We start from the raw sequence: 50,998 nt of genomic DNA on the forward strand, positions 1-50,998 counted from the left end.
AACCCAAAAACACCCCAACAACCAGCAGTGAAGCCCATCACACCACCCAAACCACCGCCGTCGAACACCCACCACCCCCAAAAAACAGCAACGCTCCCCCACCAAAGTGAGAGAGCGTCGCCCGAAAACGGCAAATACGTGAGAGAGCGTCCGCCAAAAACGGCGATTAGGTGAGAGAGCGTCGGTAGGGGGCTGCGGCTAGCGGCCGTCAGTGACCCCCGTGGCCTCCGGCGCCCTCGGTCTTGCGCATCATGGCACCGAGCACCACTGCGGCGACGGCAATGATGGTGGCGGCGAGGAACGCTGCCTGCATACCGGCAACGAGCCCAGAAGAAGCCGAGACCACAGCGTAGATGGAGACCAGCAGCGCAGTTCCAGCTGCTCCCGAAACCTGCTGCGCGGTGCTGATGATGGCCGAACCATGCGAGTAGAGGTGCGGGGGCAGCGGGTTCAGCCCCGTGGTGAACGCCGGCGTAAACAGCAGGGCCAAGCCAAGGCTCAACGTCACGTGGAGTGCAATCACCCAACCGAGCGCACTGCCCTCATCCAACCGGGAGAACTGCCACAGCGTCAGGACCATGAGGACGGAACCGGATACCGTCAGCGGCAAGGGGCCAACCTTGTCGAAGATCCGGCCGATGACCGGGCCCAGCAAGCCCATGGCCAACCCGCCCGGCAGCAAAGCAAGTCCGGTCTCCAGCGGCTGAAGGTGCAAGGTGTTCTGGAGGTACAGAGGCAGCAGGATCACGCCACCGAACAACGCCATCATGGCTACCACCATCAGCAGCGTTGACACAGTGAACATGCGGAACTTGAAGGCACGGAGGTCAAGCAACGGGGCATCGGACTTCTGGAGCTTGAGCTGCCGGAAGACGAACAGTGCCAGGCACAGGATTCCAACCACCAGAGCGATCACTGGAACGATGCCCGCGTCCGTGCCACCGATCTGGCTCAAGCCGTAGACCAAGCCACCGAAGGCCGGCACCGTCAGGATCACGGATGCGACGTCAAGGGTGGTCTTTTCGCGTTCACCAACGTTGGTGAGGTACTTGGCGCCAATGGCGAAGGCTGCAAGGGCCACCGGCAGCACGAACACGAACATGAAACGCCACGAGAAGTGGTCCAGGATGATGCCGGAAACGGTTGGGCCCATGGCGGGCGCCACGGAAATGGCAATGCTGACGTTGCCCATGACGGCGCCACGCTTGGACATGGGTACCAGGGTGAGGATGGTGGTCATCAGCAGCGGCAGCATGATGGCCGTACCGCCGGCCTGGACGATGCGTGCCAGCAGGAGCACCAGGAATCCCGGCGCCAAGGCAGCCAACAAGGTTCCGCCGCTGAAAAGTCCCATGGCGAGCATGAAGGCCCCGCGGGTACTCATCCTCTGCAGGATGAACCCGGTGGTAGGAATAACCACTGCCATGGTGAGCATGAAGCCGGTGGCGAGCCATTGGACGGTGGAAGCGCTGACCTGCAGGTCCGTCATGAGCCGCTGGAGCGCGACGTTCATGATGGTTTCGTTGAGGATGACCACGAAGGTGGCCACCAGCAACGTCACGATGACAGTCACGGATTCGCGGGACATCTTCCCCGACACAGGGGCCTGTGGGCGCCCTGCCTCGGTTACGGTGACGGCACCGGAAGTGGGCGCGCCGGATTCAGGTTTGCCGTTGGCGTCGGACGTGACGTCGGTAGACATGAGGGTTCCCCAAGGGTTGGATTTGGTGTCCGGCGAGCTGTGCCGGTGAAGACTAAAACAGTCTAAGCGCCCATCCAATTCCCGTCAGCAGGAAAATTCCAAACGTTAGGAGAACAACGGAGCGTTATCGATGAGCCGAACCGGCCCTACTTTAGCGGCAACGATTGCCAGGCCTTCGCCGCGGAAGGGCGTCTCCTTGCAGTTCTCTGCGAGCGGTTCCAGCGTTGTGGGATCCACGACGTCGAAGTAGTCCAGTTCCACCAACGGTTGGGATTCAACAAGCGCGACGGCGGAATCCAGATCCAGCGGTTCATGCGCTGTGGCGCGGGACTCAATAAGGCGCAAAGCCCGCGACAACACCAACGCCGCTTCGCGCTCCTCATCCGACAGGAACCGATTGCGGCTCGAAAGCGCCAAGCCGTCATCGCTGCGTACGATCGGCACAGGAACGATCTCCACAGGGAAATTCAGGTCCGAGACCATGCGCTTCACCAAGGCCAATTGCTGCGCATCCTTCTGGCCGAAGTAAGCCCGGTAGGCCGCCGTCGTACCATCCGCCGCAGCACCTCCGGGTAGTCCATAGTGCAGCAGTTTGGCGACCACGGTTAGCGCGCCGTCGAAGTGTCCGGGGCGTGAGGCGCCTTCCCACTTCTCGCCCAGCGGCCCGGAGGTCACCCGCACCAGGGGCTGGCCGCCCGGGTACACCTCGTCCACGGAAGGTGCGAACACGAGGTCAACGCCTTCGGCGTCAAGCAGGGCCATGTCGGCGTCGAGCGTGCGCGGGTAGCGGTCAAGGTCCACAGCGTCGCCGAACTGCAGCGGGTTAACGAAGATGGTGGCTACCACGACGTCGTTCTCAGCGACGGCGGTCCGCGCAAGTGCCGCGTGGCCCGAGTGCAGGGCGCCCATGGTGGGTACCAAACCTTGCGAACTTCCACCCTTGGCTGCCAGGAGCCTGGCGCTCTCGGCGCGCAATTCCGCCGCAGTGGTCACGAGTTTGATGGCCATGCTGTTCAGTGTCCTTCCGGCGACTTGGGGTGGGCCCCCAAGGCATCGTCGATCTCATTCAGTTGTTCCGGGCGCAGCAGGCCTCGGTTGCCTGCCCGGCGTGCAGTGGCCCGCGCCATGGCCTGGTAGGCCGCGAGGACATCGCCGCCTGCACCGCCGTCGTATTCCTGCAACGCCTGGGCGTGAGCGGAAACAGTACCCACATCGCCGCGCGCCACGGGACCGGTCAACGCAGATTCGCCGGACGCGAGGGCATTTTCCAGGGTGGCACGCAGCAGCGGACCAAGCATGGTTTCCGGGTTTTCGACGCCGATCTCCCGGAGCATCTGCGACGCCTGCGCCACCAGCGTGACCATGTGGTTTGAGCTGTGCGCGAGGGCTGCGTGGTAAAGCGTGCGGTCACCCTCGGCAATCACTACCGGCTCGGCACCCATCTCAACCACCAGCGCCTGCGCGATGGGCAGCATGGCGGCATCCGCCGTGACTCCGAAGGTGCAATCCATGAGGCGGGTCAGGTCCAGACTCATGCCGGTGAAGGTCATGGCCGGGTGCAGCGCCAACGGAATCGCGCCAACCGCGCGGACCGGGTTGAGGATCCCGACGCCGAACCGGCCTGACGTATGTGCCACCAGTTGGCCGGGCTGCCAGGCTCCCAGCTTGGCCAGACCTGCGACCAGCTCGCCAAGGGAATCGTCAGGGACGGCCAGCAGAACGAGCTCGGCACGCTCAACAATGTCCTGGATTTCGAGGATCGGCACACCGGGCAGCAGCGTCTCGGCCCGCTCACGGCTCGCCTCGGACACCGCAGAAACTCCGACGACGGCGTGCTCGGCTCCGCGCAAAGCGGCACCGAGGACGGAACCCACCTTGCCTGCGCCGATGATGCCGACTCCGAGTCGTCCTGGCCTAGCCATCGTGGCGGTCCTCCTGGTGGGTTGAAGTCTGGTGTTGTTCGGGCTGCACTGGTTTCCCAAGCTCCGCTGGTTTCCCAAGCTCCGCTGCGGCCGCCACTTCCGGAGCCTGTGGCGCTACCTGCGCCAGCCACTGCTCGCTGGTTTGCCGTTTCCTCGCCTCGCGGGCACGGGCTGCCTGCTGGTCGAAGAGCTCCACGGCCTGGCTGACGCCGGCTTGGAACACGCGGGGAGACACAGGGCCTGCCGTGGTGTGGAGGACAAGATCGGCCACCCCGAAGCGCCGTGCCCATGGGCCTTGATGCAGGGCCATGGACTGTGTCCGCTGATGCGGAACCATCACCAACGCCCGCCACCAGCGTCCCGACCGGATCAGCAGAGCAGTTCGGGTAGCGCGGAACCCATTGCGTCGCCAGCCAAGCGGGGCCAACAACCGGGCGCGACGCGGGGTGGTGGTGAAGCCATCAGTTTGGACATCCGGAACCTGTTCGTCCGGGGCCGGGTTGGACGAGCCCACCGGCGCCAACCCCTCAAGCCCGGCGGTGAACACCCTTTCCGGGTCCTCCACACCCGGATCCGGCAGCACCAAGGACATCATCCGCATGACATCGGGTTTCAAGCCAACAGGAAGCAACATGGTTCGGGCCGCACCTTCAGTGCTGGCCGAAACGCCGTACCCCGCCACATTGACGTGCATCCGGTACCAGCCGAAAATCCTCCAGAGGGGCGGCTGCGTCACCATGAGTGCTTGAATACGTCCCGGCGGGAGGGTCTGTGCCTGGGTATCCAGGAGACCGTATCGAAGGCGGATACCGTCCGGGGAGATAGCGGCTGTGAAGTTGTAACCCTTGTTGAAGGACGTCCAGTACGCGGCGCCGATGCCAAGGATGCCGGGAATCAGAGCCAGGAACAGAGTCTGGTTCTGCGTAAAGACCGAAACCGCAACCACCACCGCGGCGCCGACCAGGATACCGATGGTTTGCTCGCTCAGGAGCAGCGAACCGATGAGACGACCCGGTGGCACCGACAACACAACATGCTCCGGAGCTTCGGGGACTTCCTCGGTCGCTTCGGGACCGCTGACCACGCCAGCCGCGCGCGCCAGGATGGTGGCGCGCAACTGCTTGGCTTGGTCGAGCGGAAGGTAAGCCAACCGCACCGCAGACTCACCGGCGTCGGCCACTTCAAACTTGAGTTCAGCCAGTCCGAAGATCCGCGCCAGAAGAGGCTGCACGATGTCGATGGCCTGGACACGGTCCAGGCGGGCCTGCCGCTGCTGCTTGAACAGGAAGCCCGTGTTGACGCGGACGTACCCTTCGGCCACTTGGTAGCGCGTGAAGTACCAGCTCAGGATGAACCCGCCCACCGTCAGGAGCAGCACCACGGCTCCGCCGGCCAAAAGCCACGGCACCCGGCCGTTCAGGTTCGGGTCCAGGAAGTCGCGTCCCTGCAGCATGCGCTCGAAGGCGTCGCGGCCAAAGAAGAACCCGACGGCGGCCAGCGCCACCCAGCCCCGGACAAACGGTGACGCGGGATGGACGCGGTTCCAGCCGCCGTCGACCTTTTTGTCGGGGAGGCTCACCGCCGCACTGTCCTGCGGGCTCACAGCCCGGCCAGCCTGGCTTCTCCGCGAGCCGAAAGCTGTTCGCGCAAGCGTGCGCCTTCCTCGGCGGGAAGTCCTGGGAGATGCGCGTTGGTTCCAGCCGAAGCTGTGTGGAGCTTGAGGGTGCAAAGTCCCAGGCCACGCTCAACGGGGCCAACAGCAACGTCCACGTACTGCATTCGTCCGTACGGAACCACCATGGTGCGCTGGAAGAAGATGCCACGACGGATGAGGAGGTCGTCGTCGCGTTCCGCGTACCCGATGGCGCGCACTTGGCGCGGGATCAGCACGAGCCGCCACAGGGCCAGAACCAGCATCACCGCCGGAACCGTGATGGCGAGCCATAAGGGAGGCCAACGCCACCAGCCCAGCAACACGAAAATAAGCGGCAAGCTGAGGACAGCCACCATCAAGACGTTGCCGATGGCCCACTCCACCAAGCGAACGGTGACGTATTTGGGGGATACCCGCAGCCACTGAACGCCGGGAGGGTCAATCGCCTCGGTATGCATACTCGCCTTCACCTTTGGTTTCGCCGCGACGGGGTTCCGGTCCGGCGGTACCGCCTTCAAAGTCTTCCGGAGGGATCCGGCAGAACCGTTCCACAACCAATCCAACGACCACCATCACCACACCGCCGCCGCCCATCAACAAGGCGTTCCACAAGATGCCTTCACCGCCACGCAAGCTGCCGATCCGGAGAAGGTCCAACGAAATCCCGGCATGCCAGCCAAGGAGAAGCGTCCCGGCGTAAGCGCAGGCCTGGGCCAGGATCAACGTCCGTGCAGCCAGGATCGGGTTCAGCATGTTCTTCTTCTTGCCGTTCCGCCAGCGAAGGACACGGATGCCCATGACCAGTGTGAGCCCGACGATGACGCCCATGGTGATCAGCGCGGAGACCGGCAGGACCGGTGTGGGCATGCTGAAGCGGTTTGTGGTGGCCGTGGCCAACCAGCCGATCACGGCAGCGATGACGGCGATGAGCACCAGAACCACGGGGCGCATTGCTTTCATGGCTACTCCACTGCTCCCGTCGCCGGCACACCGGCGACGTCACCGTAGCCGTCGAAACGGCGAATGTCCGGCATGTCAGCGGCGACGGCGGCCAGTTCGGTAACGCTCTGGCCGTTCAAGTGCGCGTGAGGCTCCAGCAGGGACCACGGGTACAGCACGAAAGCACGCTCTGCCGCCCTGGGGTGCGGGAGGGTGAGGATGGGATCGTCGCTGACGACATCTCCGAAAACCACGATGTCCACATCAAGCGTCCGGGGACCCCACCTGACTTCCCGCGTGCGGTGGTGCTTCGCTTCGACGTCGTTGCAGTGCTTCAGGAGCTCCAACGGAGTAAGTGTGGTCTCGACAGCCATGACCATGTTCAGGAAATCGGGCTGGCCTTCCGGCCCGCCGACCGCCTTGGTTTGCACCACCGGCGAGACGCCCAGGAGACGTACCTCCGGCGGGTCGACGAGGTCGGCCACAGCCGTGGACAGCGTGTCATTCCGCTCCCCCAGGTTGCTGCCAAGCGCCAGGATGGCCTTGGTGTAGCCGGACGTCATGACCGCTCCCTGTGAACGCTGACGGTGACGTCGCCAAACGGCACCTCGATGGGGGCCTTGGGCTTGTGGACGGTGACATCGACGGCGGCAACACTGTAGTTCTCGAGGATGCCCTCGGCGATCCTGACGGCCAAGGCCTCGATGAGGTTCAGGGGCTCACCCTCGATGTGTTTGGTGATCAGTTCAGCCACTTCGCCATAGTGCGCCGTGTACTGGAGGTCGTCAGTCTCGGCAGCCTTGGTGAAATCCGTGTACAGCACTGCGTCCACCACGAATGGTTGGCCGTCACGGCGTTCGAAATCGAACACTCCGTGATAACCGACGGCGGTGACGCCGGTCAGCGTGATCCTGTCCACAGCGTTTTCCTATCAGCGGGCGATACGGGCGGCGACCTTGACGGCGTCAAGGCTGGGACCGACGTCGTGAACGCGAACAGCCCAAGCACCCTTGGCGGCGCTCAAAGCGGTAATGGCGGCAGTGGCGGCGTCGCGTTCCAAAGGCGCGGCCGACTTACCGGCCACGGTGAGGAGCGAACCAAGGAAGCGCTTACGGGAAGCAGCCACCATCACTTTGTGGCCGAGGCCAAAGAGGTGGTCCAGGTTCTTCAGGATTTCCCAGTTCTGGTCCTCGTTCTTGGAGAAGCCGACGCCGGGATCGACGATGATCTGCTCCGGCGCAACGCCCGCTGCGTACAGCTTGTCACGGACGCCGCTGAGCTCTGCGACGACGTCCTCGGTGACGTTCTCGTAATCCGTGAGGCTATCCATGGTCAGGGCGTCGCCACGGCGGTGCGTAAGGATGTACGGAACCTTGGTGCGCGCCACGAGCTCAGGCATGTCCGGTTCAATCGTGAGGCCGGAAACATCGTTGATGATGGCAGCACCGGCCTCCACAGCGGCAGCAGCAGTGGACGTATGCATGGTGTCGATGCTGACCAGCGCGCCGGCCTTGACCAGTGCCTGGATGACCGGAAGGACGCGGCGCTGTTCTTCTTCCGGCGAAACGGGCTCGGCGCCGGAGCGGGTGGATTCGCCTCCGACGTCGATGATGTCAGCGCCGGCGTAGAACATCCGCAGGCCCAGCGCGATAGCGGTGTCCGGGGTGCGGTGGGTGCCGCCGTCGCTGAAGGAATCCGGGGTGACGTTGAGGATTCCCATGACGAGCGTGCGGTCCGTGGGCAGGTCCTCGAACCTTGCCGCGGGCCGCGGCTTGCGGAGAACCGGCAGCGGGCTTGTGGCCGGGCCGGTTCCGGGTGCTGCAGCGAGGGAGTCCATAATGCTTACCTTCCGAGTATGAGGCTCATGGCCTCGGCGCGGGTGGCCGGGTCATGGAGTTGACCGCGCACCGCGCTGGTGACGGTCTTCGCGCCGGGCTTGCGGATGCCGCGCATGGACATACACATGTGTTCACATTCGACGACGACAATCGCCCCGCGCGGGTTGAGGTGCTTCACGAGCGCCTCCACGATCTGCGTGGTGAGGCGCTCCTGCACCTGGGGTCGGCGGGCATAGATATCGACCAGTCGCGCCAGCTTGCTGAGGCCGGTCACCTTTCCGTCATGTGACGGAATGTAACCGACGTGCGCGACTCCGTGGAACGGCACCAGGTGGTGCTCGCACGTCGAGTAGAAGGGAATGTCCTTCACCAGGACAAGCTCTTCGTGGTCGAGGTCGAACGTGGTGGAGAGGACATCCGCAGGGTGCTGGTGCAGCCCCGCGAAGACCTCTGCGTAGGCCTTGGCCACGCGCTTGGGCGTGTCCTGGAGGCCTCCACGGTCAGGATCTTCGCCTATTGCCAGGAGGATCTCGCGGACAGCCGCTTCAATGCGTGGTCGATCCACTTTGTGGCCGTGCTTGGAGCCCGCGGCGGAGCCGTGGGCGGCGGCGAGGTCGTCGTCGTCGTCGAAATGAGTCACAGCAGAAAGCTTAGCCGTGATGCGGGTGGTCGTTGCCGCCGTCGGGATGCGGGGCCTGGAAGGAATCCTGGCTGCTGACCCCCTGTGCATGCGGAGCCACCACGTCCAAGGGCTCGTCCAAGCGGGCCTTCTTGGCTTCCTCCTGGGCTTCGCGCTCAGCCTTCTCGGCGCGGCTCTCCACAGGTGGAATCGACTGCACGGGACGGGATTCCTTGGACAGCCAGATCTCGCGGAAGTCGCGCTTCCGGATGTCGTGGAAAATCTCGGCGATCTCGGCCTGGTTCAAGGTTTCGCGTTCCAGCAATTCCAGTGCCAGGCGGTCCAGGACGTCGCGGTTTTCCGTGAGGATGGCGTAGGCCTCGTCGTGCGCCTGGTCGATCAGGCGACGAACTTCCTCGTCCACGACGTAGGCGATCTGGTCCGAGAAGTTGCGCTCCTGCGCGGCGTCGCGGCCGAGGAACGGCTCGCCGCCGCCCTGGCCCAACTTCACCGCACCGACGCGTTCGCTCATACCGTACTGGGTGACCATCTTCCGGGCCGTGGAGGTGGCCTTCTCGATATCGTTGGAGGCACCGGTGGAGGGATCGTGGAACACGATCTCCTCTGCGACGCGACCACCCATGGCGTAGGCCATCTGGTCCAGCAGTTCGTTACGGGTCACCGAGTACTTGTCGTCCTCGGGAATCACCATGGTGTAGCCCAGCGCACGGCCACGGGGAAGGATGGTGATCTTGGTGACCGGTGCGGAGTTACGCAGGGCAGCGGCAACCAGTGCGTGGCCACCTTCGTGGTACGCGGTGATCTTGCGCTCAAGTTCCTTCATGACGCGGCTGCGCTTCTGCGGGCCGGCCATGACACGGTCGATTGCCTCGTCCAGCGCCCGGTCGTCAATAAGGTTGGCGTTGGACCGCGCGGTCAGCAGCGCGGCCTCATTCAGGACGTTGGCCAGGTCAGCGCCAGTGTAACCGGGGGTCTTCTTGGCCACACCCCTGAGGTCGATGCCGGGGGCCATGGGCTTGCCCTTGGCGTGAACGTTGAGGATCTGTTCGCGGCCGATCATGTCCGGGGCTTCCACGGTGATCTGGCGGTCGAAACGGCCCGGGCGCAGCAGAGCGGGGTCCAGGACGTCCGGGCGGTTGGTGGCCGCGATGAGGATGACGTTGGTCTTGACGTCGAAGCCGTCCATCTCCACGAGGAGTTGGTTCAGGGTCTGTTCGCGCTCGTCGTTACCGCCGCCGATACCGGCGCCACGATGACGGCCCACGGCGTCGATTTCATCAACGAAGATGATGGCCGGTGAGCTCGCCTTGGCCTGCTCAAAGAGGTCGCGGACGCGGGAAGCACCAACACCGACGAACATTTCAACGAAGTCCGAGCCGGAGATGGAGAAGAAGGGTACGCCGGCTTCGCCCGCAACAGCACGGGCAAGCAGCGTCTTACCGGTACCTGGAGGGCCGTAGAGCAGCACGCCCTTGGGAATCTTGGCACCGACGGCCTGGAACTTGGCCGGTTCCTGGAGGAACTCCTTGATTTCCTGGAGCTCTTCCACGGCTTCGTCGGCACCGGCGACGTCGGAGAAGGTCACCTGCGGCATGTCCTTGTTGACCAGCTTGGCCTTGGACTTGCCGAACTGCATCACCTTGGAGCCGCCACCCTGCATGCGGGAAAGCAGGAACCAGAACAGGACACCAAGCAGCAGCACGGGGATGAGCAGAGAGAACAGGCCGGAGAACCAGTTGTTCTCGATCGGTTGGTCGGTGAAGCCCTTGTCAGGGTTGGCACTGGTAACAGCCTTCACCACATCCGGGCCGCGGTCCGTGACATAGAAGAACTGAACGTTCTTGCCCTTGTCCTGGCCGTCCAAATTCAGGTTGTCCTTGAGCACCAGGTCAACGCGATTCTCGGCGTCGAAAATCTTGGCCTGCTCAACCTTCCCGCTCTGGGAAAGGAGATCGAGGCCGTCCTTGGTGTCAATGCGCGTGGAACCGCCCGGAGCCAGTGTTGCGAATGCCACCAGGAGCAAGCCAACGACGACAACAATCCAGATGCCCGGGCCCTTGAAGAAACTCTTAGCTTTCATCTGATCGGGGTTTTGCCCCGTCCCTCCTGGTAGTGCTGCAAGGCGCAACTTCTGCGCGCGAGTGGTGCTGCTTCAGTTTCAAGCTATACACCGTTCCCAGTAATTCACGCACTGGAAAGTCCAAAAGTTCCCTCTGGGCGTACACAGGATACTCGCGTCCGGCGCGTCAGGACAGGGTTTGTTGCTCCAATGGCCAGCGGCGGTCCCTTTTCGTGGGAGGTAACTCGTCAGGCCGCGGCAACAGGGAGCACCAGCAGGTAGCCGGTAGGCAGGTCCGTGCTCCAGCGTCGAGGCTCGCGGACTACGAATTGCTGGGCCAACTGTTCCGGGGTCAGCAGGCTGTTGGGTTCAGGTGAGGGCCCCCACTGCCCGCTTCCGTGCGGGTACAGCGGGTCAAGGACGCGGATGCCGGTGACCTGGAACTCCGGAAAAAGGGCAGGATCACCGATCGACTCGAAGCCACTCATCACCCAAGCGTGACGGCCGCTCCACATGACCAGGCCAACAGGCCGGCCTGTCTGGGCGATGGCACGCGAAGCCGCCTGAAGCGTGTCCTCGTAGTTGGCGATGCTGACCACGGAATACGGGCCCATACCCACCTCGGTCAACACCTGCGCCCAGCCGCGTGGGTTGGCACCGTTGAATGAATTGGACGACCGCGCCCGCGCCATCTCCCACAACTCACTCTGTTGCGCAGGAGCAGCCCAGGAACCGCCACCGGTGTCGTCAATGAGGTTGTGCGCCATCTGGATGCTCGCGGCCACACACCAATCGAAGGTGTACTGCGGAACGAAGTCCCCCTCTTGGTAGAGGTTGAGGGCGAACGCCTCCGGCACAAGGGGCAGGGCGGGCGGCGGGGCAGGCTGCGGAGCCTGGGCGGGCGGAGGTGCGGCGACGGGTGCCTGGCTCGGGGCCTGTGATGTGCCAGCGGAGGGTGCGCTTGGCATCGCCGAGGAGGTAGTGGTCGGCTGGCCGGTGGCCTCGTCAATATCGACCGCTGGAGTGCAGGCCGTGAGGAGGGTGGCAAGGACGGCGAGCCACGCCAGGAGACGGGCAGGGGCACCGGTCATGGTTCAGTCTAGCTCCGGGCCCTCAGGCAGGGCACCCCTTAAACGCGAATGCCGCACCGACTCCCGCCACGCCCACCAGTGGTTACTGGGGCGAACGGCGGAAAGCGGTGCGGCGGAAAGCGGTGCGGCGAAAAGCGCAGGAAGTTTACTCGTAAACGTGCGGAGCCAAGGTGCCCACGAAGTCCAGGTTGCGGTACTTCTCGGCGTAGTCCAGGCCGTAACCCACCACGAATTCGTTGGGGATGTCATAGCCGACGTACTTGACGTCGATTTCCACCTTGGCGGCGGTCGGCTTGCGGAAAGCCGTGCAGATTTCGACGCTGGCAGTGCCTCGGGACTCAAGGTTGGACTTGAGCCAGGACAGGGTCAGACCGGAGTCGATGATGTCCTCCACGATGAGCACGTCTTTGCCCATGAGGTCGGTATCGAGGTCCTTGAGGATCCGGACCACGCCGGAAGACTGGGTGCCGGAGCCGTAGGACGAGACAGCCATCCAGTCCATGCTGACGTGGCTGTGCAGCGCACGCGCGAGGTCAGCCATGACCATGACGGCACCCTTGAGCACACCGACAATAAGGATGTCGCGGCCTTCGTAGTCCTTGTCGATCTGCGCCGCGAGTTCCGCGATGCGCGTCTGGATCTGCTCTTTGGTGTAAAGAACGTGCTTGAGATCTGCCTGGACGTCGTTTGAATCCACCAATGGCTCCTGTTTTGATGCTCGGGTGCGGCTACTGTTGGGACGGTTTCTGATGCCGGAATACTAGCTTCCCACAGCGCGCGGCTTCACGGGGACCGGCCCCCGTTGATTCACCGGTCGCATCGGCCTCCGGAGCACCTGTGGAAACGGTCCGCTGCTGCTCCAAATCGCTGAGGGATAGGCGGTACACGCTGACGTGGCCGGGTAGCTCCACCGGTCCGGCCGACCCTTGGCGTCGAAGCAGCGCTTCCGCAGCTTGGAGGCGCCCGTAACCGGGCTGTTGACCCCCGACGTCGGCGGCCGCCTTGGCGATCACACGGAACCTCAGTGCTGCGGGCAGCTCCCGGACGGCGTCCTCCGGCAACCAGGCGCCACCGGCTTCCCTCTGCACAAGTGAGAGATAGGTCTCGTTGGCCAAATCCTCAAGGAAATCTGCATCCTGCTGGAGGATCGCGGCGGTCCGTGCCAGCGACTCAGCGACGCCCGGCCCGAGCTTTTCCTCCAGAACCGGCATGACTTCCACGCGGGTCCTGGAGCGGGCGAACGCAGGATCGGCATTGCTCGGATCGTGCCAGGGGTCCAGTTCCTCAACCTCGCAGATTTCCAGGGTCTCCTCGCGTCGGAGGCCCAGGAAGGGGCGGAGCAGGCGTCCGCGGGCTGGCCTCATACCGGCCAGCGAGCGCGTTCCGGAACCGCGGGCCAGCCCCAAGAGCACTTGCTCCGCCTGGTCATCCAGGGTGTGGCCCAGCAGGATCGCCTCACATGCGAGGTCGTCAGCGGCAGACTCCAATGCGGCGTGGCGGGCGTCCCGGGCAGCAGCTTCAGGCCCAAATCCTGTGGAAGCAACGTCCACAGTGCGCACTTCCACGGGATCGATTCCCAGCTGGCGCAGCACAGACGCAGTATGCGAAGCGACGTCCGCCGACCCGACCTGCAGCTGATGGTCAACCACCACGGCGGCCACTGCCACCGGATGCCCGTCCACGTGCCCGCGCCGGGCAAAGTAGGCGGCAACTGCTGCGAGCGCCAAAGAGTCCGGCCCCCCGCTGCACGCCACGAGCACACGTGATGGATAACCGGCAGCGGCCAGGGCGTTCTGCAACTGCTTACGCGCTTTGCCGACGACCGGCGCCAAACGACCCGGCCGGCGTCGACCCTTAGCTGCTGACGTACCGCCGTGACTGACAGGAACGCTCAAAGCCCCATCCGCTCAAGCCAAAGCTTGGAGTTGTGGATCTCTTCCTCGGTGGGAAGGTAGTCGGCGGACTCCCAGACCCGATTGAAGCCTTCCATACCGGCGACGGCCACCACCTCGCGGACAAACTTGGCGCCGTCCGTGTACTGGCGCATTTTGGCATCCAGGCCAAGGAGGTTACGGATGAACTTCTCCACCACGCCACGGTCCTTGCCACGCTCGTTGAAGCGCTGGCGGATGGTTTTCACGGAGGGGACGATGCTGGAATCCACGGCATCCATCACCACATTGGCATGCCCCTCGAGGAGGCTCATGACTGCGGTGATGTGGGACAGGGACGCCTTTTCCTCGGGGTTCTGCAGAAGGTCAAGAATGGCGCCACGGCCTGGCGTTTTGTCCGAGGGAGTGCGGTCGCGCAGGGACTTGGCGGCGGCGCTAGCCCGTTCCATCAAAGAATCCATGTTGCCCAGGAGGTTCCCGCTGAGCTTCTCGATTTCGTCCAGCATGTGGTGCCGGAGCCACGGCGCGGCGGCGAACTGCACGCGGTGCGTTTGCTCATGCAGGCAGACCCAAAGCCGGAAGTCGTCCGGGTGGACGTTGAGTTCACGTTCCACGGAGATGATGTTCGGCGCCACGAGCAGGAGGCGACCGCCGGGCGGAACGTTGGCGTCAGGGGCCAAGGCAGCAAAAGGATCGTACTGGCCGAGGACCTTGCTGGAGAGGAAAGCGAGCACAGCGCCCAGCTGCGTACCGGTGATGGCGCCGCTGGCAGCAGCGGCGGCCGGGGTCATGCCCACACCGCTGCGGCTCTCCAGCATCTTCTTCAGCGCCGGCTGCAGCATCACCGAGAAACTCTGCGTGTTGGCCTTCGACCACGAGGCGCGGTCCACCACCAGGACGTGCGAATCACGCAGGTCCCGCGCGGCATCCAGTCCCGTGATGTCGTGCACGTGTGGGACGGAGATATCCGCGTTGAAGCGCAGGTTCTCCACCGCCTTGCCAATCTCTCCGGCGCTGAGCTCAGGGCCGGGAGGGGCAAGCCGGGCAGCCGTAGAGGCGGCCAGGTCCCAGTTGATCAGGGACGGGGCCCCTGCTGACGAATCTCGGGCAGATGACACCATACGGTCCATCACACCACACGTAACCGACAGTGAACCCTTAAGTTCGCTCCACGCTGAGCATTAACCCCGGCAACCACATGAGGCCAGCACCGAGGCCGAGCGGTCCATCGCCACCTTGTTCCCGGCGGCCCCCGGGTCCAGGCCGTTGCCGATGAACGAGAACACCAGCAACCTGCCATCCGCATCCACCACGTAACCACTCAGCGCGATCACCGTGTTGAGCGTCCCTGTCTTGGCGCGAACCAACCCGGCACCCTCGGCGGTGCTGGCGTCCACATACCTGTCATCCAACGTGCCGGTCAGGCCGGCCACTGGGAAGCCGTCCAGCGCTGTCCGCAAGGCAAGATCCGGTCCGCTGGTGATTGCACGGACAACGTCGGCAAACTGTCGGGCGCTGACCTGGTTCTCCAGCGCCAGGCCGGAAACGTCGGCCAGTTGCATCGAATCCGTGGCGATTCCCAACTCCCCCAGCCTTTGCCGCACGGCCGCAGTGGCGCCGTCGTACGTCGCCTTCTGGCCGGAAGCGCCTGCGGTCATCCGCCCGAGTGCCTCGGCGAGGAAGTTGTCCGAGGTCTCCAGCATCAAGTCCACTTGTTCGCTGACCGTGGCTGACTCTGCTGTGGCCAGCACTTTGGCGGGGAGGCCTTTGCCGCGTTCGACGCCGGGCGTCACCGAAACGCCGGCGGCGGCCAACTGCTCGGCGAAGGCCTGGGCGGTGGTGGCGGCCGAATCCTGTGGCCGCGGACCGGTCACGACGCCCGGCGAAAAGCGTCCGGAGTTCAGGGCGAGGGAGAACAAGGGCGCGGTCTCGCCTGCTGCGACGTCATCCAGACTCCACGCCGGGTTGAGGGGCGCTCCGGCGAACAGGGAGTCGTCCACCTGGACGGTGACGGGCCCCTTCACCCCGGCATTAGCCAAAGCCTCAGCGGTGTCCTTAGCCAAGGAAGCCAACCCGGCCCGCCCCAGGACGGCTGAAGGATCAGACGCGGAAGACCCCAGCAGGACGTCCCCTCCCCCGGTCAGGACCACTGTGGAGGGGTCGTCGGACGCGAGGACCCTGGTGGTGAAACGCGACTCGGGGCCCAGCGCCTTCAAGGCGGCGACGGCGGTCAGCAGCTTCATGTTCGAGGCCGGGATGCGGTTGTCGTTGGCGTCGCGGTCAAAGAGGACCTGGCCGGTGGAGGCGTCCATGACGACGCCGCTGATGGTGCCCGCGCCGTCGGGTTTCAGGGTGGCATCCAGGAGCTTCGTGACTTCTGCTGGCAGGGGGATTGGAGCATCCGCGTCCAAGGGGAGCACGCCATTGGCGTCGGTGAGGTGCCCGGGCTCTTGTTGCCAGGCGGGAATGGTTGGCGAAGGCTTGGGAATACTCAGCAGCCCTGGCACCATTCCGACTACCACCACTGCACCGAGGCACAGCAGGACAACCGCCAAAAGCCCTGGCCACTTCAAGCGCCCCCACGCCGCGGATACCCGCTTCCGGGCACCCCCGTTCTTAACGCCCTTCATGCAGCCGCTTGGTCCTGTCAGTCCTGAAATGTCCCCGCCGGTTCAAGAAACCCGGGCCTCTCGCTATATCCTCAATAGTAGTCGGCGGCACCGGCTGTACTTTTGCCTGCCGCCAGCCCCGGGCTAAGCAGCCTGCCTGAGGCACCGTCACCCGTGACGGCCGCTTCGGCGGAGCGACGCCCCACCCACACCCGTCAAGGAGCATTCCATGAAGCACGACGTGACCATCGAGATCCCCAAGGGATCGCGCGTCAAGTACGAAGTTGACCACGAAACCGGCCGTGTCCGCCTGGACCGCGTCCTGTTCACCTCCATGCAGTACCCCACGCACTACGGCTTCTTCGAGAACACCCTGGGCGAAGACGGCGACCCGCTGGACGCACTGGTGCTCCTGCAGGACTTCGATCTGCACCCGGGCGTCATCGTTGAATCCCGCCCCATCGGCGTCTTCAACATGACGGACGACGGCGGCGGAGATGCCAAGGTCCTCTGCGTCCCGGTTGATGCACGCTTCGACCACATCCAGGAAGTCAGCGATGTGAGCGAGTTCCTGATCAAGGAAATCGAGCACTTCTTCACGCGCTACAAGGACTTGGAGCCCGGCAAGTGGGTCAAGGCCGAAGGCTGGGGCGACCGCGCCGCTGCCGAAGCTGAGCTGGAAGCCTCCATCAAGCGCTACGTTCCGGCAGCACACTAGTTCTCACCCAACCGAGTCGCAGTTACCCGGTTGGGTCTCGACGGCGGTCGGTGCGGTTCCCTGCGAACCCCACCGGCCGCCGTCGTTCTTTAACAGCTGTTTGTGCACATGGGCATGTCTCCCCATCGCGGCGGCTTGCAGGTCCGCCTAGGCTGAGACGAGACTTTTCGATGCTTGCACACAGGGGGTTCCATATGGCTGGGTTCTACGGCGCGGATATCGCGCAGCTTCGCAGTCTGGCTGGCGTGATGGGCAAGGCTGCAGACGCCATCAACTTGGAAAGCGCGCAGCTGTCCAACGCCATCAATTCCACAACGGCGTGGCAGGGCAGGGACGCCACAGTGTTCAAGGGCGACTGGAACAGCCAGCACCGGCAGAGCCTGGTGAAGGCCGCCAACATGCTTCGCGAAAATGCGAGCCAGCTGAAGAAGCACGCCAACCAGCAGGAGTTCGCCAGCCACAATGACGGTTCGGGCACGTCCGTGGGTGTGCTCAAGGATGTCTACGACACCGGAATGGGCGTCAAGGAACTCGGCGCGCAGCTGTGGACCGCCTACAAGTACGGCAAGTTGGGCCACGCGGAATGGGTCAAAACCCGTGAAGTGCTCACCAATTGGCGTGCCGGCGGAACGGTTGTCCGTGACGCATTGACCGCCCTGCGCAACGGCGAGAAGGTCACAGATGTCATCACCGACCTCAAGGCCAACATCCCTTACAGCCAGGCGTTCCAGGATGCCAGCAAGTTCTCCAAGGGACTGCGGATCGCCGGAGCCGTGGCGGCACCACTGAACATCGTGGGTGGCATCAGCGACATGATCAGCCCTGAGCACGACGGCTGGCGCGGCACCGGTGACCGGGTTGCAGGCGGGCTGTCCGTGGTGGGTGGAGTGGGCAGCATCATGCTCATGACAGCCGGTGGCGCGGCACTCCTGGGACCCATTGGAGCGCCGATCGTTATTGGCGCGGGCATTGTGGCCGGAGCCTGGGCCCTGGGCAACCTCGTGGCCGACAACTGGGATTCCATCAGCAACTTCGCGAGGAACCCCGGCAGCTACATAGCCGACGGCGCCAAGGAAGTGGCGGGCTTCGCCAAGGATGTAGGCAGTAAGGTGGCAGACGGGGTCAGTGACGCCGCCAAGTCAGTCGGAAACTTTGTCGGAGGGATATTCGGATGACCACCAGCACCATGAAATGGACCCAGCGGGACATTGAGGCAGCTGCCAAGGTCCTGGCATCGGCCAGCGCCGTGGGAGCGCCCTTGCCCACCTTGACCGACGAAGAAGTGGTGGCCCTTGATGGTGTCCAACACGAGCAACTGGTGGCCCTTCCTTGGCTTTCGGCCCAGGATGCCAGCAAGGAATTGATGTGCGCCATCGCCCTGCGCGGCCTGCTGGCCAAGGAGCTTGTGTACCCGGTGGTGTTCGAGGGCGAGACCGAGCCTTCCCGCCTCCACGCCACCGAGGACATCACCGGTGCACTGACCTTGCGCCGTAGCGGCAGCAGCGTTGTTTCCGTGGAGCGCACCGTGTCCACGGGTAAGCGGTGGCTCTACGGCTACGTCCACGACGACGGCGTGCTGCTGGAGGAAGTGGACGAAAGCGGCCTGCACGGCTTCACCGTTGTCACCCGCGAGCAGTTGGTCCCGCGCCTGGCGGACTTCGTGGACCCTGAGAAGGCCGCGGCCAAGGACACCGATCCCACCGTGTACACAGAAGCCCAGTTCGAGGACCGCGCCGCAACAGTCTTGGCCGACACCCAGGCCGCGAGCAACGTGGTGGCGTTCAACTCCGACACCAACGACTTCCCCACCGTCACTGTCTACACTGGCCCGTCCAGCGTGCATGTGCTGACACCCCAGGTAACTGGCGAGTCCGTCAAGCTTGAACTGAAAGAAACCTCGGCAGCGTCCTTGGCCGGCGTCCTCGGCGGACTCGCCGGCCTGGCCTGACATCGCACCCACGCCGCCCACCGCCGTCGAGCTGAAAGCCCCTCATGACCACTTCGAAGTCCACCACCGCCACCGGTCTGGTTGATGCCGCCACTGGCCGTCCCGTACGCCGCCACCCCGATACCGGCGCATACTTCGTCAAGGCGTCGGGAAGCGCGCACTTCTGGGGCCGGGCCCTGGACGCGCTCGTCTTCCTGGTGGGCTACGTGGTCCTGGCCGTGATCGCGGTGATGGCTCGCGAGTCCATGATGAACAGTGGCTCGATGCTGGGATTCAACGACGGCTTCTGGCTGACCCTCTACGTTGTCCTGTGGTTCGTCGGCCTGTTCGCCTATGGCATGATCTGGGGCACTGCCGGCAGCGTGGGTGACGCCGCTGCGGGTATGCGCTCCGTCCGGATCAAGGACGGCACGACGGCGGGTGCGTGGCTGGGCGGTTGGCGCGCCATTTGCTGGTCCTTCTTCCCGTTCTTCGTGGTGATGGTCATTGCTTCAGCCTTGAGTGGTGGAAGCGGCGACACGTGGGACCCGAAATTCGCCGCCGTCGATCGCCGGTCCGGCCTGGCTCAAGGCCAGCCGCCGGTTCCCGATCCCAAGATCGTTGCCTCGCAGCAGGCCGCCGACGCCGAGCAGCAGAACCTCCCCAACCTTTACGGCCAGCGCCCGGATGCACGGCCGTAACTGGCTGGTTCGACGCGTTGAGCGCCGGCTCGGAACCGAGCTGGGGCAACTCCGTTATGTCGCTTCTTCGCGGCGCATCTTCTGGAAGGCCCTGGTCGCCTGCCTGATAGTGGGTTTCGTCTTTGGGACCATCGCGGAGTTCGTCAGCCCTATCCGCTCAACGCGCCAGCCCGGACATTTCAACGATCCCGCGTTTTTCGCCACGGCCAGCATCCTCACCGGACTGGTGTTGTGGTCCATGACGTTTCTGGGCAGCTTCCGGAAACTGCTGGTCTTCGACCGCGGAATCGTTGCCAAGTACTCACAGGCAAGTACGCAGTTGGTGTTTCCTTGGAACGACATCGTTCCCGGAACCATCAAGGCCGTCACGACGGCCGACGGTACCGACCCGGACCGCCGGCTGGTGGCCCGCCGGAAGGTTTCGTTGGGTGCCGGCGGCCGGAATGCCGTGGTATTCCAGGCACGCGACACCTTCTGGGTCTTTGCCTCCAACGAAGATCCAGCTCCCTTGGTCACCGCCATCCAAGGGGCAATGCGGGACGCCGGGATACCTGACGCGGCGCGGGCAGCAGCGGGTGCCTTGCCCGCCGTCGTACTGACCGGGCAAGTGGCTCTTGACTGAACAGCAGGCAAATTATGCCCTTGCAGACCGACTACCAGCCGGTAGCATGTGATCCACTATGTTCACTCTCACCATCAACCAACGCGACAGCCGCCGCGACGGCGACCTTGTGCCGCAGCTGCTCAAGGACCTGCGGCACATTCCTGCGCGGCTCGATTTTGACCGGTCGGTTGAAGATGAAGTGCAGGGAATCGTCGAATCCAGCCATCAGGCCGTAGAGACGGCGCTGATCGCCCTCAGGTCCAGCCAGTGGTACGTGGGAATCGGCGTGGGACCCATCAACGAGCCGCTCCCCAACCTGGTCAAGGACGCATCGGGGCATGGGCTCGTCTACGCCCGCAGGGCCGTGGACCGGCTGCGCAACGGCAAAGAGCGGATCCCCGTTGCCGTGGATGGCCCCTTGGCCGCCCTCGCTTCGGAAGCCGAAGCTGTACTCCGGCTGCTGGGACACATTGTGCAGCACCGCAGCGCGGCGGAGTGGAGGGTCCTGGATCTGTTGACCCCCGGGGTTCGTGGCCAGCAGAAAACCGTGGCGCAGGAGCTGGGCATCACCACCCAAGCGGTCAGCAAGGCGTTGGCACGCGCTCAGTGGGCCGAGGAGCACGCGGCCCGGCCCGCCGCGGCCCGCCTGCTGCAGCTGATCCTCGAAGTGCGCTGACAAACCCAAACAGGGGACAGCACCCGTCGCAATGAGGGTTCAATGCGACATGTGCTGCCCCCTGCTTGGGTGGGCGGGCCAGTTTACTGGTTGCTGACGTTGTCCTTGGCAGTCTCGGCACGTTGCTGGACGTCGGCGGCTGCTGCCTGGCCCTCGTCCTTCACGTTGGCCGCTGCCTCGGTGGCGCTGTCCTTCACATTCTGCATGGCATCCTGTGCAGGCTCCTTCATGTGCTCGGCGACTTCCTGCGCAGCGTGGCTCAGTTCGTCCGTAAGCGGCTGGGCTGCTTCCTTGACCGCCTGGGCAGCCTCGCGTTCTTTCTCCGAAGCGGGGAACAGGGAGGACACCAACAAGCCTGCGCCGAAAGCGATGAGGCCAGCTGCGATCGGGCTGCCCTGCGTCTTACGGGTGATGACCTGCGGAGTATCGCCAAGATCCGAGACAGCACCGGAAACACTGCCGGCGACATCAGAGACAGCGTTTCCGGCCCGGTGTGCAACGTTGCCTGCGGCATCGCTGACATCATCGCGGGCGCCGAACACGGCGGTCTTGATCTTGTCTACCCGGCGGTTGACGATGTGTGACGGGGTGACCTTGTCAGCCACGGCATCAACGTTGGTGCTGAGCCGCCGGCGAGTTTCTTCGATATCGGCGCGCAGGGCGTCGGGGTTCTGCGTCATCGTGTCTCCTCAGTGTTCGGTTTCAAAGCGGGAGGTATTTCCTTGACCGTCTCAGCGGTCTGCGGCATGCCCTTGATGGTGTTCAATTCCTTGCGGCCCTTTGCTGCCAGGACTGCAGCCACGATGCCCCAGATGACCGCGACAATAACCGCGGACCATCCCAGGCCTACGAGCTGACCCAAGGCCCACCAGAGGGCTATGGACAGGAACAGCACGGTGATGTGGCCGGCGTAGGCAGCCCCGCCCAGCATTCCAGCGCCCTTGCCGGCCTTGGTGGTGGACTCCTTGAGCTCCGCCTTGGCCAGCTCCACTTCCTGGCGCATCAACGTGGAAACGTCGCGCGTGAGGTCGCTCAGGAGCTCACCAAGGGGAAGGGTCTCTGCCTTCACATGGGCTTCCGTGGGAGGCAACTCGGTAGGACTGCTCATCGGTGACCTCCGTACTGGGGGTCGTCGGGATCAAGCGGTCCTGCAAGGGGGTCACCTTGGGCTTTGACGCCACCGGCCTCGGTTTCCGGGTAAGGGAGCGTGGATCCGTCGTAGCCGCCGGTGGTGCCTGCGTCATAACCGGTGGTGGTAGCTGCACCGTATCCGGCGGTGGTCGCGGTGGGTCCGGGGAGGTCCACGGCCGGAGGGGTGACGGCGCCACCCTGGCCTTGGGTGGGGTAGTAGACAGCACGGGGCGTCTGCGATGTGGCATCGGAAGTGCTGCTTGCGGATGCAGCGTCGGAGGCGTTGCCGGCCATGCCCCTGCCAAGACGGCCGGCGAGAACACCGGCACCGGCAGCCAGCAGCAGGAATGTTCCCGGCTTACGGCGTGCGAAGCCCTTGACTTCATCCAGGAGCGAGCCGGGATCCCGGCCCTCCAACCACTGGGCGACGGACGAGGAACGCTGGGCCGCCTGCTGGACCAGATCCGTGGCCACACCACCGTTTTCAGTCGAATTTGCCATGGTGGACAGCTCGTCGGAGATGGAACGCAACCCTTCAGCAACACGCTGCTGCTGGGCTTGGGCCTGATCGGACAGCTCCCCCTTGGTCTGGGTGAGGAGCTGGCGGGCATTCACCTTGACCTCGTGGGCTACATGCCCAGCCTCGGTCTTGGCGGTATCTACGACTCCGCCAGCGGCGTCACCTACGGCACCGGCCACTCCTGCGGCTTCTTGCTTGGCGGTCTCGACAGTTCCGGAACCTGCAGAACCGGTGGTTGAACCGGTAGTGGTGGTTCCGACAGTTTCAGTTTCAACGTCCGGCGAGTCCAGGTAGCTTCCGGTAAAGGGTTCGGTCCCTGCGTGGGCACCGCCCCTTGGTGTCGTGAAGCTTCCGTCCTGCGGCGATTGGCTCTCAGTCATTGTCGCTCTCTTTCCACAGTTGGCAGGCTGCGGACAGCAGCCGGGATAGTAAGTATCGTTACTATCAATGGGTGTGTACCCGGATGCGGGGGTTCTAATCGCCAACCAATCCAAAAGATGGCATGGCCCACATACAGGGCTCTCCACTCGACAGGCGGCAACTTACCTGCCAACGTTGGCTTGATGAGCCAACTGCCCTCAAGGCGACGGCTGATCCCCGCGCTTCGCAAGACCGTTACACGCCACCGACTCCTCTTCGCCGCCAAGACTGCGGTCGCGGCCGGACTGGCCTGGTATCTGGCACCCTTCATGCCCGGGTCCGCTGCCGCCTATCCCTACTACGCTCCCCTCGGTGCCTTGGTCAGCATGCACCCCACCGTGGCGGATTCCGCCAAGCACGGGCTGCAGAGCCTGGCTGGACTGGTCCTGGGCATCGGCATGGCCTTCGCCATCACTACTGTGGCCGCCCCGACCGCCTTGGCTGTAGCCCTGGTGGTGGGCCTCGGCGTGCTCATTGGCGGCCTACCCAGGTTGGGAACTGCCTCGGAGTGGATTCCCATGGCAGCGCTGTTCGTGTTGGTGTTGGGCGACTCGAACGCGGAAGGCTTCTCCTTTGCCTACGTACTCCAGATGGCACTGGGCGTGGCCGTGGGCTTCGCAGTGAACTGGTTGATCTTCCCGCCCCTGCACCTGGACGACATCGACCCCGCCATCGCCGGCCACCAAAGCGCGTTATCCCGGCAGCTCAAGGACATGGCCAAGGCAATGCAGGAGTCCTGGCCACCCAATCACGAGGCCTGGGCCAGCCGCAGCGACGAACTCTCGCTCACGGCGGCAGCCGTGCGGACCGCGGTTCATCAGGCTGAACTGAGCGCCAAAGCGAACCCCAGGTCCCGCCGTCGGGCTACCCGCCTGCCCAACGACCTGGCCGGTCTACGGACCCTTGAGCGGCTGACTTTCCACGTCCAGGACATCACCGACGTCCTGGCAAGTGCCATCTGGGAAAAGGATGCCGGGACAGTCATCCCGGACGCCGTGGTGGGCAATCTGTCCGAGTCGCTGGAGTCCGTGGCAGCTGTGATCGATCACTGGCGGGACGCGGAATCCAGTGAGCTCGCCAGCCGCTTGGCGGAAGCCAAGGATGCCATAGCGGCCCTCAGCGATGCCGTGGCCGAGGCCGCTGCGGGGCAGTCTCCGGTGAACGCTCCGGCGTCGGTGGCCATGAGCCTGCGCCGCATCCTCACGGTGGTGCTGTCCTCGGAGTGACTCAGCGCGGCTCGAGCGGGGGCGAAGCCTTCCGGCCCTTGCCCGCGCCAAGTCCGTCCAGCATCTCGGCCAGCGACTCCAAAGAGGAGTGCTTCGGCGACCACCCCAGGAGGCTGTGCGCCCGGGCGGTGTCCATGATGGGTGCGTTGGCAGCCATATCCACCCAGCCGCCGTCGGTCACCTGGAGCCGGAGGTGCCAACTGACCTCGACGACGGCGCGCAGCAGCGGCAGTGGGAACGGCAGCACCCGCCGGGCGCTGAAGATCCACGCCAAGGCGTTGGGGTCGATCACCGGTTCGGCTGCAATGTTGAACGCGCCCTCCGCCTTGCGCTCCAGCACGCGCCAGTAGGCGTCGGCGACATCCGCTGCATGCACCGCCTGGAAGACCAGCTCCCGGGGGACGGCGAGCAGTGGCAACCACGGCTTGCGTGGGACGAGCCGCGGCAAAATCCGGCCCAGGAAGTACCGGCCCACCTCACTCCCCGCCCCGGCACTGAACGTCAGCGCGGGACGAAGCCGGGCCACCACAATGTCCGGATTGTCTTTGGCGAAGCCATCCAAAAGCCTCTCCTGCGCAGCTTTGTCCACACTGTAGTGGGACTTGGGAATTCCAGCCGCGGGCCAGCCCTCCTTGGTGCGCTGGTCCTTTGGCGCCGGCGAATAGGCCCCCACCGAGGACGCGCAAACGATGTGCCCTACCCCTGCCTTCTTGGCTGCGGCCAAGACGTGGGCTGTTCCGGCCACGTTGGTTTGCCGTAGCAGCTGACGGTTGTGGTTGGGCTGGATGAGCCAAGCCAGGTGCACTACGGCGTCGGCTCCGGCCATGGCGACCTCCACATCCGTTTGGTCCTCGCTGGAGCCAATATCCAGGGTATGCCACTCAACGCCTTGGTAGGGGGCTGAGTCCTGGTCAGGTGCGCGGCGCGCAATCCCCACGAGTTCAAGATCGGCACCCTCCTCGGAGCGGGCCGATTGGAGCCGCTTCAGGACTTCGGAGCCGACGTGCCCGGTGGCTCCCGTGATCACAATTCGCATGGCATTCTTCCTTAGGATTCCGGGGTGTCGCCCGTGGCGCGGATGCGTTCCAGCACCGCGGTGGTGGAGTGTTCCGGCACGTAGTCCAGGATGGTCACCGTACCGCCCCAGCGTTCCACTGCCACCGTTTCCGCCAGCATTTCGGGTGTGTAGTCCCCACCCTTTGCGTAGACATCGGGCTTCAGCAGCTCGATCAGAGGAATAGGCGTAGGAGTATCGAAAACCGTCACATGGTCCACGCAGCTAAGGGCGGCAATCACGGCGGCACGGTCGGCCTCGTGGTTGACCGGCCGATCCGGACCTTTGAGCTGCTTCACCGAAGAGTCGCTGTTCAAGGCGACCACCAGGACGTCGCCCAGCTGCTTGGCTTGGTTGAGATAGCGGGTATGGCCGCGGTGCAGGACGTCGAAGCAGCCGTTGGTCAGCACAATCCGTTTTCCATCCCGGCGATGCGCCTCCACCTGTTGGGCCAGTTCCGTGGCCGTCAGTGCCGTATCCGCGAACCCGCTAAGGTGCCGGGTCAGCTCATCAGTGGTGCACACCGAAGTACCCGGCCTGTGCACGACGACATCGGCGGCCGCCTGCCCGAGGTCCACGCTGGTGGTCAGCGGAAGGCCGGCAGCCCGGGCCAGGGTCAGGGCGGCCACGAACGTGTCGCCGGCACCCGAAGCCTGCTTTTCAGCCTGCGGCCGTGCCCAGGTTCGGTGCGTGGAAAGCCGCCGGTTGGCGCCGTTCGCGCGGACCGTCAGCGTTCCCTCCCGGTCCAGGGTCACGACGACGGCAGCCGCCCCTGAGGCGCGAAGGAGCTGCTCTGCGTGGGCTTCCACAAAGGGGCACCGGGCCGCACCGCCCGGAAGTTCAACGCCCAGCAGCCGGGATGCTTCCTGGGCGTTGGGCGTGGTGAGGTCGGGTTTGAGTTCAGCCCAACTGCCAGGATGGTGCGCATCCACCACCACCAAGGCGTCCCGGCGCAGCGAGGCCGGACCGTCATCGTTCGACGGAGCCAAGAGTCCCAGGAGAGCGGACCGAACAGGCCCGCCCAACGCACCGGCCCCGTAGTCGCAGAGCACCACGGCAGAGGCGTCGGCGATGGCGTGCGGAATGGCGGCGGCCACCCCTTCAAGTCCATGGGCGGGAAGTTCAGTGGCTGCATCATCAAGGCGGAGCATCACCTGCCCGCCGCTGCTCACACGGAATTTGGTGGTGGTGGTCATCCCCGGATGGGACACCACGTACTGGACGTCCACCCCTGCGGATCGGAGCCTTCCAAGAAGCTCCTGCCCGCCGGAATCTTCACCAACGAGGGAAACGAAGCGGACCTGCGCTCCCATGGCCGCAAGATTCATGGCCGTATTGGCGGCCCCGCCCGGAGCGAAGTCCCGGCGTTGGACTTGGACCACGGGGGCCGGCGCTTCGCGGCAAAACCGCTCAATGGTCCCCTCCCACCAGCCGTCCAGGATGGAATCGCCGATGACCGTCACAACAGGGCGTTCTTCGGCCAAGCGACTTGGCAACCAGTCAGCCAAACCTTCTTGATTGGATAGGCGTGCCACGGGGTACCTTCCGGTAGAACGGCATGTTCCTGTTCCCGACAGGTACCCCGCGGCACGCACTTCACACGCCGGACCCGCGAGTTTCGCCACCCTGAAGAAGGAAATCGCTCATGGATGTTCCTGGGAATCCCGGCATCGGGCCCCTTCTGGAAAAATTCAGCCACGTCAACAGGATCGCGGTGCTCAGGGGAGGCGGATTGGGCGACCTGATCTACACGTACCCGGCCCTCAACGCGCTGAAGCTGGCCTACCCAGAGGCCACCATCACCCTCCTGGGAACGCCGGTCCATGCGGCTGTGGTGGCTGCGGCGGGCGGGCCGGTTGACGACGTCGAACTGCTGCCTGCAGCCCGCGGCGTTCATGACGGCCCCCGCAACGGCCAGCGCTTTGAGGCCGGAGCGGAGGACACGGCAGCACAGGAGGCCTTCTTCCAGGAGATGCGCGCACGGAAGTTCGACCTTGCGTTGCAGATGCACGGCGGCGGGCGCTACTCCAACCCGTTCCTGCTGAAACTCGGCGCACGGCACACCGCAGGGACCCGCACCAGGGATGCAGAACCCCTGGAGCGGAACCTGGACTACGTCTACTACCAGCAAGAACCGGACAGGTGGCTGGAACTCGCGGGCTTGGCCGGTGCACCCAGCATCACCGCTCCTCCCCTTCGCCCAAAACCTGGGCACCAGCAGAACGTAGCCGGACTGCGGGACGTGCGGAGAGCCTCCTTGGTGGTGGTCCACCCGGGGGCCACCGATCCGCGGAGGCGGTGGCCGGCGTCGAACTTTGCTGACGCTGCGGCGGGCGTCGCGCGCAAAGGGGCGCAGGTGCTGATCGTGGGCGACCATTCCGAGAAAGCCTTGGCCCGGGAAGTGGCGGAACTGGCGGTCCGCAGGCTGCCGCAAGCGGACAGGCAGTCAGTGCGCTCCGTCGCGGGCGAACTGGATCTGGGCGATTTGGCGGCGCTGTTGGACGCAGCCACAGTGCTGCTGGCCAGCGACAGCGGCCCGCGGCATCTGGCCCAAGCACTCGGCACTCCCACCGTCGGCGTCTTCTGGATAGGCAACGCCATTAACGCCGGCCCACGCGGGCGTGCCTTGCACCGCGTCCACATGTCCTGGGTGACACGATGCCCACGCTGCGGATCGGACGTCACCCAGGTGGGCTGGACAGCTCCGCACTGCGGCCACGACGACACCCTCATCAGGGGCATCGCCGTGGCCGACGTTGTTCAGGACGTGCTGGACCTTACGGCCACGAGCCTTCTTCTGCGGGGCAAATAAGGAGTTCGCGGACCTCGCTGCCGAACGGCTGCGAGAGTGCGAACACCACGGCCTGAGCCACATTGGCGGGATCGTTGAGCTTGGAATCGTCCTGCGGCTTGTACTGTTCGTCGCGGTCATCGAAGAAGTGGGTTTTCATGCCACCCGGGATGATGGTGGTGACGCCGATGACTCCCCCGGTTTCGGCTGCGAGCGCGCGGCTGAAGCCGATCACGCCGAATTTTGACGCACAGTATGCGGTGGCGTCCGGCAGTGCCCGCAAGCCCAGTGTGGAGGCGATGGTGACGGCACGCCCTCGGGATCCCTTGAGGTACGGCAAGGCCGCCCGGATCACGGAGACCGTGCCGAGGAGGTTCACGCCGATCACCTTTTCCCACTCATCAGCCGGAACGTCGCCCAGCTTGCCGCATCGATCTATGCCGGCGGCAGTCACCACTCCGTCCAGGCCTCCCATGCCCTCGGCTGCCTCCTTCACCGCAGCTTCCACGGCTTCACGGTTGGAGACATCCACTTCCAGGGCCTTGGCTCCGGAGACATTGCTGATGTCGCGGTCGAAGACGAACGGCGTGCCGCCGGCGTCGCGGATGGCCTCCACTATGGCTGCTCCGAGGCCGGAGCCGCCTCCAGTGACGATGACGCGGCCGGGTGTTTGCGTGTTCATGCGGTTCCTTTCGGTTGATTTCCAGTGAGTCAGCCGACCTTGGCCAGTGCTGCAGCCAGGCCGCTGGTGGATCGGGCCGGTTGGAAGGGCACGGTGACGCAACGCCCTCCCCACGCGGCCATGACTTGGGCTTCCGGTAGTTCGTCGGGGACGTAGTCGCCGCCCTTGACCCAGATATCGGGCCGGATGTCCTGGAGGCAGGCTGCCGGGGTGTCTTCGCCGAAGATCACCACGGCGTCGACGCATTCGAGCGCCAGAAGCAACTCAGCCCTGTCTTCCACGCTGACGATGGGCCGATGCTTGCCCTTCAGGCGACTCACTGACTCATCGGAGTTCAGGCAAACAATGAGGCAGTCCCCCATGCTGCGGGCGGCGGCAAGGGTCCGGGCGTGGCCAGCGTGGAGGAGGTCGAAACAGCCTCCGGTTGCCACCACGGTCCCACCCGAGCCACGGATGGCCTTGGCGAGCTGGGGGCCGTCGGGATGGTGGTGGCCGGCGTGGGCATGTGGCAGTTCGTCACGTTCGACGGCGGGACTCTGTTGGGGTGCCTCCGCCAAGGCTGCCGCCCCTCCCCGGGCGAGGAACCCGGACGCGTCCTCCACCGCCCTCGCTGCGGCTTGAGGGAGTGCCAGACCAAGGCCCAAGTACACGGCCAAGCTCCCTGCCAACCGGTCTCCCGCTCCGCACGGATCCACCACGGTGGTGGGCGGGGCGGGAATGCTCGTCACCGCGGACTCTTCCAGCAGCACCGCTCCGTCCTCGCCTTTGGTGACCAGGACGGCGTTGCACTGCCAGGTACGCATCAAGTGCCGGCCGGCCCGTTCCGCCTCCGCGCGGGCCAGCTCCAGTCCACCGGCATTCGCGGCCGCCAGCGCTTCGGAGAGGTTCGGCGTCACTGCGGCGACTCCCGGCACGGGTTTCGACCCTGCAGGATGCGGATCCCACACCACCGGCACGCGGAAAGCTGCGTCAGCGAGCGCAGAGCGGATGGCTTGGTTCGCCGTGATGCCGCGGCCATAGTCGGCCACCACGATCACCTCCGCCGAAGCGATCGCTGCCAGCATCTTCCCGGTGATGGTCGGGATTGGGGCCGGCGCACACCCTTGGTCGAAGCGGACCACGGGATGCGTCCCGATCCGGACCCGCGTCTTGGTGGGCGTCGGGGCGAGCGGGGCTCCGGCGAGCACCTCCACACCGGCAAGAGCACGCCTGAGGTGGCTGGCGCCGTCGTCGTCCGATACCGCGGTGACCAGCGAAACGCTGTGGCCGTCCCGTGCCAGGACGGTGGCCACCAGGCCTGCGCCGCCTGCTCGACGCCGGATGTCCGCGACGTCCACTACCGGCACCGGCGCGTCGGGGCTGAGCCGGGTGGCGGCACCGTTGATGTCGACGTCCAGGAGGAGATCCCCCACCACTGTGATCCTCATGGTTGACCGCCCAGCTGCACGCCGGAGCGTCGTACGATCTCCGCGTCGAAGGCCCGGCACACGGCGTGGACGGCGATGAGGTGGCCTTCCTGAGCGTTGGCTGCGATGGCATCCACGGTGATGGCTTCATGTGCGGCATCCGCGAGTGGGTTGGGGCCGGGACCGGTGAGGGCCCACGTGGTGATGCCTCGTTCGCGGGCGGCGCGGACGGCCTTGAGCAGGTTTGGACTGCGTCCACTGGTGGAGAGGAGGATGAGGACATCGCCGGCACGGCCGTGGGCCCGGACTTGGCGGGCGAACACTTCTTCGTAGCCGTAATCGTTGGAGAGGGCTGTCACGGCAGACGACTCGGCGTGGAGGGAGATCGCGGAAAAGGGTGCCCGTTCGTCGTCGAACCGGCCCACGAGTTCGGCTGTGAGGTGTTGTGCCTCCGCCGCGGATCCGCCGTTGCCTGCTGCCAGTAGTCTCTGCCCGGCCAGAAGGCGTTGGGCAAGTTCGGTTCCCCATTCGGAAAGCCGTCCGGACTGCGAGCGAAGTGACTCCAGAGCGGGCATGACGTTGTCCAGATGGGTGGTGACAGCGGTGTGGTGGTTGGGACTGCCGACGTCGGGAGCCCACCGGGGCGGCAGGGTATCCGGGACAGTGGATTCAGTAGTCACAGGACCTTTGATGATCACAGCGCTGTTCCTTCCAATGGTTCCAGGCCCTCGTCGGCCTGCCGGGACAGCCCGGCGGCAAGGACAGAACGGTAGGCCTTCTCCGTGTCTGCGGCGATCCGGTCCCAGGTGTAGCGCGAGCGTGCACGGCGTGCGCCGGCGCGGCCCATCTCCGCCCGGAGCTCGGGATCGGCAAGGAGCCTGCCCACAGCGTCCGCGAGGGCTTCCGGGTTGCGGGGCGGGACCTGCAACCCGGTCTTCTGGTCCACCACCGTCTCGCGGAGTCCGCCCACTGCGGCTGCCACCACGGGCACGCCGCACGCCATGGCTTCCAGGGGCACGATGCCGAACGGCTCGTACCACGGCGCGCAGACCACGGCATCGGCGCTGCGGAAGATACCCGGCATGGCGTCTCGTGGGACCTGCCCCCGCAATGTCACCTTGTCCGCCACCCCTAGTTCTTTGGCCAAAGCGTGGAGCCGCTGGGCCTCCGGGTCTTCCTCGAGGGTCAGGGCATCGCCGGAGCCACCGACAATCAGCAGTTCGACGTCGTTGAAGCCAGCCTCCGCGAGGAGCGGCAGGGCCCGGATGATGAGGTCAACGCCTTTCCGTTGTACGAGGCGACCCACGCTCAGGAGGCGGTGCGTGCGGGACTTGGGTTCGGCGTCGGACGTTCCCGGGAAGAGCGTGAGGTCCACACCGCAGGGGGCGATGGAAATCTTGGACCGGCTGATGCCCAGTGCCTTGAGCTCGAAGACTTCGTCCGGGCAGGTGGCGATGACCCAGTCCGCCGTCCGGCCCACCCACGGTTCCAGCCACGCACGGGCCGGTGGGCTGGTGTCAGCAGCGCCTTGGTGGCGGCGTTTCACGGAACCCAAGGCATGGAAGGTCTGGACAACGGGCACGGGATCGTCGGCTCCCGCGCGCCTGGACGCTTGGATTGCGGCAAGTCCGGACATCCAGAAATGTGCGTGCACCACGTCGGGAAGCTGATCGCCCCAGTCCGCGCAGATCCCGTCCGCCAGTTCGCCCATGAACGGCAGCAGCCCGTCTTTGGGGATATGTTGGGCGGGTCCGGCGTCAACATGAACCACGGTGAGCCCCGGCCTGACCTGCACCTTTGCAGGGAGTTGGGGGTCGTCGCGGCGTGTGTACACGGTGACCTGGTGGCCGCGCTCGGCCAGGCTTGAGGACAGGGCCGCCACGTGGACGTTCTGCCCTCCGGCATCGACGCCTCCCAAGGCGGCCAGCGGACTGGCGTGTTCAGAGACCATGGAGATTTTCATGGGTGCGTCCTCTCTGTGTCATGGCTGTTCTGTGTCATGGCTGTTCTGTGTCATGGCTGTGGTGGACTTGGCAGCGGTGGGCAGCTCGGCCAGGAGCTCATCCCAGGCGCGGTGGAAGGTGCCCAGCCCGTACCGCTGCAGGGCGGCTTGGCGGGCCACCATGCCGATCGCGTAGGCGTCGTCGGGATCGTCCAGGAGCCGCCGGGCGAACCTGTGGAGGTCGTCGACGTCGTTGGAGACCAAGCCGGCACCGTGCGGTATGGCGCGGCTCGCCTCTGTGGTGGCGAGGGCAAGAACGGGCATACCGAGGTGCATGGCTTCCAGCAGGGCAAGGCCGAGCGATGTCCAGCGGAGCGGATGCAGGTAGAGCCGGCAGCTGGCCAGCTCTTGGTGGAGTTTCGCCGCAGGCATGTCACCGGCGATGCGGAGCCTGTCCTCGTTTAGGCCGTGGGATTGCAGGTTCAGGGCCGCGGGCAGTTCCTCGGTTCCCATGCCGAACACCCGCAAAGGTCCTACCCGGGCGAAGCCGGGGAGCAAGTCCGTACCGGTGACCCGTCCGCGCCGGACGGGCTCGTTGACCACCACCCCCATCTCCTCGCGAGCCCCCGTGTACAGGTGTCCGGGGTCGGGGATTCCATGCTCCACCACCACGGTGGAGGCCGTGCCCGTGTCCCAGAACAGCTGGTTGAAGTGCGTCACGTGCACTACGGGGATGGTGTTCTGGTCCGCCAGCGGGTGGAGCGTAAACGGGACGTCGCCCTTGGGAGTGTTGTGTTCGAGGTAGACGGCGGGCATGTCCACCCCGGGCCGCCGTCCGAGTGTTTTGGCCACGGCGGCGATTTCCTCGGGTCGCTGCAGGATCACCGCGTCCACGCTGTCGGGGTCGAGGGTGGACAGGTCCACTTCCTGCGCGGCGACCGGCCACTCGCGGCCGCCTCGCCCCAAACCCCACGGGCCGCCGTCGGGCAGTTTCGGAAGGAGGTATTGGTGCCTGCCCCGGACGAAGGCCTCCATCCAGCCGCCGTGGACGTGCCACACCAGGAGCCTCATGGTTTCCACACCTTTCGCCGGGTGGACAGGGAAGACACGCCTCCCAGCAGCCTTTCGACCGCTTCCAGGACCTGCTCCGGGGTGACCGAACTCAAACACGGATGCCCGGGAACAGGGCAGATGCGGGCGCGGGAGTTCTTGCAGGCCGCTTCCTGGTCCCCCAGCAGTTCCAAGGGGACGCCATACGGTGCCCAGCGAATGGCCGGAACCACGGGCGCGAACAGGCACACCACCGGCGTGCCCACCGCGGCGGCCAAGTGGGCGGGTCCGGTATTGCCTGTCACCACGACGGCGGCGCCGGCGAGTACGGCTGCGAGCGTCCTGAGGTTGGTTCCGCCGCCGAGGTTCCTTGCCGACGGGCCGGCCACCGTTGCCGTGAGCGAGGTTTCCCCGGGCCCGCCTGTCACCACCACGCGGTGCCCGTACGCTTCGAGCAGTTCCACCGTGGCCGCGTTGTGCAGTGCGGGCCAGGCCCGGGCTGGTGCCGCCGAGCCCGGGTGCACCACGATGTAGGGGCCGTCCTCGGCCAGCTCCTCCGCCACGCCTTCCGGATCCTGTGCGGGCGTGATGCGCAGCTTTCCATCGTCGCCGTTGGGCAGGACAAAGCCGGCTGCGTCCGCGATGGCGAGGGCACGCACTACCTCCGGCTGGTCCTCCTGGAAGTCTTCACCTGGCCTGAGCCGGACATCCAGGAGCGAGCCGGCGTAGTCCGTGGACGCGCCCGTGATTTTCCTGACGCCGGCCAGGCGGAGGAGCAGCGCGAGCGGAAGCGGGGACTGGTGGAAGGACGTGAGGATCACGGCTTCTTCGATGCGGGAATTGCGGACGAACTCGATCAGGCCGTTGGTGATCTCGTGCGTGGCGGCGGGTGCCGGGTTCATAATCCACGGGCAGGCCCACGTGTGCACTTGGGTAACCCCGGGGAGCATCTCGGCGGCGCTTGCGCCTTCGGGACCGCAGAGCAGCACAACATCGTTGGGACGGCTGCCATCGGTCCGGCTTCCGTTGGCCACGGCTCGCAAGGCTGGTCCTGACAGGAGGACATCGCCCATGCTGTCCAGGCGGGCCACCAGGACGCGGCTCATACGGGGGCGTCCTCTGTTGCGCGCGTCTCCGAGGCCATGGAGAGAAGAATGTCCACCGCGTGGCCGAGATCGTCAGCCACGATCCCGGCAGCTTCGATCTCTTCGGGCCGGGTCACATGCGTTGGCACCAGCACCGCCAGCGCGCCAGCAGCCCCAGCCGCTTCCATGTCAGAGCCGATGTCGCCAATGTAGGCTGCCTCGCTCGGTTCGATGCCCAAGGCGCTGCAGGCGTCAAGAATCATCCCGGGGGCGGGCTTGCGGCAGTCGCAGCCGTCTTCCGGTCCATGCGGGCAGATTTTCCACACCTCGAACATTCCCAGCAGCTGCTCCACGCGGTGGTTGACCGCCATCACCTGGTCCAAAGACAGCAGGCCGCGCGCTATGCCGGACTGGTTGCTGACGACTCCCGTGGCCAGGCCTGCCCGGCGAACTTTCTGCAACGCTTCAAGGGCCCCCTCCATGGGTTGTACCAGCTGCGGCTCGCCGTTGTAGGGCACGTCAACCACCAGCGTTCCGTCGCGGTCAAACAGGACCGCCTTCAACGTTCCGGTTGCTCCCATACCCGCAACGTTCCCCGGTTCTCCGGGGGCTAAACAGTGCGGCCTTGAGAAGTTTCCTACCGCTAGACTCCTAGCGGGAGGCCACCATGGACACTGCCTTGGGTACTGCGGACAGCAATGATCAACCCCTGCTGCTTGCGCTGCGGGCGCTGAAGCTCGGCGACCTGCTGGTTGCCGTTCCGGCGCTCCGCGGACTGCGCCGGGCTTTTCCCGAGCATCGGATTCTGTACGCCGCACCGGCCTGGATTGCTGAGGCTTTGGAACTGGTGGGCGGTCTCCACCACCTTCCGACGCCGGGACTTGACGAGCCCCTGACCGTTCCCCGCGGAGCCGTGGACGTTGCCGTGAACCTGCATGGAAACGGCCCTGAAAGTCGCTTGCGGATCAATGAACTGCAGGCCAGGCGGGTGCTTGCTCATGAAGCTCCGGGCGTCGATGGGCCACCATGGGCCACCGGATTCCCCGAGCGCGAGCGCTGGACCCGCCTGCTCAGCTGGCACGGCATCGACGCCGATCCGCTGGACTACCTCTTGAACCGACCTGCCGTTCCTTCTCCACGTCCCGGTGCCACGGTGATCCATGTGGGCGCCGCATACGGCAGCAGGCTCTGGCCCGTGGAGCGGTTCGCTGATGTAGCTGTTGAACTCGCGGCTGCTGGGCACGAGGTGGTCCTCACAGGAGGCGCTTCGGAGCGCGGGCGCGCCGAGGAGACTGCCGCGCTGGCCAGGCTCAAAGGAGCAAACCTCGACGACGGGTTGCTGGCCGGACGGCAAGGGCTCGCTGAATTTGCGGCCACCATAGCCGAGGCCCGGTTGGTGGTGTCCGCGGACACTGGGGCGGCACACCTGGCATCCGCCTACGTACGTCCCTCGGTGGTGCTGTTCGGACCTGCGCCCGCTGAAGAGTGGGGCCCGCCGCCGGGACCGCACGTGGTGCTGACCGCCGTCGAGCTCCGCAGAGGTGACGTGTTCTCAACCGATCCCGACCCCGCACTGCTGGCGGTCAGCGTCCGCGATGTTCTGGATGCGGTGGAGCGGCTGGGCGGTTGACCGTTACGGGGCTGTTCCGTCCTGCAGTTGGGCTTCTTCGTCCAACAATTGCGTCTGGAGTGAGACGAGGATCTTGGACAGCTTCCGGGAGACCTGCATCTGTGACATCCCGAGGGCTTCGGCGATGGTGGACTGTGTCTCTTCGCGGTAGTAGCGCCGGTAGAGCAGGTGGCGGTCCTCCACACTCAACCCGCGGATGGCGTTGCGCAACGCCAACACGTCCTCGAGCCGGTCGGTAGGGCACCCGAAGGCGGACAGGGAGCCTTGAAGCCCTTCACGCCCCTCGGATGCCGGAGCGTCCAGGGAATCCGGGCGCTTACTGGTGCCAGCCATCAGTGCCTCGCGGACTTGGCAGGGCTCAAGCTGGAGGTCCTCGGCGACTTCTTCCGGGGACGGAGTCCGTTGGAGTGCCTGGGTCAGCTCTTCCGTCCGTGCCAGCACTTGGCGGCGTACGTCCTGGATGGTTCGCGGCGGGCGGACAACCCAGCAGTGGTCGCGGAGATACCGTTTGACCTCCCCGGCAATGGTGGGGGCGGCGTAGGCGGGAAAGCTGACCCCTTTGGCTTCGTCATAGCCTCGTGATGCCTTGATGAGACCCATGTAGGCCACCTGCCTGACGTCGTCGAGGTCGTGGGTGTGCGCCGAGTACCTGGAGGCGATGGACTTGGCCAGATTCAGGTGGTCCAGGATCAGGCTGTCCTGGAAGCTCTGCCGGATGCTCCCTTCGGGTGCGTCGGCGGGGGGACGTGGGGGGACGTCAAAGGGCGGGATTTGTCGCATGGGGCTTCAATCCTCAAACCTGCTGGTTAGGTGAGCCCACGGCAAGACTCCTTAAAAAGAGAAGCACACTTACTATTAGCTTTCAACGGGGTTAGGCTCAAAAGGTAGGCCGCGTCCACCGAATCGGAGATGTACATGGAAGAACCACAGCTCGCAGAGCCGAGTACGGTCCTGTCCGACATTCAGGACCTGCTGCTCAATACGCCTGACGTCGAGGCTTTCCTCGAGGAGTTGGCCCAGCACTCGGCCAGCATGTTCAGCAGCGATGGGGCGGAGGTCTATTGCGGAATTACGCTGATGCGTCAGCGCACAGCCGGCACTGTGGCCAGCAGCAGTGAACGGGCGCGGCTGTTGGATGAGGTCCAATACGCGTTTGCCGACGGGCCCTGCCTCCACGCCTGCCGCGAAGGTACACAGGTCCTTATTCCCGACTTTGAGAAGGACAACACCTGGCCCGAGTACAACGAGGCCATCACTGGCCATGGGCTCCGCTCCGTGTTGGCGGTTCCCTTCCCCCTGCCGGACGACACTTCCATGGCGGGGCTCAATCTGTATTCAGATCGGCCCAACGCTTTTGGCCCAGCAGCCGTGCAGCGCGCCAACGACTACGTGGAGCAGGCGTCCAAGGGCCTTCAGCTGGCCGTGCTGATCGCGCAGCACAGCCAGACAGCCGCGAATCTGCGCGCGGCGATGGAGTCCCGGACGGTGATCGACGTAGCCACGGGCATCATCATCGCCCAGAACCGGTGTACCCAGGAGGAGGCAATGGAACTCATCAAAAAGGCCTCCAGCAACCGGAACGTCAAACTGCGCGTGGTTGCCCAGGCCATCGTCGAATCGGCTGGCGGCGGCCCCATTCAGACCGTGTTCAAGTAGGCCTTAGCCCTGCATCACGCCAATGATGGCGCCCATGGCCGTGAAGGTGACCACGTTGTAGCTGGCGTTGATCGCGAACAGCGTCAGGCTTCGGCGTTCGAACAGGTAGTTCACGCCCAGCGCCGTGGCCACCCACCCCAAGCCCGCAGCAAGGCCCGCGAAAGTGCCGAACGCGAAGCCGCCCCCGCCAATGAACGCCGCCAGGAAGACAGCCATCACCACGGCAAGGATGAACGATCCCATAAACACCCGCGCCGTCCCGGACTTCAGCTGCTCATCGCTGACGCCCGCGGCTTTCTGCCAGGGCTTCGCGAAAAGCAGTGAGTACCAGAGCCCACCCACGACGAACGTTGCCAGGGCAGCCAACAGCACGGCGAGCCAATTGATCTGAATGTCCATGGGTGTCCTTTCAAAAGTTCCTGACAGGACGGTACGCCCGGGCGGAGCAGCCGGTCTTGTATAAAACCCGCAAGTTACCGGGTTACTTCTTCCAACGGAACGAACGTGGCATATTCGGCGCCGTAGCTCTGAACCACCTGGAGGTACTGCGTAGGCGTGAACCCGCTGAAACGCCTGAAGGCCCGGATCAGATGGGGTTGGTCGTAGTAGTCGGCCAAGTGCAGGAGTTCCCGGCCGGGAACTGACCCTTTGGGCAGTGCTGCTGCCTGGGTGACGATCCTGTTGAAGCGGCACACATCCGAGTAGGCCTTGGCAGTAGTGCCGCATTCCCGCATCATGATGCGTTCGAGCGTAGAGGTACTGATTCCCAATTCCGCGGCCAGCACGCTGATTTCGAGGTCTTCCCGGGCTAGTGTTTCCACTGCTGTGACGGCCCTGGGGTCTGCGCTGTAACCGGGCCTGATCTGGTGCTGCAGGAATGTTGCCAGGGCTTCGAATGCCTGGCCCGGTTCAGCGTCCCCTAGCTGCGAGCGCAGTTCGGTGAAGCCCGGAAAGACGCTTTCCGCGTCCACCACCCGGTTCTGGAATTTCGACGGCGGCTGGTTGGTGAACGCTGCAAGGCCATAGGGAGTCAGGCGGGCGCCGACGTTGAAGAGCCGGTCCGGGTTCTCGCTGATCAGGTAGCTGCGCTGCAGCCCGGCGTAGAAGCCTGCGGAAACTTCCGTCGCTCCCGCTTCCCCGCCCTTCCCGTCCGGGCTGATGAGCCGGTAGGGGTCCGAAAGGTTCAGGATCAGGTGCGCCTCAGGCCCGGGGAGAATCTTCTCGTACCGGGCCTGGGGCTTGGCGCGAACGAACCACAGCCGGGTAACGAACGGCTGCAGGTTCGGCGGAGCGGGGCACTCTTCGTAGAACACAGCCCCAGTCTAGGCAGCACGCCCACGGAACCCGTCCCCGGCTGCGGCGAGTGGCTGTTACAGCAGGCCGCGCAAAACCAGGGCGGCGCCGTCGTCGAGCACTGACGCGGTGACCTCATCCGCGACGGCGAGCACCTCGTCGGGAGCCTGGCCCATGGCAATGCCGCGGCCAGCCCACGTGAGCATTTCGATGTCGTTCCGGCCATCGCCCACGGCAATCGTGTTGGCTTGGTCCGTACCGAGCTTCTTACGCAGTGTTTCCAGGGCACTGGCCTTGGTGACGCCTTCGGCCGCGATGTCCAACCACGCCGTCCACCCCACCGAGTAGGTCACGCCGGACAAGCCGATGTGACGGATAGCTTCGTTGAACTCGTCCGAGGTGTTGTCGCTGCTGAACACCACTACGCGGACCGCCGTGGCGTCCAGCATGGTCTGGAAATCCACGCCGATGGACTCCACGCCGAAGCTGGCGTCCTGGAAGCGCTCGGTGGAGAGGAAGTTTCCATCCTCGTCCTCCAGCGCGTACTTGGCATTGGGCAGCCGTTCCCGCAGGGCCTTGAGTGCCGGAGCAGGATCGAAGGTTGCCTTATGAATGATCTCGTAACCGGTCTCCAAGGTGGGATCCAGTCGGAGTGTCACGCCGCCGTTGCAGCACACTGCATAGCCGCGTTCCAGACCGATCTGCTGGATGATCGGAAGCGTCGCGTTGAGTGAGCGGCCGGTGGCGATCATGACGTCGTGGCCGCTGGCCACTACTGCTTGGGCAGCGGAGCGGACCCCCGGAGACATGTGGCCGTCGTGATCGACCAGCGTGCCGTCAACGTCCAAGGCAACCATGAGCTTGTTGGTGTTATTTGGCTGGTCATCGATGCCAGCAACTGGAGTGTCAGTCAAAATAGTCATGGTTCCAGTAGAGCAGACTCCTCCGACACTCAACTAGGACCGGCGCCACAGCGGGGGATTAACGGACCGTGAACAGTCGGCATTTGATGGTTGCTCCGCACTCCGGAGGACGACGAGTTGCTGGGTTGCGCGAGTCATTGCCACGTACCGGTCCACGGCACCTTCGATGCCCACTCCGAATCCCTCCGGGTCGATGAGGATCACGAGGTCGAACTCCAGCCCCTTGGACAGCTCAGGGGTGAGCCACCTGACGCGGTCACGGTCCGAATTCGCGGGCGTTCCCCCGGGCTTCTTGATGACGCATGCGGTCCCTTCACTGTTCCCGGCAAGCCAGGTGTCCAGGATCGCGGCCAGGTGGTGGGTTGCTCCGTGACCTACGGGGATGCCGCTGCTGCGGACTGATGTGGGCACATTGGCATCCGGGAGGGCGGCCCGAATCACGGGCTCCGCTTCCGCCATGACCTCTTCCGGCGTGCGGTAGTTGATGCTGAGCCCCGCCAGCGTCACGTTGCCCATGCCTACCCTCTTGAGACGCTCGTCCCAGGACTCCGTGAACCCGTGCCGGGCTTGGGCGCGGTCCCCCACCACAGTGAAACTCCTGGAGGGACAGCGAAACAGCAGCATCCGCCACTCCGCATCCGTCAGCTCTTGGGCCTCGTCCACCACAATGTGCGCGAACGGCCCGGCGAGAACATCCGGATCGACTGGTTCCAAGGCCTCGTCATCCACGAGCTTGTCCCGCATGTCATCGCCGCGCAGCATGTACATCTCCATGTTTTCGGAGTCGTCAGCTGCTATCAGGTCATCCACCACGCGGTCCATGAGTTCGCGTTCGGTTGCTTGCAAGGCCTCCTGCTTTCTCCGTCGCTGGGAGGCTTGGGGGTCGCCCAGCCGTTGACGGGCCGCGTCCAAGAGCGGCAAGTCTGCGGTGGTCCAGGCGGCGGGGTCCTGGCGTTGCAGCTTGGCAATGTCTTCCGGCTGCAGCCATGGCGCACACAGGCGTAGATAGGCGGGCACCCGCCACAGGTCAGCCACCAACAGGGCGTAATCGAGGATCGGCCACGCCCTGTTGAATGCCTCCTGCAGCCCGGCGTTGTGGGACAACGACCTCCGGAGCACATTCCCGGGGAGGTCGTGCTCGTCCAGCTTGTCGGCAAGGACGGCCAGCAGGGCCTCCCAGACGTCGTCACGTGCCTCGTTATGCGGTGTTCCCGGCTCTGCTGCGTCAAACGCCTCGGCCCAGTCTTCGCTGCTGAGCCGGACGTCGGCGTAGGGCGTTTCGACTTCCGTTTCCTCGGATGGCGGCTTCTCGTAGAACCTCACGGCGGACTCAATCGCCTTCACCATCTCAACGGACGACTTGAGCCGGGCCACCTCCGGATCGCTGTCGACGGCGGCCACGGCACCTTCCGGGACCAGGTCCTTCAGCGTGCAGGTCTGAACTCCTTCCTCCCCCAGGCTTGGAAGGACGTCGGCCACGTAGGCGAGGTAGTGCTGGTGCGGACCCACGAACAGGACGTCGCTCCGTCGAGGATTGCTGCGATGGCTCAGCCGGGGATCCGAGTAGAGCAGATAAGCCGTCCGGTGTAAGGCGACCACGGTCTTACCGGTACCCGGACCGCCGTCCACCACCAACGCCCCACGCGAGCCCGCGCGAATGATCTGGTTCTGGTCGGCTTGAATGGTGCCCAACACGTCCCGCATCCGCGGTGAGCGGCTGCTGCCCAGGCTGGCGATAAACGCGGACTGGTCATCCAGGGCTGCGTTGGCTTCCAGTCCGTCAGCGGTGAAGACTTCGTCCCAGTAGTCACTGATCCGGCCGCGTGTCCAGCGGTAACGTCGGCGACTCACCAAACCCATGGGGTTGGCGTGGGTTGCCCCGAAGAACGGTTCGGCCGCTGGGGACCGCCAGTCGATCAGGAGCCTGCGCCCCTCGTTGTCGGTGAGGCCCAACCTCCCGACGTACACCGGCTCGGGGTTGTCGGCGCTGACCATACGACCCAGGCAAAGATCCAATCCAAAGCGGCGGAGCGCACGGAGCCGCGCAGTGAGCCGGTGGATCTCCTGATCCCGGTCCGACGCCGCTTGGCCTCGGCCACCAGGCAGCTTACGAGTGATATCCAGTCGGCTGGATATCTCGGCAATGGATTCGGAGAGGCTCGCGGCAATTGCCTCGAATTGCTGTTCATCACGGCTGATCAACTCAGGATCCGCCTTGCGTGCGAGGTGTTCCGGAAGGGCGAAAGCGCTGGTTTTCAGTGGGCTGGTTTCGGGCATGGCACGACTCCCTTTTCCGTGGGTGATGGGGTTCGTGGATCAATTGTTCGGCACCAGGGGGCCCTTGCCGCAAGCCCCCCTGTGCGTTATAAATTGAATATGGAAGGGATAGTTCCCTTCCTTTTTTGTGCCCATTCGCCCGATGAATGCAGCCCGGAACTGTAGGGTGGGCGGATGCTTCCACAAATGACCGGAGCCCAGCTCTCAGACCTCTATGATGCCGAGAACCAATGGGCGGCGGATGACGACTTCTTCCTGGGTTTCGTGAATGAGCGGCCCCACAGCCGGGTGCTGGATCTGGGTTGCGGCACGGGCCGGGTCAGCCTCGCCGTTGCGGCCGCAGGCCATCGCGTTGTCGGCATCGACCCCAACATCAACTCCCTTGCGGCAGCTCGCGGGAAACGCGGCGCTGAGGACGTGACGTGGATCGACGGCACGTCGGCTCAGATCCCCGAAGATGAAGTCTTCGACGTCGCGATCATGACGGCGCACGTCGCCCAGGCGATTACTCACGACGCCGATTGGTCCCGCACACTTGCCGACGTACACCGGGCACTGGTACCCGGCGGACGATTGGCCTTCGATTCCCGTGATCCTGCTGCTCGAGCGTGGGAGCGTTGGACACCAGCCGATACACGAGCCACCCGGACCCTCCCCGATGGGTCAGCCGTGGAAACCTGGATTGGCGAAACCGTGGAGGAGTCGGGGTTGGTCACCTTCACAGAGCACCGCGTCAGCGCCGGTCATCCCGAGGACGCCGAAACCTCAGTCCTGAAGTTCCGCACAGAGGAACAGCTGCGGCACGATCTCTGCACGGCCGGCTTCACGGTTGAGCGGATCCTGGGTGGATGGGCCGGGGAGGAAGTCGGCAGCGGGCACGGCGAACTGATCGTCGTTGCCCGCAAACCCCACTAGAGAACCGGCAAAACCTCAAGCCCGCCGAGGTACTTCTGCAGCGCCTTGGGAACGTTGACGGAGCCATCCGGGTTCTGGTGGTGCTCAAGGATGGCCACGATCCAGCGCGTGGTGGCCAGCGTGCCGTTCAACGTTGCAACGGCACGGGTTCCCTTGGCTACGCCTTCGTCGTTGACCACGCGTTCGCGGATGTTGAGGCGGCGAGCCTGGAACGTGGTGCAGTTGGAGGTCGAGGTGAGCTCGCGGTAGGCGTTCTGCGTGGGCACCCAGGCTTCGCAGTCGAACTTGCGGGCTGCGGACATGCCCAGGTCACCGGCGGCGGTGTCGATCACGCGGTAGGGAAGCTCGCACTTGGCCAGCATTTCCTCTTCCCAGGCCAGCAGGCGCTCGTGCTCGGCGGCTGCTTCTTCAACCGTGGTGTAGATGAACATCTCCACCTTGTTGAACTGGTGCACACGGATGATGCCGCGGGTGTCCTTGCCGTGCGAACCAGCCTCGCGGCGGTAGCAGGAGCTCTGGCCGGCGTAGCGGATGGGGCCAGCGGAGAGGTCCAGGATTTCGTCGGCGTGGTAGCCGGCCAGGGCCACTTCCGAGGTTCCCACAAGGTAAAGGTCGTCTTCAGCCAGACGGTAGATCTCGGCGTCGTGCTTTACATCAAAACCGGTACCCTGCATGGTCTCGGGGCGCACCAAAGTGGGGGTGATCATGGGGACGAATCCGGCGTCGATGGCCTGTTCCATGGCCATCTGCAGCAGCGCCATTTCCAGCCGGGCGCCAACGCCACGGAGGAAGTAGAAGCGCGAGCCGGAAACCTTGGCGCCACGCTCCATGTCGATCGCGCCGATCAGTTCGCCGATTTCCAGGTGGTCCTTCGGCTCGAAGTCGGTGAATTCACGCGGGGTGCCCACCGTCTTGACCACCACGTAGTCGTCCTCGCCGCCCTCGGGCACGCCGTCCACCACCAGGTTGGGGATGACGCGCAGGAGTTCATCCCGCTTGGCCTGCGCGGCTTCGGCCTCGGCGGAAGCGGCCTTGACCGAGTTGGCCAGTTCCTTGACCTCTGCCAGCAGCGCCTGCTTTTCCTCGCCCTTGGCTTGTGCCACCTTCTTGCCGAACGCGTTCTGCTCCGCGCGGAGGGTTTCGTGGCGGATCAGAGCAGCGCGGCGGGAAGAGTCAGCGGAGATGATCGCGTCCACAACGGACTCGTCGGCGCCACGGGCGCGCTGGCTGGCACGGAACTTGTCCGGATTTTCGCTGAGGTCTTTTACGTCGATCACCACACAAGAGTATCGAATCAGCCGCGGATTTCCGGCCCGGGACGGGTAAAGGCGGGCCGCTCCAAGGGGGAGGCAAAGGCAGCACTGCCCAGGAGGATAGTGTTGGAGCACCATGAGCGACTGGATCCTGTACGTGATTCTCGCTGGGGGCGTGGCGTTTGCCGTCTCCAGTTGGTGGGGTGTGCGCCGATTGAAAGCCCGGCACATCAGGAGCGCGGTGCGGGAGGACGCCCACAAGCCAGGCGCGGGGGACCAGAAAGTTGCCGTGATCCTCAACCCCGTGAAGAACAACGCGGCGGAAGCTCGGCAGGCGATCATCGACGCCTGCGAACTCGCCGGTTGGGATGCCCCCACCTTTTTTGAAACCACCGTGGATGACCCGGGTTACGGCCAGTCCCGGCAGGCTTTGGCGCACGGCGCCGACGTCGTTTTGGCGTGCGGGGGCGACGGCACAGTCCGCGTAGTGGCTGAGTGCCTGGCGCACAAGAACGTTGCGATGGGCCTCATCCCGCTGGGCACGGGAAACCTGCTGGCACGCAACGTCGACCTGGACGTGACCAACATGGAGGACTGCATCCAGACTGCCTTGTTTGGGCATCAGCGGTTCATTGACACCGCCACCATGAACATCGCCAACAGCATCACCGGTGAAGCATCTGCCCACACCTTCCTGGTCATCGCCGGGATGGGCCTGGATGCCGAGGTTGTTGGGGACACCAAGGAAGACCTCAAGAAGACAGTTGGCTGGCTGGCTTACACGGAGGCCGGTGTCCGTCACCTGCCCGGCCGCCGCAAACGGGTCACCATCACCATGGATGATCAACCGGAGCAGGCCCGGAAGATCCGCAGCGTGCTCTTTGCCAACTGCGGCTTGATTCCCGGGGGTATCGACTTCATTCCCCAAGCCATGGTGGACGACGGCATGCTGGACATCGTGGTCATGAGCCCGCGCAGTGCGTTCGGCTGGCTTTTGATGTACACAAAGGTCCTGTTCAAGCACAACCGCAACCTGCCCATGATGAGCTTCTACCGCTCAGGGAAAGTCACCATCAGCAGCCAGGAACCCATGGCTACACAGCTCGACGGCGACCCCTCCGGTGAAGCGACAGAGGTCACCGTACGCGTGCAACCAGGCTCCCTGCTGGTCCGGGTGCCCAAGGCCAAAATCGCTTAGACAGCGCCTCTGTCAGGCTGCGCTGCGGTCTTCTCGGCTTCTTCAGCCGCCGCCTTGGCCGCCGCACGGGCCTCGGACTGCTCCTTGATCATGGCTTGTTCTTCTTCAAAGCGCAGGCGATCCGCACGATCAGCTTCGTCGCCGTCCCAGTCATCGTTGTTTTCACTTGAGGGCTTGGGATTGACGATCATGCCCTGGCCGTCTTTGTCATCGCTGTGGACAGTCATGACCGCTCCCTTCGTTTGGTATTCATCCATCGTTTATGGATCAGGCAAGCATACGCACACTTGCATGGCTGCGAAAGGGGTTGAAGCGTCAATGATTTGCCGCCCCGCGGCGTCGCTATTGGCCCTTGAGAATCGAATCAACCCACGCATGGGCCGAGGCGAAGGCAGCGTCCGAAGTATGCGGAGCAACGACGGCCGCCTGCCTGTCCGCGCGGGCGTAGGAGCCCAGGAACCGCGTTGCCGGGCTGATCCTGTGCAGGCCGGCCAGGGCGTCAGCCACGCGTGAGTCCGAGGCGTGACCGTCGGCGTCGATGCTGAAGAAATAGTGGCCCAGGTACTGTCCGGTGGGGCGCGATTCGATGCGGCTCAGGTTCACTCCGCGGGAGGCGAACTGGTCCAGGATTTCCATGAGCGCACCGGGATGGTCCTCGGGCAGCGGCACTACAACCGTGGTCTTGTCCGCGCCGGTGCGTTCCGGCAGCAGTCCCGGCCGACTCACCAGGATGAACCGGGTGACTGCATCAGGATTGTCACCAATGTTCTCGGCCAGGATGTTGAGGCCGGGCTGTTCGGCGGCGATCAACGGAGCGCAAATGGCGGCCTCATAGTGTGCATCCTCGTCCAGCAGGCCCATGGCAGATGCTGCCGTGGACGACCCGGGAACATAGTCGGCGTTGGGCAGGTGCTCATCCACCCACAGGCGGCACTGCGCCCACGCGTGGCCGTGCGTCGAGATCCGCTTGATGTCGGAAAGTTCGACGCCGGGCCTCGCCACGAGCACGAAGGTAATGGGAACAAGGGCCTCTCGGATGATCCGAAGCTCCTGGCCCGTGGCAATCGCGTCCAGTGTGGCGGTCACCCCGCCTTCCACCGAGTTTTCGATGGGAACCATTGCTGCGTCAGCTTCGCCGACCCTAACCCGTTCCAGTGCCGTGTTCACGTTGGTGCAAGGAATCCGGGTGGCGTCGGCAGCACCCGGAACCTGCATGAGGGCAGCCTCGGTGAAGGTCCCCTCGGGGCCGAGGAAGGTATACGTAGCTGACATCCAATATTCCTTGCTGGTTATATACGTGGGCTACAAAACTACCGGCTTGAGGCCATTGTCGGACACCATAGGCTTGCCTGCTTCGAACCACATATCCATGCCGCCGGCCACGTTCACCGCGGAGTAGCCCTGCCCCACCAGCCACTGCACGGCCCGGAAGGACCGGCCACCGGTGCGGCAGATAATGAAGAGGTCGTCGTCCGGATCAAGTTCGTCCAGGCGTGCCGGCAGCTGGTCCATGGGGATGTGGCGCGCGCCTTCCACGTGGCCAGCCACCCATTCGTAGTCTTCGCGGACGTCCAGGATGCTGGCGTCGGCCGGAATGTCGCCCACAGGCACGGTTTCGAAGTCGCTCATGGCGGGTCCTTCCCATCGATTAAGGTCAGCATCCAGCCTAGTCCCCAAGCGGGACACTGTGCCTGCGCTTGCGAACGGTTGCCCGGACGTTAAGACTGGGACCCAAGCACTCCCCCGCGATCAGCTTTAAGGAGTAACCCATGGCTGCTGGGCAACCCACCATTCTGGCGACATCCGGCGGATACAAATCGGGCGACCGTACCAGGATCGAGTTCAACCACTTGATGCACTACGCCGTGGAACTGTCCGGGGTCTCCGGCCGCGCGCCCCGGGTTACGCACATCGGGACGGCATCCGGCGATCAGCGATGGTGGGCCGCGGAAATGGATCAGGCTGCACGCATTGCGGGATTCGACTTCAGCCACCTCAACCTCTTCACCATGCCCAATATCGAGGACCCAGAGGCGCACCTTCTTGAACAGGACGTTGTCTGGGTGAATGGCGGCTCCGTAGTGAACCTGCTTGCCGTTTGGCGTGCGCACGGACTGGACCGGATCCTCCGAAAGGCATGGGAGGGCGGCGTAGTGCTGGCCGGAGTCTCCGCAGGTTCCATCTGCTGGTTCCAGGGCGGGGTGACGGATTCGTTCGGACCTGAACTGCGCCCTGTCACCAACGCCTTGGGCTTCCTTCCCTACGGCAACGGCGTCCACTACGACTCGGAACCGCGCCGCGCGCCGGCCATCCATAAGCTGGTGGCCAGCGGAACGCTGGGCGAAACGCACTGCACGGACGACGGCGTTGGACTGGTTTACCGGGGAACCGAGCTAGTGGAGGTGGTGTCCGAAGTGAAGAACAAGGCCGCTTTCCGGGTCACCGCCGGCGCTGGCGAGAGCGTGGACGCTGTTGCTGTGGAGGAACGGTTGGAGTCGCGTTTCCTTGGTTGATCTTTCCCTGCAGGACCTTTCGCGTCTGACCGCTGTTGAACTCCGCGATGCCCTCCGGTCCGGCGAGCTGTCGGCACGTGAGGCCACGGCGCACTTCCTCTCGGTCATTGAGGCCCACAATAAGCAGCTGGGTGCCTTCGTCACTGTGACTGCCGAACAAGCCCTCATGGATGCCAAGGCCGCGGACAACCTGCACGCCAGTCTCGCCCGGGAAGGCCGCCTGGAACAGCTGCCCCTGCTTCATGGCATACCCACGGCGTTCAAGGACCTCACCGACGTGGCCGGCGTTCCCACGACGCACGGCAGCGCAGCCTTGGAGCACAAGGCCGCGCCGGAAGACGGTGCCCTCGCAGCAGCCTTGAAGGGCCGAGGCGTCATCTCGCTTGGTAAGACCCAGGTTCCGGAGTTTGGTCTGACGGCCTACAGCGAGAACCGCGTCGCACCGCCGTCGCGCAATCCTCACGCCTTGGGACGAAGCTCGGGCGGGTCGTCGGGCGGCAGCGCTGCCGCGGTGGTCGCGGGGCTGGTTCCGTTCGCGCCAGGAACCGACGGCGGCGGGTCCATCCGCATTCCGGCCGGCGCCTGCGGTCTGGTCGGGTTGAAGCCGGGCCGGGGTGTGGTGCCGTCCGGCGCGAGCGCGGGTGACTCCGCCAAGCTGGTGGTTGCCGGACCACTCGCGCGGACGGCTGCTGACGCAGCCCTGCTCATGGACGCGCTGGTTCCCCTGGAGCAAGCGCCTGACGGCGGCTACCTCGCCAATGTTGGACGGGCGGCGGAACCGTTGAAGATCGGCCTGAGCCTGGACAGTCCGTGGGCGGGCACATTTCCGTTCGGAATCGAGCAGGAGGCGCTGGATGCCCTGGCGCACGGCACCAAGCTGCTTGAAGAGGCCGGCCACAGCATCGCCGAGGCGGAGATCCGCTATGACAACCGCTATCCCGAGGCGTTCACCGCTGCCTGGACTGCCGGCGTCGGGAGTGCCCGAATAGCACCCCAGCGGGAGGCGCTGCTGACCCCGCTGACCCGGACGTTCCGGCGTCGGGCGCAACAGCGGAGCGCATTGAAGGTCAACGAAGCCCTGGGTTTCCTCCGGCAGTTCCAACACGACACCATCGCGCAGTACTCGGAGTGGGACCTCATCCTCATGCCAACGTTGGCGCAGACGCCGCGTCCCATTGGTTGGTTCACCGGTGGCGGGCACAGCGGCGAACCGTGGCCGAGCGAGTGGGCCGGCGACGCAGATGAGGACTACAAACGGCAGTGCGAGTACGCGCCGTGGTCCTCCATGGTGAACGTGTGCGGGCTGCCTGCGATCAGCGTCCCGGTGCACACCACTGCCACCGGGCTGCCCATGGGGATTCAAATCATTGGCCGCATGGGATCTGAACTGCTGCTTCTCCAGCTCGCGGCCGCCCTCGAGGCCCGGTAAGAAGAGCGTCTAACATATGGAAAGTGGTTGCCCCGGGCATATATCGATGTGACAATGCCCGCAGTCAGTGCCAGCATTGAGAAAATGAGCACACCTCAAACCACGGCTGAGTCCGCCAAGCCAGCGGGCGATACGTCATTCTTCGGCCACCCAAAGATGTTGGCCAGCCTCTTCTCCGTGGAAATGTGGGAGCGATTCTCCTTCTACGGCATGCAGGGAATCCTGCTCTACTACATGTACTTCACCGCCGAGCAGGGCGGTCTCTCCATTGACCAGGGCCTCGCCGCTGGTTTGGTGGGTGCATACGGTGGTGGCGTTTACCTGTCGACGATCCTCGGCGCCTGGCTCGCCGACCGTCTCTTCGGCTCCGAAAAGGTCCTGTTCGGCTCGGCCATCATGATCATGGCCGGCCACATCGCACTGGCCCTCATCCCGGGCATTCCGGGCCTGATCGCCGGTTTGGTGCTGGTTGGCATCGGCTCCGGTGGCCTGAAAGCCAACGCCACCGCCTTGGTGGGCACCCTGTACAGCGAGAAGGACGAGCGTCGCGACGCCGGCTTCTCCATTTTCTACATGGGCATCAACATCGGTGGCCTCATCGGTCCGCTGGTCACCGGCTTCCTGCAGACCAGCTACGGCTTCCACATCGGCTTCGGCGCCGCTGCCGTAGGTATGGCGATCGGCCTGGTCATCTACTCGCTGGGCCGGAAGCGCCTTCCCGAAGAGGCGCACCGCGTTCCCAACCCGCTGCCTGCGAAGGACCGTACCCGTTACGGACTGATTTTCCTGGGCATCCTGATTGTCATCGGCGTTCTGCTCGGCACGGGCTTCGTCAATGCCAACAACCTGGCCCGCAGCATGGCGTACGCCGCCATTGCGGCCTCGGTGATCTACCTGTTCCTGATCTTCCGCAGCCCCTTGGTCACGGGGGTGGAGCGAAAGCGCGTTGTCGCCTTCATTCCGCTGTACATCGCCTCCGCTGCGTTCTGGGCGCTGTTCCAGCAGCAGTTCACGTTTATTGCCGTCTACTCGCAGGAGAAGCTGGACCGCAACCTCTTCGGCTGGGAAATGCCGGCCGCGTGGGTCCAGTCCATCAACCCGGTGTTCATCATCATCTTCGCCGGCGTCATGGCAGCCCTCTGGACCAAGCTGGGCTCCAAGCAGCCGAGCTCACCGCTGAAGTTCTCCGCAGGCCTGTTCATCATGGGCCTGGCCTTCCTTGCGTTCATCCCGCTGGCCGGCGACGGCAAGACCCCGCTGTTGGCACTGGTTGGCATCCTGTTCATGTTCACGTTGGCGGAGCTGTTCCTGTCCCCCATCGGCTTGTCCGTGAGCACCAAGCTTGCCCCGCAGGCCTTCCACACGCAGATGGTGGCACTGTTCTTCCTATCGGTCTCCCTCGGTACCACGCTGGCGGGCATCCTTGCCGGCCTGTACAACCCCGAGGACGAGCTCCCGTACTTCCTGGGCATCGGCGGTGTGGCCATGGTCCTCGCCCTTGGCCTGGCTGCGGCTTCGCCGGCGATCAAGAAGCTCATGGGCGGCGTCCGCTAGCTGTAGTGTCCCGGCAGGTTGGTGACACGGGATTGATGTGACGCAATAAGAGGACCTCCGGGTGTTGTGTGGTGCTTG

General features: G+C 64.7%; 52 protein-coding genes. 15 read left to right on the forward strand and 37 right to left on the reverse strand.

Translation table 11 applies throughout. The features are described 5' to 3' along the window. Positions 1-208 precede the first annotated feature (208 nt). From FQP90_RS21605 to dacB, 16 genes are all read right to left on the reverse strand, one after another. Entirely contained in the window at positions 209-1,702 is a 1,494-nt protein-coding gene (locus FQP90_RS21605) for a DHA2 family efflux MFS transporter permease subunit (protein WP_144653125.1), read from the reverse strand. Between the two features lie 105 nt (positions 1,703-1,807). After that, positions 1,808-2,710, reverse strand: a complete 903-nt coding sequence (panC, locus tag FQP90_RS21610) for a pantoate--beta-alanine ligase (RefSeq protein ID WP_144653126.1) — start codon at positions 2,708-2,710, stop codon at positions 1,808-1,810. A 5-nt stretch (positions 2,711-2,715) separates the two neighbouring features. Then, the gene (locus FQP90_RS21615) at positions 2,716-3,624 is read right to left on the reverse strand and encodes a Rossmann-like and DUF2520 domain-containing protein (protein WP_144653127.1); all 909 of its coding nucleotides are present in this window, start codon (positions 3,622-3,624) and stop codon (positions 2,716-2,718) included. Next, the gene (locus FQP90_RS21620) at positions 3,617-5,203 is read right to left on the reverse strand and encodes a PH domain-containing protein (protein WP_439898664.1); all 1,587 of its coding nucleotides are present in this window, start codon (positions 5,201-5,203) and stop codon (positions 3,617-3,619) included. Before FQP90_RS21620 ends, FQP90_RS21615 begins: the two co-directional genes overlap by 8 nt. 20 nt (positions 5,204-5,223) lie before the next feature. Next, positions 5,224-5,736: a PH domain-containing protein gene (locus tag FQP90_RS21625; protein ID WP_144653129.1), complete on the reverse strand. Its 513-nt coding sequence runs from the start codon at positions 5,734-5,736 to the stop codon at positions 5,224-5,226. Beyond that, positions 5,717-6,238, reverse strand: coding sequence for a DUF3180 domain-containing protein (locus FQP90_RS21630; RefSeq protein WP_144653130.1), 522 nt, complete (start codon positions 6,236-6,238; stop codon positions 5,717-5,719). Before FQP90_RS21630 ends, FQP90_RS21625 begins: the two co-directional genes overlap by 20 nt. 2 nt (positions 6,239-6,240) lie before the next feature. Next, the gene (folK, locus tag FQP90_RS21635; protein ID WP_144653131.1) at positions 6,241-6,780 is read right to left on the reverse strand and encodes a 2-amino-4-hydroxy-6-hydroxymethyldihydropteridine diphosphokinase; all 540 of its coding nucleotides are present in this window, start codon (positions 6,778-6,780) and stop codon (positions 6,241-6,243) included. Further along, the gene (folB, locus tag FQP90_RS21640; RefSeq protein WP_144653132.1) at positions 6,777-7,136 is read right to left on the reverse strand and encodes a dihydroneopterin aldolase; all 360 of its coding nucleotides are present in this window, start codon (positions 7,134-7,136) and stop codon (positions 6,777-6,779) included. The genes folK and folB overlap by 4 nt, the downstream gene beginning before the upstream one ends. A gap of 12 nt (positions 7,137-7,148) precedes the next feature. Continuing rightward, positions 7,149-8,054: a dihydropteroate synthase gene (gene folP, locus FQP90_RS21645; RefSeq protein ID WP_144653133.1), complete on the reverse strand. Its 906-nt coding sequence runs from the start codon at positions 8,052-8,054 to the stop codon at positions 7,149-7,151. A gap of 5 nt (positions 8,055-8,059) precedes the next feature. Continuing rightward, positions 8,060-8,695 carry a GTP cyclohydrolase I FolE gene (gene folE, locus FQP90_RS21650; RefSeq protein WP_090822646.1) on the reverse strand — a complete coding sequence of 212 codons (636 nt, stop codon included), beginning with the start codon at positions 8,693-8,695 and terminating at the stop codon, positions 8,060-8,062. Positions 8,696-8,705: 10 nt separating this feature from the next. After that, positions 8,706-10,775 (reverse strand): ATP-dependent zinc metalloprotease FtsH, encoded by a 2,070-nt coding sequence (gene ftsH / locus FQP90_RS21655; RefSeq protein ID WP_144653134.1) that lies wholly within the window; start codon positions 10,773-10,775, stop codon positions 8,706-8,708. A 227-nt stretch (positions 10,776-11,002) separates the two neighbouring features. Further along, a complete protein-coding gene (locus FQP90_RS21660; RefSeq protein ID WP_144653135.1) occupies positions 11,003-11,845 on the reverse strand; it encodes a hypothetical protein in 843 nt (280 codons plus the stop codon). Between the two features lie 145 nt (positions 11,846-11,990). Continuing rightward, a complete protein-coding gene (gene hpt / locus FQP90_RS21665) occupies positions 11,991-12,542 on the reverse strand; it encodes a hypoxanthine phosphoribosyltransferase (RefSeq protein ID WP_011772910.1) in 552 nt (183 codons plus the stop codon). Positions 12,543-12,573: 31 nt separating this feature from the next. Next, positions 12,574-13,644, reverse strand: coding sequence for a tRNA lysidine(34) synthetase TilS (gene tilS / locus FQP90_RS21670; protein ID WP_144653171.1), 1,071 nt, complete (start codon positions 13,642-13,644; stop codon positions 12,574-12,576). A gap of 92 nt (positions 13,645-13,736) precedes the next feature. Then, positions 13,737-14,858 (reverse strand): zinc-dependent metalloprotease, encoded by a 1,122-nt coding sequence (locus tag FQP90_RS21675; RefSeq protein ID WP_144653136.1) that lies wholly within the window; start codon positions 14,856-14,858, stop codon positions 13,737-13,739. A 60-nt stretch (positions 14,859-14,918) separates the two neighbouring features. Continuing rightward, positions 14,919-16,367, reverse strand: a complete 1,449-nt coding sequence (gene dacB / locus FQP90_RS21680; RefSeq protein ID WP_144653137.1) for a D-alanyl-D-alanine carboxypeptidase/D-alanyl-D-alanine endopeptidase — start codon at positions 16,365-16,367, stop codon at positions 14,919-14,921. A 208-nt stretch (positions 16,368-16,575) separates the two neighbouring features. Between dacB and FQP90_RS21685 the strand changes: the two genes are divergently transcribed. The 6 genes from FQP90_RS21685 (at position 16,576) to FQP90_RS21710 (ending at position 20,972) form a co-directional block, all read left to right on the forward strand. Continuing rightward, positions 16,576-17,064: an inorganic diphosphatase gene (locus tag FQP90_RS21685; protein ID WP_024818962.1), complete on the forward strand. Its 489-nt coding sequence runs from the start codon at positions 16,576-16,578 to the stop codon at positions 17,062-17,064. Positions 17,065-17,258: 194 nt separating this feature from the next. Then, positions 17,259-18,239, forward strand: a complete 981-nt coding sequence (locus FQP90_RS21690) for a hypothetical protein (protein ID WP_144653138.1) — start codon at positions 17,259-17,261, stop codon at positions 18,237-18,239. Then, positions 18,236-19,012: a hypothetical protein gene (locus FQP90_RS21695; protein ID WP_144653139.1), complete on the forward strand. Its 777-nt coding sequence runs from the start codon at positions 18,236-18,238 to the stop codon at positions 19,010-19,012. Before FQP90_RS21690 ends, FQP90_RS21695 begins: the two co-directional genes overlap by 4 nt. A 44-nt stretch (positions 19,013-19,056) precedes the next feature. Then, positions 19,057-19,692, forward strand: a complete 636-nt coding sequence (locus tag FQP90_RS21700; RefSeq protein WP_144653140.1) for an RDD family protein — start codon at positions 19,057-19,059, stop codon at positions 19,690-19,692. Beyond that, positions 19,679-20,314, forward strand: coding sequence for a hypothetical protein (locus FQP90_RS21705; protein ID WP_144653141.1), 636 nt, complete (start codon positions 19,679-19,681; stop codon positions 20,312-20,314). Before FQP90_RS21700 ends, FQP90_RS21705 begins: the two co-directional genes overlap by 14 nt. A 58-nt stretch (positions 20,315-20,372) precedes the next feature. Continuing rightward, a complete protein-coding gene (locus tag FQP90_RS21710; RefSeq protein WP_144653142.1) occupies positions 20,373-20,972 on the forward strand; it encodes a hypothetical protein in 600 nt (199 codons plus the stop codon). 83 nt (positions 20,973-21,055) lie between these two features. Here the strand turns inward: FQP90_RS21710 and FQP90_RS21715 are convergent, their stop codons facing one another. From FQP90_RS21715 to FQP90_RS21725, 3 genes are read right to left on the reverse strand one after another with little or no spacing between them, the layout of a single operon-like run. After that, positions 21,056-21,652 carry a DUF3618 domain-containing protein gene (locus FQP90_RS21715; RefSeq protein WP_144653143.1) on the reverse strand — a complete coding sequence of 199 codons (597 nt, stop codon included), beginning with the start codon at positions 21,650-21,652 and terminating at the stop codon, positions 21,056-21,058. After that, the gene (locus FQP90_RS21720) at positions 21,649-22,080 is read right to left on the reverse strand and encodes a phage holin family protein (RefSeq protein ID WP_144653144.1); all 432 of its coding nucleotides are present in this window, start codon (positions 22,078-22,080) and stop codon (positions 21,649-21,651) included. Before FQP90_RS21720 ends, FQP90_RS21715 begins: the two co-directional genes overlap by 4 nt. Then, positions 22,077-23,003 (reverse strand): hypothetical protein, encoded by a 927-nt coding sequence (locus FQP90_RS21725; RefSeq protein WP_208760057.1) that lies wholly within the window; start codon positions 23,001-23,003, stop codon positions 22,077-22,079. The genes FQP90_RS21720 and FQP90_RS21725 overlap by 4 nt, the downstream gene beginning before the upstream one ends. A 183-nt stretch (positions 23,004-23,186) precedes the next feature. Between FQP90_RS21725 and FQP90_RS21730 the strand changes: the two genes are divergently transcribed. Beyond that, positions 23,187-24,269 carry an FUSC family protein gene (locus FQP90_RS21730; protein ID WP_244296928.1) on the forward strand — a complete coding sequence of 361 codons (1,083 nt, stop codon included), beginning with the start codon at positions 23,187-23,189 and terminating at the stop codon, positions 24,267-24,269. 1 nt (position 24,270) lies between these two features. Here the strand turns inward: FQP90_RS21730 and FQP90_RS21735 are convergent, their stop codons facing one another. Beyond that, the gene (locus tag FQP90_RS21735; protein ID WP_144653146.1) at positions 24,271-25,305 is read right to left on the reverse strand and encodes an NAD-dependent epimerase/dehydratase family protein; all 1,035 of its coding nucleotides are present in this window, start codon (positions 25,303-25,305) and stop codon (positions 24,271-24,273) included. Between the two features lie 11 nt (positions 25,306-25,316). Beyond that, positions 25,317-26,858 (reverse strand): D-glycero-beta-D-manno-heptose 1-phosphate adenylyltransferase, encoded by a 1,542-nt coding sequence (gene rfaE2 / locus FQP90_RS21740; protein WP_144653147.1) that lies wholly within the window; start codon positions 26,856-26,858, stop codon positions 25,317-25,319. A gap of 110 nt (positions 26,859-26,968) precedes the next feature. On the opposite strand from rfaE2, the gene FQP90_RS21745 reads away from it, so the two are divergent. Next, a complete protein-coding gene (locus FQP90_RS21745; RefSeq protein WP_167510546.1) occupies positions 26,969-28,135 on the forward strand; it encodes a glycosyltransferase family 9 protein in 1,167 nt (388 codons plus the stop codon). On the opposite strand, the gene FQP90_RS21750 is transcribed toward FQP90_RS21745, so the two are convergent. From FQP90_RS21750 to FQP90_RS21780, 7 genes are read right to left on the reverse strand one after another with little or no spacing between them, the layout of a single operon-like run. Further along, on the reverse strand, positions 28,101-28,796 hold the full coding sequence (locus tag FQP90_RS21750) for an SDR family oxidoreductase (RefSeq protein ID WP_144653148.1): 696 nt from the start codon (positions 28,794-28,796) through the stop codon (positions 28,101-28,103). The genes FQP90_RS21745 and FQP90_RS21750 overlap by 35 nt on opposite strands. Positions 28,797-28,825: 29 nt before the next feature. Next, positions 28,826-30,223 carry a PfkB family carbohydrate kinase gene (locus FQP90_RS21755; RefSeq protein ID WP_144653149.1) on the reverse strand — a complete coding sequence of 466 codons (1,398 nt, stop codon included), beginning with the start codon at positions 30,221-30,223 and terminating at the stop codon, positions 28,826-28,828. After that, on the reverse strand, positions 30,220-30,900 hold the full coding sequence (locus tag FQP90_RS21760; RefSeq protein WP_439898665.1) for a D-sedoheptulose-7-phosphate isomerase: 681 nt from the start codon (positions 30,898-30,900) through the stop codon (positions 30,220-30,222). The genes FQP90_RS21755 and FQP90_RS21760 overlap by 4 nt, the downstream gene beginning before the upstream one ends. Next, entirely contained in the window at positions 30,897-32,165 is a 1,269-nt protein-coding gene (locus tag FQP90_RS21765; RefSeq protein WP_144653151.1) for a glycosyltransferase, read from the reverse strand. The genes FQP90_RS21760 and FQP90_RS21765 overlap by 4 nt, the downstream gene beginning before the upstream one ends. 18 nt (positions 32,166-32,183) lie before the next feature. After that, a complete protein-coding gene (locus tag FQP90_RS21770; RefSeq protein WP_144653152.1) occupies positions 32,184-33,215 on the reverse strand; it encodes a glycosyltransferase in 1,032 nt (343 codons plus the stop codon). Then, positions 33,212-34,300: a glycosyltransferase family 9 protein gene (locus FQP90_RS21775; protein ID WP_144653153.1), complete on the reverse strand. Its 1,089-nt coding sequence runs from the start codon at positions 34,298-34,300 to the stop codon at positions 33,212-33,214. Before FQP90_RS21775 ends, FQP90_RS21770 begins: the two co-directional genes overlap by 4 nt. After that, positions 34,297-34,860 (reverse strand): D-glycero-alpha-D-manno-heptose-1,7-bisphosphate 7-phosphatase, encoded by a 564-nt coding sequence (locus tag FQP90_RS21780; protein WP_144653154.1) that lies wholly within the window; start codon positions 34,858-34,860, stop codon positions 34,297-34,299. The genes FQP90_RS21775 and FQP90_RS21780 overlap by 4 nt, the downstream gene beginning before the upstream one ends. Before the next feature lie 86 nt (positions 34,861-34,946). On the opposite strand from FQP90_RS21780, the gene FQP90_RS21785 reads away from it, so the two are divergent. Continuing rightward, entirely contained in the window at positions 34,947-35,909 is a 963-nt protein-coding gene (locus FQP90_RS21785; protein WP_144653155.1) for a glycosyltransferase family 9 protein, read from the forward strand. Between the two features lie 3 nt (positions 35,910-35,912). Here the strand turns inward: FQP90_RS21785 and FQP90_RS21790 are convergent, their stop codons facing one another. Then, complete coding sequence (locus tag FQP90_RS21790) at positions 35,913-36,689, reverse strand: sigma-70 family RNA polymerase sigma factor (protein WP_144653156.1); 777 nt, start codon at positions 36,687-36,689, stop codon at positions 35,913-35,915. Positions 36,690-36,824: 135 nt separating this feature from the next. On the opposite strand from FQP90_RS21790, the gene FQP90_RS21795 reads away from it, so the two are divergent. Continuing rightward, complete coding sequence (locus FQP90_RS21795; RefSeq protein WP_144653157.1) at positions 36,825-37,565, forward strand: GAF and ANTAR domain-containing protein; 741 nt, start codon at positions 36,825-36,827, stop codon at positions 37,563-37,565. A gap of 3 nt (positions 37,566-37,568) precedes the next feature. Here FQP90_RS21795 and FQP90_RS21800 read toward each other — a convergent pair whose 3' ends face one another. The 4 genes from FQP90_RS21800 to helR form a co-directional block, all read right to left on the reverse strand. Further along, on the reverse strand, positions 37,569-37,964 hold the full coding sequence (locus FQP90_RS21800; RefSeq protein WP_144653158.1) for a DUF1761 domain-containing protein: 396 nt from the start codon (positions 37,962-37,964) through the stop codon (positions 37,569-37,571). A gap of 74 nt (positions 37,965-38,038) precedes the next feature. After that, the gene (locus tag FQP90_RS21805; RefSeq protein ID WP_144653159.1) at positions 38,039-38,878 is read right to left on the reverse strand and encodes a helix-turn-helix domain-containing protein; all 840 of its coding nucleotides are present in this window, start codon (positions 38,876-38,878) and stop codon (positions 38,039-38,041) included. A gap of 57 nt (positions 38,879-38,935) precedes the next feature. After that, positions 38,936-39,781 carry an HAD family hydrolase gene (locus FQP90_RS21810; RefSeq protein ID WP_144653160.1) on the reverse strand — a complete coding sequence of 282 codons (846 nt, stop codon included), beginning with the start codon at positions 39,779-39,781 and terminating at the stop codon, positions 38,936-38,938. Between the two features lie 33 nt (positions 39,782-39,814). After that, the gene (gene helR, locus FQP90_RS21815) at positions 39,815-42,058 is read right to left on the reverse strand and encodes an RNA polymerase recycling motor ATPase HelR (protein ID WP_144653161.1); all 2,244 of its coding nucleotides are present in this window, start codon (positions 42,056-42,058) and stop codon (positions 39,815-39,817) included. Between the two features lie 186 nt (positions 42,059-42,244). Here helR and FQP90_RS21820 point away from each other — a divergent pair, with 186 nt between their 5' ends. Next, on the forward strand, positions 42,245-42,973 hold the full coding sequence (locus FQP90_RS21820) for a class I SAM-dependent methyltransferase (RefSeq protein WP_244296930.1): 729 nt from the start codon (positions 42,245-42,247) through the stop codon (positions 42,971-42,973). On the opposite strand, the gene serS is transcribed toward FQP90_RS21820, so the two are convergent. Beyond that, positions 42,970-44,250, reverse strand: coding sequence for a serine--tRNA ligase (serS, locus tag FQP90_RS21825; protein WP_144653163.1), 1,281 nt, complete (start codon positions 44,248-44,250; stop codon positions 42,970-42,972). The two genes, FQP90_RS21820 and serS, sit on opposite strands and share 4 nt — an antisense overlap. A gap of 112 nt (positions 44,251-44,362) precedes the next feature. On the opposite strand from serS, the gene FQP90_RS21830 reads away from it, so the two are divergent. Further along, positions 44,363-45,424, forward strand: a complete 1,062-nt coding sequence (locus FQP90_RS21830; protein WP_144653164.1) for a diacylglycerol/lipid kinase family protein — start codon at positions 44,363-44,365, stop codon at positions 45,422-45,424. On the opposite strand, the gene FQP90_RS21835 is transcribed toward FQP90_RS21830, so the two are convergent. The 3 genes from FQP90_RS21835 to FQP90_RS21845 form a co-directional block, all read right to left on the reverse strand. Further along, positions 45,421-45,651, reverse strand: a complete 231-nt coding sequence (locus FQP90_RS21835) for a hypothetical protein (protein WP_144653165.1) — start codon at positions 45,649-45,651, stop codon at positions 45,421-45,423. The genes FQP90_RS21830 and FQP90_RS21835 overlap by 4 nt on opposite strands. Positions 45,652-45,766: 115 nt before the next feature. Continuing rightward, complete coding sequence (gene pheA / locus FQP90_RS21840; protein ID WP_144653166.1) at positions 45,767-46,696, reverse strand: prephenate dehydratase; 930 nt, start codon at positions 46,694-46,696, stop codon at positions 45,767-45,769. A gap of 30 nt (positions 46,697-46,726) precedes the next feature. After that, positions 46,727-47,053, reverse strand: a complete 327-nt coding sequence (locus tag FQP90_RS21845) for a rhodanese-like domain-containing protein (RefSeq protein WP_144653167.1) — start codon at positions 47,051-47,053, stop codon at positions 46,727-46,729. A 140-nt stretch (positions 47,054-47,193) separates the two neighbouring features. On the opposite strand from FQP90_RS21845, the gene FQP90_RS21850 reads away from it, so the two are divergent. From FQP90_RS21850 to FQP90_RS21860, 3 genes are read left to right on the forward strand one after another with little or no spacing between them, the layout of a single operon-like run. Then, on the forward strand, positions 47,194-47,937 hold the full coding sequence (locus tag FQP90_RS21850; RefSeq protein ID WP_144653168.1) for a peptidase E: 744 nt from the start codon (positions 47,194-47,196) through the stop codon (positions 47,935-47,937). Continuing rightward, entirely contained in the window at positions 47,930-49,366 is a 1,437-nt protein-coding gene (locus FQP90_RS21855; RefSeq protein WP_144653169.1) for an amidase, read from the forward strand. The genes FQP90_RS21850 and FQP90_RS21855 overlap by 8 nt, the downstream gene beginning before the upstream one ends. 54 nt (positions 49,367-49,420) lie before the next feature. Continuing rightward, the gene (locus FQP90_RS21860) at positions 49,421-50,920 is read left to right on the forward strand and encodes a peptide MFS transporter (RefSeq protein WP_144653170.1); all 1,500 of its coding nucleotides are present in this window, start codon (positions 49,421-49,423) and stop codon (positions 50,918-50,920) included. The last annotated feature ends 78 nt before the right edge of the window (positions 50,921-50,998 follow it).

The organism is Paenarthrobacter nitroguajacolicus (assembly GCF_007786235.1).
Classification (GTDB): Bacteria; Actinomycetota; Actinomycetes; order Actinomycetales; family Micrococcaceae; genus Arthrobacter; species Arthrobacter nitroguajacolicus_A.

Coding starts and splice junctions, on each gene's coding strand:
- helR (WP_144653161.1), bottom strand. CDS start 42,058: ATGCCCGAAACCAGCCCACTGAAAACCAGCGCTTTCGCCCTTCCGGAA.
- FQP90_RS21830 (WP_144653164.1), top strand. CDS start 44,363: ATGAGCGACTGGATCCTGTACGTGATTCTCGCTGGGGGCGTGGCGTTT.
- FQP90_RS21795 (WP_144653157.1), top strand. CDS start 36,825: ATGGAAGAACCACAGCTCGCAGAGCCGAGTACGGTCCTGTCCGACATT.
- FQP90_RS21770 (WP_144653152.1), bottom strand. CDS start 33,215: ATGAGGCTCCTGGTGTGGCACGTCCACGGCGGCTGGATGGAGGCCTTC.
- FQP90_RS21785 (WP_144653155.1), top strand. CDS start 34,947: ATGGACACTGCCTTGGGTACTGCGGACAGCAATGATCAACCCCTGCTG.
- FQP90_RS21725 (WP_208760057.1), bottom strand. CDS start 23,003: ATGACTGAGAGCCAATCGCCGCAGGACGGAAGCTTCACGACACCAAGG.
- FQP90_RS21605 (WP_144653125.1), bottom strand. CDS start 1,702: ATGTCTACCGACGTCACGTCCGACGCCAACGGCAAACCTGAATCCGGC.
- FQP90_RS21820 (WP_244296930.1), top strand. CDS start 42,245: ATGACCGGAGCCCAGCTCTCAGACCTCTATGATGCCGAGAACCAATGG.
- ftsH (WP_144653134.1), bottom strand. CDS start 10,775: ATGAAAGCTAAGAGTTTCTTCAAGGGCCCGGGCATCTGGATTGTTGTC.
- FQP90_RS21675 (WP_144653136.1), bottom strand. CDS start 14,858: ATGGTGTCATCTGCCCGAGATTCGTCAGCAGGGGCCCCGTCCCTGATC.
- FQP90_RS21695 (WP_144653139.1), top strand. CDS start 18,236: ATGACCACCAGCACCATGAAATGGACCCAGCGGGACATTGAGGCAGCT.
- FQP90_RS21720 (WP_144653144.1), bottom strand. CDS start 22,080: ATGAGCAGTCCTACCGAGTTGCCTCCCACGGAAGCCCATGTGAAGGCA.
- FQP90_RS21775 (WP_144653153.1), bottom strand. CDS start 34,300: ATGAGCCGCGTCCTGGTGGCCCGCCTGGACAGCATGGGCGATGTCCTC.
- FQP90_RS21800 (WP_144653158.1), bottom strand. CDS start 37,964: ATGGACATTCAGATCAATTGGCTCGCCGTGCTGTTGGCTGCCCTGGCA.
- FQP90_RS21690 (WP_144653138.1), top strand. CDS start 17,259: ATGGCTGGGTTCTACGGCGCGGATATCGCGCAGCTTCGCAGTCTGGCT.
- FQP90_RS21790 (WP_144653156.1), bottom strand. CDS start 36,689: ATGCGACAAATCCCGCCCTTTGACGTCCCCCCACGTCCCCCCGCCGAC.
- FQP90_RS21835 (WP_144653165.1), bottom strand. CDS start 45,651: ATGACTGTCCACAGCGATGACAAAGACGGCCAGGGCATGATCGTCAAT.
- FQP90_RS21705 (WP_144653141.1), top strand. CDS start 19,679: ATGCACGGCCGTAACTGGCTGGTTCGACGCGTTGAGCGCCGGCTCGGA.
- FQP90_RS21845 (WP_144653167.1), bottom strand. CDS start 47,053: ATGAGCGACTTCGAAACCGTGCCTGTGGGCGACATTCCGGCCGACGCC.
- FQP90_RS21700 (WP_144653140.1), top strand. CDS start 19,057: ATGACCACTTCGAAGTCCACCACCGCCACCGGTCTGGTTGATGCCGCC.
- panC (WP_144653126.1), bottom strand. CDS start 2,710: ATGGCCATCAAACTCGTGACCACTGCGGCGGAATTGCGCGCCGAGAGC.
- FQP90_RS21685 (WP_024818962.1), top strand. CDS start 16,576: ATGAAGCACGACGTGACCATCGAGATCCCCAAGGGATCGCGCGTCAAG.
- FQP90_RS21715 (WP_144653143.1), bottom strand. CDS start 21,652: ATGACGCAGAACCCCGACGCCCTGCGCGCCGATATCGAAGAAACTCGC.
- FQP90_RS21765 (WP_144653151.1), bottom strand. CDS start 32,165: ATGAAAATCTCCATGGTCTCTGAACACGCCAGTCCGCTGGCCGCCTTG.
- FQP90_RS21810 (WP_144653160.1), bottom strand. CDS start 39,781: ATGACTATTTTGACTGACACTCCAGTTGCTGGCATCGATGACCAGCCA.
- FQP90_RS21860 (WP_144653170.1), top strand. CDS start 49,421: ATGCCCGCAGTCAGTGCCAGCATTGAGAAAATGAGCACACCTCAAACC.
- FQP90_RS21780 (WP_144653154.1), bottom strand. CDS start 34,860: ATGGGAGCAACCGGAACGTTGAAGGCGGTCCTGTTTGACCGCGACGGA.
- FQP90_RS21750 (WP_144653148.1), bottom strand. CDS start 28,796: ATGAACACGCAAACACCCGGCCGCGTCATCGTCACTGGAGGCGGCTCC.
- FQP90_RS21735 (WP_144653146.1), bottom strand. CDS start 25,305: ATGCGAATTGTGATCACGGGAGCCACCGGGCACGTCGGCTCCGAAGTC.
- FQP90_RS21660 (WP_144653135.1), bottom strand. CDS start 11,845: ATGACCGGTGCCCCTGCCCGTCTCCTGGCGTGGCTCGCCGTCCTTGCC.
- folK (WP_144653131.1), bottom strand. CDS start 6,780: ATGACGTCCGGCTACACCAAGGCCATCCTGGCGCTTGGCAGCAACCTG.
- dacB (WP_144653137.1), bottom strand. CDS start 16,367: ATGAAGGGCGTTAAGAACGGGGGTGCCCGGAAGCGGGTATCCGCGGCG.
- pheA (WP_144653166.1), bottom strand. CDS start 46,696: ATGTCAGCTACGTATACCTTCCTCGGCCCCGAGGGGACCTTCACCGAG.
- FQP90_RS21755 (WP_144653149.1), bottom strand. CDS start 30,223: ATGAGGATCACAGTGGTGGGGGATCTCCTCCTGGACGTCGACATCAAC.
- FQP90_RS21615 (WP_144653127.1), bottom strand. CDS start 3,624: ATGGCTAGGCCAGGACGACTCGGAGTCGGCATCATCGGCGCAGGCAAG.
- FQP90_RS21630 (WP_144653130.1), bottom strand. CDS start 6,238: ATGAAAGCAATGCGCCCCGTGGTTCTGGTGCTCATCGCCGTCATCGCT.
- FQP90_RS21730 (WP_244296928.1), top strand. CDS start 23,187: ATGAGCCAACTGCCCTCAAGGCGACGGCTGATCCCCGCGCTTCGCAAG.
- FQP90_RS21710 (WP_144653142.1), top strand. CDS start 20,373: ATGTTCACTCTCACCATCAACCAACGCGACAGCCGCCGCGACGGCGAC.
- FQP90_RS21625 (WP_144653129.1), bottom strand. CDS start 5,736: ATGCATACCGAGGCGATTGACCCTCCCGGCGTTCAGTGGCTGCGGGTA.
- folP (WP_144653133.1), bottom strand. CDS start 8,054: ATGGACTCCCTCGCTGCAGCACCCGGAACCGGCCCGGCCACAAGCCCG.
- FQP90_RS21745 (WP_167510546.1), top strand. CDS start 26,969: ATGGATGTTCCTGGGAATCCCGGCATCGGGCCCCTTCTGGAAAAATTC.
- FQP90_RS21850 (WP_144653168.1), top strand. CDS start 47,194: ATGGCTGCTGGGCAACCCACCATTCTGGCGACATCCGGCGGATACAAA.